Source organism: Asticcacaulis sp. (genome assembly GCF_035497195.1).
In the GTDB taxonomy this organism is placed as follows: Bacteria; Pseudomonadota; Alphaproteobacteria; order Caulobacterales; family Caulobacteraceae; genus Asticcacaulis.
Genome location: NZ_DATJDZ010000004.1, coordinates 172,013 through 226,705, shown reverse-complemented (window position 1 = coordinate 226,705; position 54,693 = coordinate 172,013). Strand labels below are relative to the sequence as shown.

Below are 54,693 nucleotides of genomic sequence, written 5' to 3'. Positions count from 1 at the left end.
GGCCAACAAATGGGAACTCGGCAAGCGCGTCTACCATGCCGACGACCATGTGATCGGCCAGTCGTATCTGTGGGCGGTGAAACATGGCGCGTCGGCCGACAAGCTGAAACCGATGCGGGCAACCTTTGATTCCATCCTGACCAAACCGTCCGACGTCACCCTGATCTATCCGGCGGAAGGTGACGCCAACTGCACCGACCGCTGGTGCTGGTGCGACGCCCTGTTCATGGCCCCGGCCACCTGGATTGGCCTCAGCCAGGCGACCGGCGATCCGCGCTATGCCGCGTTCGCCAAGAAAGAGTTCTGGGCCACCTACGATGTCCTCTATGACAAGGACGAGAAGCTGTTCTACCGCGATGCCCGTTTCTTCGAGCGCCGCGGACCGAACGGTGAAAAGGTGTTCTGGAGCCGCGGCGATGGCTGGGTGTTCGCCGGTCTGGCGCGCATCCTCGAAGTCCTGCCGGTCGATGATCCGGATCGTCCGCGCTTCGTCGCGCTCTACAAGGAAATGGCGGCCAAGATCAAATCGATCCAGCTTGCTACCGGCTATTGGGCGCCGTCCCTGCTGGCCGATCCGAAAACGGCCCTGCCGGAAACCAGCGGCACCGCCTTCTATACCTATGGCCTGGCCTGGGGCGTGCGCAACGGCACGCTCGATCGTGCCGAGTACGAACCGGCCATCCGCAAGGGCTGGAGTGCGCTCGTGGCGGCGGTCCATCCCGATGGCAAGCTTGGTTATGTTCAGCCGGTCAGCGACCGCCCGGATAATGTCGGCTATGACGATACCCAGTTCTACGGCGTCGGGGCCTTCCTCCTGGCCGGCACTGCCGTCGCCGACCTCAAGCTGAAATAGGAGGCCATGATGCGCCTTATATTTGCCGCCGCTATCGCCCTGATCGCCACGGGTGCGAACGCACAAAGCCTGACCGTGCATAATCCTGGCCCGGATCGTGATAACGCCGTGATCGACCTGCCGGTGCCTATGGATGCACGTGTGCAATCGGTGAAGATCGGCAGCACGGCCTATCCGGTGCAATATCTCAATGCCAAGTTCCGGCTGGTGGCGCCCTTGAAAGCCGGTGATACGATCGTGACCTTCTCGCCGGATGCCGCGCCGGTCGGACCACTACGCGTGCTGGTGACGCTGAATATCCAGGATGGCGGCCATCTCGAAGGCGATCCGAAAAACGGCGGCGCCATCACCGGCGGCGCCTTCCACCTGCGCGACCAGTTTACCTCGCCGCCGGATCACTTCATCCATGACGGCCTGATCGCCTTTGAGGGCATCGGCTGGGAATCCGACAAGGTGGCCTATCGCCTCTATCTCGATGAGCGCAATGTCACCGATATCTTCGGCAAGTATGGCACGGGGATGATCTTCCCGACTGTCGGCCACGGCTTTGACGACTACCAGTATCCGGTGGCCTGGGGCGGCGATATCTTCAAGGTTGGCGCGTCTCTGGGCGTCGGCGGCATCGGCCTGCTGCGCGATGGCAAGGCGACGCAGGTCGGTCCATCGACCATCACCGGCAAGGTGATCGCCAATGGTCCGGTGACGGCCATTGCCGGCGTCGATGCCGATGCGATAGGCGGGGGAAAAGGCAACATCCACGCCACCTACGCCATCACCGCCGGCAGCGCGATTACCGAGGTAAAGGTGAAAGCCGATCAGGTCACCGAGCCTTTGGTCACCGGCTTGACCGTCCATCCCGGCGACCAGACCTTCGCCCCGCAAACAAAAGGCGAATGGACCTATATCGCCGCCTGGGGACCGCAGGAGCATGGCCCCGATCCCGTCGGCTGGGCGGTCTTTTATCGTACGGGTGATGTAACGGGCGCGCCGGTCAATGACGGCCAGACCCTGTTCGTGTCGTTCAAGTCAGCGACCGACGCCGACTACCGCTTCGGCGCGCGCTGGACGCAGGAGGGCAAGGCCGCCGTGCCCGGCATCCGCGACCTCGATGGCTTCAAGGCCTGGCTGGAACGGACGGCGGAAGACCTGAATCATCCGCTCGTTGTCGACCATTAGGATTTGCTGACTAGGCCGGATTATATTTACCAAGGAAATCCAGGGCATGTTTCATCATCTCGATGCGTGCCGAGCCAATGGTCTCCCAATGGTCCTGGCCCTTCAGCGTTATGAATTCATGTGCCTTCCCGGCCTGAGTCAGCGCCTCGTCCATCCTTTGGCTCTGGGCATAACTGACGACCGAGTCGTCGGTGCCGTGAATGAGTAGAATCGGACAATAGGCTTTGCTGGCCTGTTTGGCCGGTGAGATACTGTCGAAATCCTTTTCGTCACCCAGCATCAACTGCATATAGCGTATTTCCGGATTCCATTTGTCACCCGCGCGTTGGGTATCCCAATCCATCATTGCCTTGACATCTGAGACGCCGGCTATGGAGATGGCGCACCGGTAAACGCCAGGGTCGAGTGTGGCGCCCGCCAGGGCTGCATAGCCGCCGTAGGATGCGCCCAGAATGGCGACGCGCGTCTGGTCGACCAGACCCTGCTGCACAAGATAACGTACCCCGTCCGAAAGGTCGGTCTGCATCTTGCGGCCCCATTCGTGGTTGCCCGCATCCATGAATGCGCGGCTGTAGCCGGTAGATCCGCGGAAATTGGGTTGCAGCACGGCATAACCCTGCGCGGCCAGGCACTGGGCCTGCCAGTCGAAATTGGCGTAGTCACGGGCCTGCGGGCCGCCATGAGGCAGGACGACGAGCGGTAACCGGGTCGGCGTCCTGTTAGGCGGCAGGGTCAGGAAGCCGTGGATGTCGAGGCCGTCCGCCGCCTTATATTGAACAGCGGTTTTTGGCGACAGCCACGTCGCGGGAATCCCAGGGTAGGTTTCCGCAATGAATTCGGTAGAGGCAGTACTCAGGTCAATTGTATAATAGCTGCCGGGATCGTCCTTGCCTTCGACGTACAGCAGCATGATCTTCATATCGTCGGAATAGTCGACTGCATAGCCATGATAACCGTCGCCAAGCGCCTGGGGAATGAGCCCATCCAGGGCCTTCAGCTTCGGATCGAAATATTTGTTTTCGACCCAGTCGCGATGCAACCGGAAGCCGGCGAGACAGCCCGTGACCGGATGGAATAGCGGCGAATGGGCGACGCTTTTGTCATCGTCATAAAGGTCATCGACCACAATGCCCGATGCGTCGATTTCCTTGTATGTGCCGGCGCCCTCATCCGGCTGCCACATTACAATCTTGTCGTTAGTCCGCCCAACACCTTCCAGCGAAGGCACGAAAATTTTTGCCGTCTGTTCAAAGACAAACTTGAAATTCGGTGCGTCTCCCGGCGGCGAGATATTATAGTAAAGGCTCCAGACCGAATTGAGGTAATTGTATCTGGCGTAGGCGAGGGCGTGGCCGTCAGGCCGCATGACCAGGTCATAAGCATCGACTTGCAACAGCTTCGTGGCCAGGCTCTTTTCGCCATGAAAACCGTAGAGGTTTCGGTCTCCCCCGATATTCGACGCCGCTATCAGGACTTCCCCGTTTACCTTTACCCTTTGATAGTAGTTTATCGCGACGGACTGCGCGTTGTCGACGCTGTCAAAAAACCTGTATAACGATCCGGTGTTCAGGTTGAAACAGGTCGCCAGGTGGACTTCGGCCTTGCCGGGGCCGTAATATACACGGTCGGTCGCCAGGGAGGTGATGATGATGACATGATCGTCGTCTCCGAAAAGGAGGTCGCGGACCTTGATCTGTCCCAACGAAACGGCCTTCTTGTCGTTCTTTCCGACGGTGAAATGGACAAGCAGTTTTTCGTCGCCTTTCTGCGTAACCAGGGCAATCCGCTTTCCGCTCGGCGACAGGCTTATCTGGTCGATCTGCGGCAGTCTGGCAAACATATCGAGCGTGGGCCGGGGTGCGGTTCCCTCTTCAGGCCCGGCCTGTACATCCGTGTTGACAGGGCCATTACCCGTGGCCTGCCCAAAGGCTGCGGTCCTGCCGGACAGCAACGGCATGGCGGCAAGGAGAGATAGGATTTTTCTTCTGTTCACGTGCGCCCCATGGCGTGATTGTGGATGTGCTTGTCGAACGCTGGTGACCTGCCTCACGGGTCCATTACGTGAAATTGCACGTGTCAGGAAAGCGCAGCCCAGCCGTAGCCACATCCCAGGCTACGGTACGTACCCCCCCCCCGATAACCCGCAGGTCACCCTCGTTTGCAGAAGACTAATATGGCGTAAAGGCATGCGCAAGAGCTCTTGCGCCCTTTGCCAGCCTTCGCCAGAGGGGTAAAGCGGCTAATCGAACAGCGTCGCCAGCCCGATCAGCTCCATATCGGTGACGACGGTGCGCCAGACCGGAATCCGGCCAAGGAAACCGTTGAAGGCCGGATTGTCGGTAAAGCGCGCGGCGAAGGTGTCAACGTCGAACGCATCGCCGATCACATCCATCAGCGCGCCAGCGAGATAGATGCCGCTGGTGGCGCTCATGATGAGGGCGATATCGGCCGCCATATCGGCCGCCATATCGGCCAGCCACAGGGTTATCAAATTTATGGCCTCGCGGGCAAACGGATCGCCGGAGCGGGCGCGGTCTACAATCTCCGCCGGTGACAGATCAGGCGCCGTCCGGTCGTCCAGCGCGTGCAGGATGGTCCACAGATCACGGAAGCCCTGTTGCGACATCGCCGTTTCGCGCACCACGGCGCCCCGCAGGTCGTGCAACCCGTTGATCACCTGCCATTCGCGGTCTGTTTTCGCCGCCAGGCTTGAGTGGCCGCCTTCGCCGGGCAGGGCCGTCCAGCCGCCGGCGCCATCGGAAATGAGAGCCGCATTGCCCAGGCCATAATTCGGACCGAGCACCAGCATCACCGTCTCTTCACCCGGTTCGCCTTCGCAGACATTGATCCGTTCGTTGCGACGCAGTTTCGGAATCGCCAGGGCGCGGGCGACAAAATTGTTGACGAGATTGACGCGCTGGATATCGAGCGTTTTCCGTAAATCCTCACGGGTGATTTCCACGCCGTCTTCGAGGCGGTGGAGCCGGCCGTTTTCCTCGAAGCGACGGGCCGATACGGCGGCGCCTTTCAGCTTCGGATTGCCATGAACGGCAAGGAAATCCGTCAGTGCCGTGTCGAATTCCGTCCGGCTGGAGCAGGTGAAGGTCGTGGCCTGCGCCGGTCTCCGGCCGACCTCCGCCAGCGCAAAAGTCACGCGCGCATTCTTGGAAAAGTCACAAACCAGCACCTGTTCAGTCACCGGAAACGCCCCTTACTATACTGTGTGCAGCGCTATTATGCCGCTTACATCCGGAGCTTACGCGCGTAGAGTTAAGGCAAGTTGAATCGCTTAATAATCAACATAATAGTCCTTTTTGAACGGTTCGTTGGCGAAGGCCTTTTTCGCTGTCCAGGCTTCGGCGGGCGCGGTCCAGTAGCGGTCGGTGGCCGGCAGACCGAGCGCAATGAAACTTTCAGAGGCGATATACATGCTGCCGCTGTTGGAATACCAGTCGCCAAGCGTCGGCTGGTGACCGGCGAAGCCGATGGTGAGATATCCGGCGTCATCAAAATTGGTCGGGTTATCGAAGATGCGGTGCTGGGCGGCGGCCAGGGCCGAACGCACGGCGCCTTCGGAGAGGCTTTCCGGCAGGGCCTTGCGCCACGCCAGCAGACCGAGCGGCTGGAAGGCGGCGGTGCGGTAGGTCATCGAGCGGCCAATCGGCGGATAAGTGCCTTCCGGCGAGATCATGCGCTCCAGATGTTCGCCATAGCGCTGCATCCGCTTCAGCCATTTGGCCTTTTCCTCGGCAGGCTTGAGATTGTTGAAGCTCGGATTGAGGCGCTCCAGCACCTCAAGAATTTCGACCATCATCGGGTAGATGACGTAGGAATTGTAGTAGTCGTAATGGAAGTGGACGCCATCGGCCACCCAGCCGTCGCCGACATACCACTCGTTCATCTTCTTGATCGCCAGATCGACGCGCATCGGGTCGAAATCCTCGCCGACGGATAGCAGGAAGGCCTCGTTCATGGCGGCGAAAAGCAGCCAGTTGGTATAGGGCGGCGAGACGCGGCGCAGGCCCTTGATTTCCTTAACTACCCGCTGTTTCGTCGTGCTGTCGAGGCCAGCCCACAGTTTCGGCGCGCGCAGGAAGGCATTGGTGTAGTAGGCAGAATCGACCAGGGCCTGGCCGGCATTGGCCCACAAAAGATGGTCCGGACTTTGCGGATCGACCGAATGCACATAGCTCTGGATCGCCTGTTCCGTGAAGGTCTTGCGCAGGCGGCCCTCGGCGGTGTCGTCCTCCGGCAGGTTGAGCCAGGGCGACAAGCCGGAGATCAGCCGGCCGAAACATTCGAGATAGGCGACGCCGACCGGGCGGCCATCCCAGGTAGGGGAAAGTTCCGGCTTGAAATTGGCCGTTAATTTGCCCTGCGACATATTGGAGAGCACGGGCGTGGCCATTTTCGCCAGCAGGCCGGTCATATAGGCGCGGTCATCTTGCGCGATGGGTTTTTTGCCGGTGGCGGCGCTGGCTTCGCTTCCGACCAGGGGCACAGCCGCGCCTATCGTCAGCGCCTTCATGAAATCCCGTCTTTGCATGATATCCTCCTTATGGCTATCCAAACCGTATCGTATGATGACCCGGCTGTCCATTTATGGATACGAAATCGGGCAAAAAAAGAGGCCTGCATCACGGGGGGATGCAGGCCAGTTTGGGAACATTCGGGGAGGGGAAATCCTAGAACCGGCCGCGGATGCCGAACTTGATCGTCCGTCCGTCATACTTGGCGTAGTCCATGCGGGTCTTCTTGCCATTGCCGTACTGGCCGGAAACGTCGTCGAAATAGTCATAGCCCAGCGTATTGCCGAGATTGAGGGCATCGATGCGCAGTTCGACGTAGGAGTTCAGCTTCCAGCTTATATTGCCGTCGAGATAGCCGGCGCCGGCGTGCCAGCGTTGCAGATCGGAGCCGTTGGGCGACGTCTCGATGATGGTCTTATCCTTGAAATTATAGGACAGGCGGATGCCGAGCGGCCCCTTTTCATAATAGCCGGTCAGGCTGTAGCCATATTTAGGGATAGTGTTGACGTTGAGGACATCACCGCCCGTCGTTTTGAAATCATAACCGCTTGAATCGACGTGGGTATAGCTGGCGAGCGCGCCCAGGCCGTCCCACGGCGCCGGCAGGAAGGTGAAGGTCTGCTGATAGGCCAGTTCGTAACCGGTCAGTTCAATTTCACCGGCATTGACGAAGGTATCCACCTGAATATCCAGATTGGGATCGACATGGCCGTTGGCGTCCTGCCAGATGATGGCGAGCGCGTTATCGGGCAGGCCGAGGCTGGAGAATGGCACATGGGTCGGTACGGCGATGGTGGTGTCGGTCAGGTTCTTCTTGAAGTAACCGGCGCTGATCAGGCCGCCACGACCGAAATACCATTCGAGGCCGGTGTCCCAGTTGGTCGAAAGTTCCGGCTTCAGGTCCGGATTCCCCGACGTGGCATAGGTGTTGTAGATGTTCGGGATGACCGTCTGGGCGGCGATGCGCGACAGCGAGGCGCGGGTGATCGTTTTGCCCCACGAGGCGCGCCAGATCAGGTCGTCGCGCAGGTTATAGGCGGCGCTGACCGACGGCAGGATATTGTCGTAGGTGTTCTTTTCCTGGTTCGGTTCATAGGTATTGTTGGCGCCGGTCTTCTTGTAGTTGTCGATCGTCATATCGGTGCTGGAATAACGAACCCCTGCATTGATGCGCAGTTCACGGTCGAAAACCTGTCCGGTAAAGTCCGATTGAACAAAGGCCGTGGTGATCGCTTCGTCGGCCTTGAAGCTGGTCGATTCGTCCACCGGCGAGGCCATGGCGCTGCCGATCGGATCGAGGATGCTGTTGACATAATCGCGCGAGAAGGCGGCCCATTCCTGCGGGTATTCATCACCGATCACCAGATTGTCGAGCGGCACATGATCGAGCATGGCGGCGCGCAGGCCTGTGGCGCCGATTGCCGCGAGCTTGGCCTGGGCCAGCGCCGTGCCGTTGCGCTTGGTCTTCTGCTTCTTGGTATCGACGTACTCAACGCCGGCCTTCAGGTGGCCGGTCCACGAACCCAGGCTGTAATCCCAGTCGGCGACCAGTCGGGCGGTGTGTTCGCGGTCAACTTCGCGGTTCCAGTCGAGCGCGGTCGAGAAGTCCTCGAAATTGGCCGGGTCGGTGAAATCGACCGGCGCGGACAGGCCCGGATAGACATGATCATCGCCCCAGTCGATCGTCGTGGTGACGCCGTAAACATTGGAGACGATGCGCTTGTTGTCGTAGAAGGCGGCACTTTCGCTGGAACTGATCTGGCCGGTCAGTTTCAGGCTGTCCGTGAGCTGATAGGAGCCATTCAGCGAGGCGTAACCGAACCTGGTTTCGTCATTGTAATAATAGCTTTCGCCGAGATAGGAGGTGTTGCCGAAGGTGCCTTCGAGCAGGTTGCCATCGGGATCGATCGAAACGTCGATCGGCACGAAACCATTGTGACCGCTGGTGCCGGGGCGCTTGGTGGTGTCGGTGGTGCGGGAATTGCGGATCGGTAGGCCGAAGGTGAATTCATCGCGCGAGTCGGTCAGGTGCGAATACAGCATGTCGAGGCTGACATTCAGCTTGTCATGCTTGTATTGCACCGAAGAGACCAGACCGTCACGGTCGCGGGTGTTTTCCGCGCCGTAATAACGATAGAAACGCGGCAGATAGGCGTTGTCGATAGCGGTACGGTTGGCCAGCATACCGGCGGCGCGGGGATCGTCCCAATCGAGCGCGAAGCCGAAGGGGCCGCTGCCAATGCTGTTGGCATGGTTGGCCAGGTACGAGCTGTTATAGCCGCCGGTGGCTTCAAAGCCCGACTTCATGTTGACGCTGGTCGAATGGGCGACGCCGATCAGGAAGCCCCAGTCGCCCCAGGTATTGGAATAGAGCGCGAACAGGTTGGGATCGACGTGTTCGGACGCCGTATTGTAAGAGGCCGACGCGCCGTAGCGCATGACCTGCTTGCCGCCGCTGTCGAACGGGCGTGGGGTTTGCAGATCGACCACGCCGCCGACGCCGCCTTCTTCCAGTTCGGCCAGCGGGGTCTTGTAGAAATCGACGCGGCCGAACAGTTCCGAGGCAAAAACATCGTAGTTGAAGGTGCGGGATGAGCCGCCGACATTGGTCGATGAGGTGACGTGCACCGGGGCGCCGTTCAGGGTGGTGACGGTATATTCCGGCCCCAGGCCGCGGATCGAGATGCTCTGGCCTTCATTGCTCTGGCTGTCTCGGGTCAGGTAGACGCCCGGTATGCGTTGCAGCGCTTCGGCGACGTTCGCTTCGGGGAACTTGCCGATATCTTCGGCGACGATCGAGTCGCGGACGACGATGGCCTCTTTCTTGAGGTTGATCGATTTTTGCAAGGACGAGCGGAAGCCGGTGACAATGACTTCGGTCGTGTCGTCAGCAGCGGGCGCGGCGGGCGCTGTGTCCTGCGCCGTGGCGACCAGCGGCAGGCCCAGGCCGATCAGCATGGTGGTGGCTAAAAGATAGGTCTTCATCAGTATCATCTCCCCAATTCAGTCTTTCGCGGTCCGCGCGCCACACATGGGGTCACGCCGCCGCGGGGCGCTGATAGGCCCCCGGTTCTGATTTGAATCTGTTGTTCGGGATGGACGCTTTTCGGCAGAGGCGAGGGCGTCCGGCGCATAGGCTACGGCCGTGACGATTGGTCTGAGTGTTTAAGCATTTCCTGTTTCCTATTTTGCTTTTGACGGCTTTTCGTTTTTATTTTGAAACCACCGGACGTGATTTTTCACGTTTTCCCGTGGCCTTGACGATATGCGTAACATTTATAGGCATGTCTGTACATATATCGGAACGAATTTGTGGGATATATTTGCCGGCGGCGCGGTTTATGTGCCACTTTCGCAACGTTTTAGGGCGCGGTTCCGCTATATGGAACGATTTCGTATCACAATGCGGGAAGCGGCCAGGAGCCCTTTCCGGCGCAGGGAAGGGCTGTATCTGACGTAACCGGATTCACTCAGGTTTCGGGCCGTTTATGGCTTGCGGTAGCCAAGTTCCTGGCTGATGGCGAGGCAGGTTTCCTGCACATAGGCCTTCACCGCCTGAATGCGCTGATCGTCCATATATTGCGCGGCCGAGGACACGCTGATGGCGGCGACGATCTTGTTGTTCATGTCGCGGATCGGCGCGGCGACGCAGCGGATATGATCCTCGTTTTCGTCGAGATCGAGGGCGTAATCCTCGGCGCGATAGTGCTTCATGATGTCGAGCCACTGCTTGACGTCATACCTGTAGCGCGGATATTCGAGGGCCTCGCGCTGGAAGATTTCGCGCAGGGTTTCTTCGCTCTCGTCAAGCAGCAGCGCCTTGCCGAGGCCGGTATGGCGCAGGGGCTGGCGTTCACCGATCACACAGCGCACCTCGATGCGGCGGGTGCCGGGGATCTTGTCGATATAATGGACCTGGTTGCGGTCGAGCACGCCGAGATTGACCGTATCGCCGGTATCGGCCGAAAGCTGCATCAGGTGGCCGTGGCTGACGCGGGTGAGGGTGATCTGCTGCGAGGCGGCATAACCGAGTTCGAGCAGCTTGGTGCCCAAACTATAACCATCCCGCTGCGAAAAGCTGAGATAATTGGCCTCGACCAGGGTGGTCGCCAGGCGGTGGACGGTCGTCTTGTTGATGCCGAGCGACTTGGCCATCTTGCCGAGCGTGTTGTCGCCCTTGGAGACACGTGTCAGCACGTCGAGGCCCTTCATCAGGGTCAGGGCGCCGGCTATGCCTTTTGATTGCGGCTCGGTTGCCACGGGTTCATCGACTTCAACGAGATTGTGCTTCATGCGACTCACGGCCCGATAAACGCTTAAGGCAATACGCCCGTTCCTATTATCGATATAGGTGATTTACCCGCCTGCTGACAAGAGGGGCGCGTTTCATTTGTTGATTCGTTGCAAATGCCGGAGGGAAGCTGCGGGGCACGGTGGTGGAGCTAAGGAGATTCGAACTCCTGACCTCCTCATTGCGAACGAGGCGCTCTACCAACTGAGCTATAGCCCCGTGCCGTCCGGTGGTGTCTTATTAAGGCAAGATTGCTGCCTGTCAAGCACTGCTTAACTTGTAACAGATAGGGAATGTCCTATATTTACAGACGTAATCAAGTCAGGGGTTTCTATATGCCAGTTGGTATCGCCGGTTTTCTTTATTTTGTCGTTGATGGCCTGTTCGGCATCATCATTCTGGCCTTGGTCCTGTCGGCGATCCTGAGTTGGCTGGTGGCGTTTAATATCATCAACACGCGCAACCGCGCCGTCTATATGATCCTGGATGTGCTGGACCGGATCACCACACCTATCCTGGCGCCGTTTCGCGCCATTATTCCGCCGATGGGCGGGCTTGATATCAGCTTTATCGTCGCCTTTCTGGTCATTCAGGGTATCCGGGGCTATCTGTTGAGGCCGGCCTTCATGACCTTGCAGCAGCTTATCGGCTAATCGTGCGGCTGTTTGTCCGCCTGACGCCGAAGTCATCGGTCGAGCGCATCGACGGCTGGGACATGGACGACAAGGGCCGCCGGTTTCTGAAAATCCGTGTCCGCGCCGCGCCGATCGAAGGCCGGGCGAATGTGGCGCTGATCGCTTTTCTCGCCAAGACGCTGAAACTGCCGAAGTCACGATTTACGCTGGTGACGGGCGATACAGCGCGACTCAAGCAGATCGAGATCGAGGGGCTGGAAGAGGCCGTTCTGGAAGGCTTGTAAAGGGCCAAGAAAAAGGCCCCCGGCGCTTGCGCACCGGAGGCCAGGTTACCTTTGCGAGGTATAGGGTTTACGCCGTGACCGAAGCCGCTGCGCGAATCTGGTCGTTGATCGCCTGACTGACCTGCGAACCGGAGGCGGTGCCGCCGAGATCGCGCGTCAGCACGCCCTTTTCGACCACGGCATCAATAGCCGCGTCGAGTGCGTCAGCTTCTGTCAGCAGATTGAGCGAGAAGCGCAGCAGCATGGCGACGGATTTCAGCGTGCCGATCGGGTTGGCGAGATCCTTGCCGGCGATATCTGGGGCGGAACCGTGGATCGGCTCATAGAGGCCCTGGCCGGTAGCGCCCAGAGACGCCGAACCGAGCAGGCCAATCGATCCCGGCAGAACCGAGGCGAGGTCGGAGAGAATGTCGCCGAACATATTCTCGGTCACGATCACATCAAACGCCGTCGGGCGGGTGACGAGGTGCATGGCCATGGAATCAACAAGCGCGTGCTCCAGCTCGACGTCGCTGTACTCTTCCTTATGCAGGCGGATAACGGTTTCGCGCCACAAACGGCTCGTTTCGATGACATTGGCCTTATCGACGCTCGTTACCTTGTTGCGGCGCTTGCGGGCGGCCTCGAAGGCGACGCGGGCGACGCGCTCGACTTCGGCGACCGTATAGACGCATTCGTCGGTGGCCGTGGTCTCGGTGCGGGTCTGTTTGCCGAAGTAAAGGCCACCCGTCAGTTCACGGACGATCAACATGTCGGCGCCTTCGACGACTTCACGCTTGAGCGGAGACCGGTGGACCTGCGAGGCCTTGACGTCCATCGGGCGCAGATTGGCGAACAGGCCCATCGCCTTGCGCACGGCCAGCAGGCCCTGCTCCGGGCGTTGTTTGCCCAGGTCCCACTTCGGACCGCCAACGGCGCCGAGAATCACGGCGTCGGCCGCGCGGCAAGCCTTGTCGGTGTCTTCGGGATAGGGATTATTGTCGGTATCGATGGCGATGCCGCCGATGCGCTTTTCGTCGAAATTGAAGGTGTGGCCGTAGACCTCGCCAATGACCTTCAGGGCCGATACGCCGGCCGCGGCGACTTCGGGACCGATGCCGTCACCCGGCAATACAACGATATTAAAAGTGGACATTAAAATTTCCTCATTCCGGGAGCGCTCCATGTGATGATGGAGAGCAATCCACTGGAGATTACTAAGACTAGGATGCTATCGCCAAACGTCTTTTGGGATTGAGTCATATAGAAATAGCCCTCTCCCTTTGCCTTGAATGGATAAATGTACTCTCCAGAGGCTTGGGTATGCCCTTTTGAAGTTACATCGAAGTAGTGAAAGGGAGAAAGCACCGCCCACGCGAGTAAGCCAAAAGCCGACAAACCTCTTAAGACAAATACAATCGTCTTGAAGGCTGACGGCTTACGTTTCATCTACGCGGCCTTTCCATGCGATTGTTCGTAAGCTTCGATTAGCGGCAGGCGCTTTTGCAGCCAGCCCATAGCGTCCACGCCTTCCAGCAGGCACTGGCGGGCGAATTCCTCGACCTGGAAGGTGAAGACGGTGCCGTCTTCCAGGGTGAGGGCGCAGGTTTCGAGATCGATGGTGACGCGCTGCTGCGGATTGGCGAGCAGCTTGTCGTAGGTCATCTGATCGACCACGACCGGCAGCAGGCCGTTCTTCAGGCTGTTCGACTTGAAGATGTCGGCGATCTCGGTCGAGATCACGGCCTTGAAACCGTAGTCCATCAGCGCCCACGGGGCGTGTTCGCGCGACGAGCCGCAGCCGAGATTGTTGCCGGCCACCAGCACGCGGTGTTCATTGGCGTCGATGGTGTTGAGGATGAAATCCTTGTTCGAGCCATCGGCATTGTAGCGCCAGTCATTGAAGGCCACCTTGCCAAGCCCGGCCTTGGTGGTCGTGGTCAGGAAGCGGGCCGGGATGATCTGGTCGGTGTCGATATTGGCTTCCGGCAGAACGACGATGCGCGATGAGAAGCTGTTGGGATTTTCTTGATTGGGTACGGACATTACGCGTTTTCCAGAGCCATGAATTGACGGGGATCGGCGACATGGCCGGCGATGGCGGAGGCGGCGGCCGTGGCTGGCGAGGCCAGCACGGTGCGCGAGCCGGGGCCCTGACGGCCTTCGAAATTGCGGTTCGAGGTCGAGACGGCCAGTTGACCCGGCAGGACGAAATCGCCGTTCATGGCGATGCACATCGAACAGCCCGGCAGACGCCATTCGGCGCCGGCCTCGGTGAAGATCTTGTCCAGGCCTTCCTTTTCAGCCTCAAGGCGGACCCACTCAGACCCCGGAACGACGAGGGCGCGCACGCCTTCGGCGACCTTGCGGCCCTTGAAGATTTCGGCGGCGGCGCGCAGGTCGGCCATGCGACCATTGGTGCAGGAGCCGATGAAGACGACATCGACCTTGGCGACATCGCGGCTGTCGCCGCCATGCAGGCCCATATATTTCAGCGCGCGTGCCTGGTCTTCGTTGGCGGCCACGGGCACGCCCTTGACGATCGGCGCGCCCTGGTCGGGCGAGGTGCCCCAGGTCGCCATCGGCTCGATGGCGGAACCATCGATGCGGATTTCCTTGTCGAAGATGGCGCCTTCGTCGGAGGCCAGTTTCAGCCATTCAGCGGCGGCGGCGTCATAGGCCGCGCCTTGCGGCACATACTGGCGGCCGCGCAGCCATTCGACCGTCTTGGCGTCCGGCGCGATCATGCCACAGCGCGCGCCGGCTTCGATCGACAGGTTACAGACCGTCATGCGGCCTTCCATGTCGAGCGCTTCGATGACCGGGCCGGCATATTCCAGCGCATAGCCGGTGCCGCCGGAGAAGCCGAGCGTGGCGATGACGGTCAGGGCGACATCCTTGCCGGTGACGCCCGGTTGCAGCTTGCCGTCAACCGTGATGCGCATGGTCTTGGGCTTGCGCTGGGCCAGGCACTGCGTGGCCAGGACGTGGCCGACTTCCGAGGTGCCGATGCCGAAGGCGATGCAGCCGAAAGCGCCGTGGGTTGAGGTGTGCGAATCGCCGCAAACCACCGTGTAACCCGGTTGGGTCAGGCCCATTTCCGGCCCGATGACGTGGACGACGCCGCGGTTTTCGGCGTCATAGCCGAACAGGCGCACGCCGTTCTTCGCGGCATTCTGTTCGAGCGTATGGACCTGAATTTCCGCCTGCGCCGTGATGTAGGGGCGGTTGCCATCAGCGTCGGGGCGCAGGGTCGGAATGGAGTGATCGAGCGTGGCGAAGGTGCGGTCCGGGCGGCGGACTTTCAGGCCGCGCGCCTCCAGTTCGGAAAACGCCTGCGGGCTTGTGACTTCGTGGACCAGGTGCAGGTCGATATAGAGCACGGCGGGGCTGGTGGCGCCCTCTGGCTCGACGACGTGCGCGTCCCATACTTTTTCAAACAGCGATTTAGCCATGGTCATAACTCTTGGTTCGTTTCATTTTCTCCTCCCCTGCAAAGCGGGGGAGGTGTCGCGGCTTGTCCGCGACGGAGGGGGCATTTGCTTCCGTGGCGGCCCCCTCCACCACTTCGTGGTCCCCCTCCCCCGCAAGCAGGGGAGGAGAAAAATTATTCAGCCGGGACGGTCGCCTGGATCGGGTCCAGCCAGCCGAAGCGGTCTTCCGTTGCGCCGTTGAACAGGCCGTGGAACAGGGTCATCAAACGTTTGGTGACCTTGCCCGGACCAGCGGCGCGGGTGGGGATATCGTCGACCGAGCGGATCGGGGTGATTTCCGCCGCCGTGCCGCACATGAAGACTTCATCGGCGAGATAGAGCATCTCGCGCGGCAGGGCCTGTTCGATGACCTCGATGCCGTCGGCCTTGGCCAGCTTGATGATCGAATCGCGGGTAATGCCCCCCAGAATCGAGGCGGCGACCGGCGGCGTGTGGATCTTGCCGTTCATGATCAGGAACAGGTTTTCACCGGCGCCTTCCGACAGGCGGCCATCTGTGCCGAGGCCGATGCCCTCGGCATAACCCCGGCCGCGAGCTTCCTTGCCGATCAGGTAGGATGACAGGTAGTTGCCGCCCATCTTGGCCGCATTGGGGATAGTGTTCGGCGCGGCGCGCTGCCACGACGAGACGCAGACATCGACGCCCTTTTGCAGGCCTTCTTCACCGAGATAGGCGCCCCACGGGAAGGCGGCGACGGCGAAATCGACCTTGATATTATCACCCTTCGGCGTGACGCCGAGGCCGTTTTCACCAAGGAAGGCGACCGGACGCCAGTAGGCGCTTTTCAGACCGTTGGCGGTCAGCGTGTCCTTACAGGCGGCGATCATCTGATCCAGGGTGTAGGGGATCCTGATGCCGTAGATACGGGCGGAATCTTCCAGTCGGACCAGGTGGTCGCGCAGGCGGAAACCGACGGAACCATTGGGTGTATCGTAGGCGCGGATGCCTTCGAAGACCGAGGTGCCGTAGTGCAGGGCGTGGGTCAGGACGTGAACCTTGGCGTCTTCCCAGGCAATCAGTTGGCCGTTCAGCCAGATTTTATCAGCGAGTTTTGTCATGTTTGCAGCAATCTTGAATATGTTCGAATTGGGAATGTCTGTACGCCTTTTCACAGGCGTCACAAAGACGGATTTTGCTTAGGCGCACGCAAAATCGCATACTTGGCCGGGGCCGCGACCACGGCCCCGATATCCCATTCCCTTTATTGCCGATGCCATTATCCGGGTGGTCATGCGCTGATCCTGCTCTTCGATGCCGCCGATGTGGCGGTACGCGGATCGCTGGTCAGGCGCTTGATGCCGTACAGGCGGTCAATCTGTAAGCCCAGTATCTCCGGGCTGCGCGAAGCGTCGCGGGCACGCACGCTTAGCGCCATGCCGCGTTTATCCTCGCCGAGATCGTAGAGGTCTATACCGTCGATATGGAAACCCCGCCGCTCGACGAGGCCCAGAATTCGCAGGAGGCTGCCTTCCAGGCGATCCAGCTCAATATGAATCAAGTGGTTCATCCCAACGCTCCTCCATCATTTCCGCATTCGACGCGCCTGGGGGCACCAGAGGCCAGACGTTTTCGCGCGGATCAATTAAAACATGCAACAGGGTAGGCCCCTCGGCGGCCAGCAACTTGTCCAGCGCCCCCTCGACCTCATGGCGATGGGTGATGCGGAACGCCGACAGGCCGAACGCCTTGGCGACCTCGACGAAATCGGGATTATCCGACAGGTCGATTTCACTGTAATTTTCCTGGTAGAACAGTTCCTGCCACTGGCGCACCAGCCCCAGCGAGGAATTGTCGAGCAGGACGATCTTCAGGGGGATATTGTAGCGATTCAGAGTCGCCATCTCCTGAATGTTCATCATGAAGGAGCCGTCACCGGAAATGGTGACAACGTGGGCATCCGGGCGCGCCAGCTTGGCGCCGACGCCGGCTGGCAGGCCATAGCCCATCGCGCCGGAGCCGCCGGAAGTCAGGTGGGCGCGGTTGTGGGCGAATTCGCAGTGCTGCGCCACCCACATCTGGTGCTGGCCGACGTCACAGGCGGCGATAAACTTGTCACCGGCCTTTTCCGACAGCGATTTCAGCAAGCCGGGCGCATAGACGCCCTTGCCCGGCGCATTGTACCTGAAGCGGTGTTCCCACTTGTCGGCCTTGCACTTCTCGACCCATTTCTGAATGCCCGAAACCTTGGGGTTCAGGCTGGCGATGGTCTTTTTCAGATCACCGACCACGGCGACATCGGCGCGGCGCAGCTTGTTGATTTCCGCCGGATCGATATCGCAGTGGATGATCTTGGCGTTAGGGGCGAAGGCGTTGAGCTTGCCGGTGGCGCGGTCGTCAAAACGGGCGCCCAGGGCGATCAGCAGATCGGCGTCCTGAACGGCGATATTGGCGGCGCGGGTGCCGTGCATCCCCAGCATACCCAAGGCCAGGTCATGATTGGTCGGCAAGGTGCCGAGGCCCTTGAGCGTGGAAACCGCCGGGATGCCGGTGCGGGCGACGAAATCGCGCAATTCCTGTGAGGCGCCGGCCATTTCGACCCCGCCGCCGACATAGAGCAGCGGACGCTTCGCCTGCTCGATCAGCTTTTCGGCGGCCTTGATAGCGTCGGCGTCAGGCGTCGGCGCGATCCATTCCGGGAAGGTGGCGGCCGAGGACATGGCGACATGAGCGGCGGCGACATCCTTAGGGATATCAATCAGAACCGGCCCGGGACGGCCTTCGGCGGCGATGGCGAAGGCTTCGGCGATGATGGTGGGAATATCGGCCGGATCGCGGACCAGCCACGAATGTTTGACGACGGGCAGGCACATGCCGAGGATATCGACTTCCTGAAAACCATCCGTGCCCAGAAGGTGCGTCGGCACCTGACCGGTGATGCAGACCATCGGCACGCTGTCCATATAGGCATTGGCGATGCCGGTGATCAGGTTGGTGGCGCCGGGGCCGGAGGTGGCCATGCAGACCCCGGTCTTGCCGGTGGCGCGCGCATAGGCGTCTGCGGCAAACGCCGCGCCCTGCTCATGGCGCACCAGAATATGCTTCAGGCCGGACCCGGCCAGGGCGTCGTAAATCGGCATGATGGCGCCGCCCGGATAGCCGAACACGGTCTCGACCCCCAACGCCTTCAGCGTGGAGATGACCAGTTGGGCGCCTGTCGGTTGGTTGCTCATCGTCTCTTAACTCAAAAAATCAGGGGGAAGGGTGGCGGCGGACCCGCCTAGATCCGCCGCCTCCGCTGGATTGAACCCGTCCAATCCAGGGTATTCAATCAACGCCCAGGCTTACGCCTCGACATTGGCCTTGTTTTGCAGCCAGCTCATGCGCGAACGCAGATCCTTGCCGACCACTTCGATCGGGTGCTCCAGGTCCTGCTTCATCAGCGCGTTGTAGCGCGGACGGCCGGCCATGTTTTCGAGAATCCAGTCGCGGGCGAATTCGCCGGACTGGATGTCGGCCAGCACTTCTTCCATGCGTTGGCGGGTTTCTTCGTTGATGATGCGCGGACCCGAAACCAGATCGCCGTACTTGCAGGTTTCCGAAACGAAGGAGTGCATCTTGGCGAAACCGCCTTCGTACAACAGGTCAACGATCAGCTTCAGTTCGTGCAGCACTTCAAAATAGGCGATTTCCGGACGGTAGCCGGCGTTGACCAGGGTCTCGAAGCCCATCAGGACCAGTTCGGTGGTGCCGCCGCAGAGAACGGCCTGTTCGCCGAACAGATCGGTTTCGGTTTCTTCCTTGAAGGTCGTCTCGATGACGCCGCCAACCGTGCCGCCGATGCCGCGGGCATAACCCAGAGCCTTGCGGGCCGCATTGCCGGTGACGTCCTTGTCAACGGCGAACAGCGAAGGCACGCCGCGGCCGCGCTGGTATTCACGACGGACCAGATCGCCCGGACCCTTGGGGGCGACGAGGATGACATCCATGTCGGCGCGCGGAATGACGCGGCCATAGAGGACCGAGAAGCCGTGGGCGAACAGCAGCGCCACGCCCTTGGGGGCGAACGGCTCGATGATGTCCTTGTAGATTTCGGCGTGCGACATGTCGGGGGTCAGGACGGCGATAATCGTGGCGTCGGCGATCGCATCCTTGATTTCGGCGGTTTGCAGGCCGTCATGGGTGGCCTTGTCATAGCCGGAACCGCCCTTGCGGACGCCGACGATGACGTCAGCGCCGGAATCGCGGAGGTTCTGGGCATGGGCGCGGCCCTGGCTGCCGTAACCGATGATGGCGATACGTTCACCCTTCAGGCTGTCGGGCGAAACGTCGTCATTCGTATAGATCTTCACAGTAGTCTCCAAAGTCTGGGTATTGAGGGATTAAAAGGAACCATCGCGGGTGACCGAGGTCACCATGCGGGCATATTTTTCGAGGGCGCCGGCGCCGAAGGTCTTTTGACCGGGCTTCTGCACCTTGGCAGCGCGGCGCATGTCGATATCGGCAAGGATATCGATACGGCGTTCCGCGATGTCGATGTGGATGATGTCGTCGTCATTGACATAGGCGATCGGACCGCGCGCCGAGGCGGAGGGCGCGACCTGGCCGATAACCGAGCCGGAACAGGCGCCGATGTGGCCGTCGGTGATGATCGTCACGCGCTCGATGCCGGCGCCTTCCAAGGCGGCGCCAATGTCGCCGATGTCGTCGGCGCGGTAGGCCATGTCGCCTTCATGGCGGATGATAACGATGTCGCAGTCACGGATGCGGCCGGCATGAACCGCCGCCAGGGCGTCGCCGGCCGATTCAAAAACGCGGGCGCGGCCGTCGAAGGCTTCGGTCGTGAAGCCGTCGAGGCGAATGACGCAGCCGGCGGGGGCCAGCGAGCCGTGGAGAATCGCAAAATCCTGCGAAGCGCGTACCACAGCCGCCGCGCCCGCAAACGGGGTGGCGTTTTGTGTGTCTATCTGGCTCTGCATGTTCACGATAAAATCTCTGGGTTCAGGTATTGAGATGTGCGAAAAAATCCCGCTCGGTCAGGGAGCGGGAGGATGTATCCTCTTTAGTGCGGGTGTTTAAACCTGCGCTACCACTCCGGAAGCATGGGGCGTACGACGCCCCCAATAAGCAGCGATACGAGATCGAGTACGATGACAGCCATGACAAAAGAGGTCGCCAGAGCGATAAGCTCTTGCGTCTTGTTTTGCTTGATGGCGATGGCCGAGGCCTTGGTCATAACTCAACTCCGCGCTGCCCTGAGTGGGTGCGTTGAAGGCATATAGTCAGAAGTTTTTGGAAATTGCAAAGGAAAAATTGGAAAAATTTTCCGGCAATTCAAGATATTACGGCGTTGCAGCAAAATAAATTATCGAAAATGCCGATATTTGAGGTAAATATTTTCCAATTTGGCGACGAAATCACGAAAAACGGCAGCGGCTGAGGGCAAAAGCCGCAACAATCTCTCCCGATCAGAAATGTAACCATGCCCTCGCGTCAATCGTATGACTTGCCAAGCAAAGAGGGCCGCCTATCATGCGGTTATAATCAGAGGAAACGCCATGAAGATATTCGCCGCTGCCGCCATCACGCTTTGCCTGGCCCTGCCTGCCTTCGCCGAAGATGCCCGCAAACCCGGAGATTATCCGCTGACGGCCGAGTCCCAGGTCAAGGCTGTGGCGCATGGTCAGGTGATTGGTCCGGTCGAGTTTCACTCGAAGATCTTTCCCGGCACGGTGCGGCGCTACTGGGTCTATGTGCCGGCAGGCTATCAGGCGTCAAATCCGCCCAACCTGCTTGTCTTTCAGGACGGCCAGCGCGCGCTTAATCCGGGTGGCCCGCTGCGCGTCAATACCGTTCTGGACAATCTGATCGCCGAGGGGGATATTCCGCAGGCGATCGGCGTCTTCATCACGCCCGGCAATCTGAGTGCGCACTACCCCGATAACCTTGGCATGGGCAATCCCGATCACCGTGCGGAAGAGTATGACGCCGTCAGCGACGATTACGGCCGGATGCTGATCGATGAACTGCTGCCGGAGGTGGCGAAAACCTACACCTTCAGTAACGATCCGAAAAAGCGCGTCATCGGCGGCACCTCCAGTGGCGCCATCGCGGCCTTTACCGTGGCGTGGAATCATCCGGACGCGTTCGGCAATGTCATCAGCATGATAGGTTCCTATACCTCGATCGGCATGCACCCGGCGACGGCGACCACACCCTTCATTCCCGGCGGCGACACCTATCCCGGCCTGATCCGCAAGTCGAAGATCCGCCCCTTGCGTATCTTCCTGCAGGATGGCTCGAACGATCTCGATAACGAGCATGGCAACTGGTTTCTCTCCAGCCAGCAGATGGTCAGGTCGTTCGAATGGGCCAACGCCAATGCCGACCAGTGGAAGCTTGGCCCGGCGCGTTATGACCTCAAATATGTCTGGGGCGACGGCAGCCATTCCGACCAGCATGGCGGCTCGATGCTGCCGGATATCCTGCGCTGGATATGGCGGGATGATGCAAGGTAAGAGTAATTAAGTAAGAAACCCCGCCACCACCCCTCAAGAGAGGCGCGGTCCCCCTCCCCATCAAAGATGTGGAGGTACAAGGGTTTTTATACCTCCCCATCTCTGATGGGGAGGGGGACCATCGAGCGAAGCGAAGATGGTGGTGGGGTATCTTGCTTCCTCACTCAACACAAAACCATTGCCTAACTATCCATGAGGATTATATAGGCCCCATCCCGCAAAGCCTTGTCCCGTCTATATTTGCTTACACAGGTAACGAGTTTTTGTTTTTTACCGCACTTTTTAGCCCAAAAAGTGCGTCACACTTTTTGGAAAGTGCTCTGGCATGCCCGCTTTACGTTCCCGCACCACCACCTTTGGCCGCAACATGGCGGGCGCACGGGCACTCTGGCGGGCCACCGGCATGAAGGATGGCGATTTTTCCAAGCCGATCATTGCCGTGGTCAATTCGTTCACCCAGTTCGTGCCGGGCCACGTCCACCTGAAGGACCTCGGCCAGCTTGTGGCGCGTGAGATCGAAAAGGCCGGCGGCGTCGCCAAGGAATTCAACACCATCGCGGTTGATGACGGCATCGCCATGGGCCACGGCGGCATGCTCTATTCGCTGCCGTCACGCGACATCATCGCCGACAGCGTCGAATATATGGTCAATGCCCACTGCGCCGACGCCATGGTCTGCATCTCCAACTGCGACAAGATCACACCGGGTATGCTGAATGCCGCCATGCGGCTCAATATCCCGGCTATCTTCGTTTCCGGCGGCCCGATGGAGGCCGGCAAGGTCGTCTGGCCCGATGAGAATGGCGTAGCCAAGACCCACGCGCTTGATCTGGTCGACGCCATGATGCAAGCCGGTGACGACCGCATTTCCGACGAACAAGTCCAAGCCGTCGAAGAAGCCGCCTGCCCGACCTGCGGCTCGTGCTCGGGCATGTTCACCGCCAATTCGATGAACTGCCTGACCGAAGCGCTGGGCCTTTCCTTGCCCGGCAATGGCACCACATTGGCCACCCACTCCGACCGCGAGCGCCTGTTCTGCGAAGCCGGCCGCACCATCGTCGATCTGTGCGAGCGCTGGTATGGCCAGGATGACGCCTCGGTGCTGCCGCGTTCGATCGCCACGAAAGAAGCCTTTGAAAACGCCATGACGCTCGATGTCGCCATGGGCGGCTCGACCAATACGGTGCTGCATATCCTCGCCGCCGCGCAGGAAGCCGGCGTCGATTTCACCATGGCCGATATCGACCGGATTTCGCGGCGCACCCCCTGCATCTGCAAGGTGGCGCCGGCCTCGGCCGATGTCCACGTCGAGGATGTTCACCGCGCCGGCGGCATTGTCGGCATCCTCGGCGAACTGCACCGCGGCGGCCTGATCCACGGCGAACAACCGACCGTTCACAGCCCGTCAATGGCGGCGGCTTTGGCGCACTGGGATATCAAGTCGTCCAACGATTCCTCGGTCGCCGAATTTTTCAAGGCGGCGCCGGGCGGTGTGCGCACCACGCAGGCCTTCTCGCAGTCGAAGCGCTGGGCCGAACTCGATACCGACCGCCAGACCGGCGTGATCCGTTCGGTCGAACACGCCTTCACGCGCGACGGCGGCCTGGCCGTCCTGACCGGCAATATCGCCGAAAAGGGCTGTATCGTGAAGACGGCCGGGGTTGATGAATCGATCTGGAAATTCACCGGCAAGGCGCGCGTGTTTGAATCGCAGGATACGGCGACGACAGCCATTTTGCATAACCAGATCCAGCCGGGCGACGTAGTGGTGATCCGCTACGAAGGCCCCAAGGGCGGTCCCGGTATGCAGGAAATGCTCTACCCGACCACCTATCTGAAATCGAAGGGCCTCGGCAAGGAATGCGCCCTGCTGACCGACGGCCGTTTCTCCGGCGGCACGTCGGGGCTGTCCATCGGCCATGTGTCTCCGGAAGCGGCGGCGGGCGGCCTGATCGCCCTGGTCGAGGATGGGGACACCATCGAGATCGATATCCCCAATCGCGGCATCAAGCTGGCGGTGTCTGAGGCGGTTCTTGAAGAACGCCGTGCGGCTGAAATCGCCCGTGGCAAGGACGCCTATACGCCGAAGAACCGCGAGCGCTATGTCTCGGCGGCGCTTCAGGCCTATGCGGCCCTGGTCACCTCGGCCGATACCGGCGCCGTGCGTGATCTGGGACAGTTGAAGAAATAGCTCTCTTAGAACTCCCCCTGATATTCAGGGGGAGGTGGCGCTCTTGCGCCGGAGGGGGTTATTACCGTCGAATGAGCAAGCTGAAGCAGATTTAACCCCACCCACCCTTCGAACACCCTCCCCTGAAATCAGGGGGAGGTTCTCAGAATGCGATTTCATGCTATCGTGACTCATGGTCAAGCAGCCGAAAATCGCCTTTCCCCGCAAGCTGCGCAAGGATATGTCCCTGCCGGAAATGCTGATCTAAGGACGTCTTCGCAAGAGGCAGGAAGGCGGCCCCATCTTTCGCCGGCAGTATCCCTTCGGGCCATATGTCTTCGATTTTTATTGCGCCAAAATCAATCTGGTCATTGAGATTGACGGCTACCATCATGGCGTCAACGGTCAAGGCGAGCGAGATGAAGCCCGCGACCGTTTCCTAACCGAGCGTGGCTTCGAGGTTCTGCGTATTCCGGCGAGCGATGTTCTGGCCGAACCGGACGAGATCGCCGACGGTATTTACCGGCTCATCCTGGCAAGACAGCAAACTTTGTGACTCGCCTTTTTCGGGGTATGGTTGTACGCATATAGACGCCTTCCCAACACCAGATGGCGCCTATCTGTAGCGTTGCGTTGTGCCGCTATCCTCCCTCAGTACCCCGAACTTACGCTTAATCGCGGCGCGTTTTGCGCTGTCGATCGCCCATGTTTTCACAAACGGAGATAACCATGCGTAAACTCATGCAGTGGGCCGCCGCGCCCGTGCTTGCCGTCGCTCTTTTCACCGCACCGGCCATGGCGGCGGAGAAGCCCCACGTCAGGAATGTCGTGCTCGTCCACGGCGCCTGGGCCGATGGCTCCGGCTGGCAAGGCGTCTACAAACTGCTCGTCGCCAAGGGTTACAAGGTCAGCGTCGTATCGAACGCCGATGAATCCCTGGCCGGTGACGTGGCCGCCACGAAGCGCGTGCTCGACCGTCAGGACGGGCCGGTCATCCTTGTCGGCCATTCCTATGGCGGCGCCATCATTACCGAAGCCGGCAATGATCCAAAGGTCGTCGGTCTCGTCTATATCGCCGCCTTCGCGCCAGACGCCGGCGAATCCATCTTCGGTCTGCTGCCGAAAGACGGTCCGAAACCGCCGATCGAGCCGACTGCCGATGGCCTGGCCTATTTCAACCGCGATGCCTATCTCACGGCTTTCGCGCCGGATGTGCCCAGGGCTGAGGCGGAGTTCATGGCCGATAGCCAGGTGCCGCTCGGCATAGACAAGGCCGGCAGCGCGCCAATCACAACCGCGGCCTGGAAGACGAAGCCGAGCTGGTATCTGGTTTCCAGCAATGATCAGATTATCCCGCCGGCCGCTCAGCGCCAGATGGCCGGTCGCGCCAAATCGACGGTTCAGGAAGTGGCCGGCAGCCATGTGGCTTTCATTTCGCACCCCGATGCGGCAGCCGCCCTTATCGAACAGGCGGCGGAAGCAACCGTGAAATAGGGCTGGCATGAGAATGGCGGCCTGACCGGGCGATAAAAGCGCGCGACAGGCCGTCAATTTGCTGTAGATTTGCCTGACAGATACCAGGAGGGCAGGATGGACAGACGATTTTTGCTAACGGGCGTATTGAGCCTTGGCGCGCTGGGTTTTTCGGACGATGCGTTCGCCAAACTGTCCAATACGGACGCCCAGGCCGGTCTGCGCGCGGCGCTGAAACAGGGCGCGGAGACGGCGGTGACGCATCTCTCCCAGACCAATGGCTACTGGGGCGATCCGCAGATCCGCATTCCCCTGCCGAAGCCTCTGGCCAGCGCGCAAAAGCTGCTGAAACCGCTGGGCCAGTCCGGCCTGTTCGATGACCTGCACCTGCGCATGAACCGCGCCGCCGAAAGCGCCGCGCCTGTGGCGCGCAGCCTGTTCGTCAATGCCATCCAGAGCCTGACGATCAATGACGCCGCCGGCATCATCAAGGGCGGCAACACGGCGGGTACGCTCTATCTGCAAAAGAAGACGACTCCGGCCCTGACGGCCGCCTTCACCCCGCCGATGGAAAACGCCATGCAGGCCAGCGGCGCCGTCGATTATTTCGACCGGGCGATTAAGCGCAGCAACCTGAAAAGCTATTTCCAGACCGACGCCAAGACCTATCTTGGCCAGTACGCCACGGGCCTCGCCCTGCAGGGCCTGTTCATCTTTGTGGGGCGCGAGGAAACCGCCATCCGCCGCGATCCGGCCAGGCGGACGGTGCAGATTCTGAAAACGGTTTTTGGCTGAGTTTAAGCTCGTTTTTCTTCCGACGCAGCCAGATAAACCGGCACATCCGCTTCCGCCATCGGTTTGGCGAAGTAATAGCCCTGCACCAGGCGGCAGCCGAGGTCGCGCAGGGTCGCCAGTTGCGCCTCCGTTTCCACGCCTTCGATAATGCAATCCAGGCCCATATCGGTGCACAGGGCGGTCAGCGATTTGACGATCTTGAGACTGACCGGATTTGAATCGATATCGGTAATGAAACTGCGGTCGACCTTGATCTTATCGAGCGGCAGGCGGTGAACATGGCTCAGGCTCGAATAGCCGGTGCCGAAATCATCGAGCGAAATACCGGCGCCCAGAGTCTTGAAGGTCTGCACGGCGGCCTGCGCCTTTTTGAAGTCGTGCGAGACCGAGGTTTCGGTGATCTCGAAATCGAGGCGTTTCGGATCGATGCGGCTACGGTTGACGATGGCGATGATCTGCACCACGGTCTCGGAATCCGACAGGTCGTGCGCTGACAGATTGAACGACATGCGGATATGCGGTGGCCACTGGGCCAGCGCCGCCAGCGCCTTTTTCAGCAGGGTCTTGGTGACGCCGCGCACCAGGCCGGCGCGTTCGGCGACCGGTATGAAACGGTCGGGCCCCACATTGCCGAGCGTCGGACTTTCCCAGCGTGCCAGGGCTTCGAAAGCCGTCGTCCGGCCGGTGGTGATATCGACGATCGGCTGGAAAACCATCGACAGTTCGGCGTCGAGATCGGCATTCTGCAAGGCCTGCTCGATGACGCTGTGGCTGCGGATCTGCTCCTCATGCTCACTGGAAAAAATAACCATCTGGCCGCGCTGATGGCGCTTGGCGTGATAGAGCGCATAGTCGGCGCGTTCAAACAGGGCTTCCGGATCGGTCGCCGATTGCGGGTAGCCTGCAACGCCGATGGAGGAGCCAAGAAGCGCCTGCGAGCTGCCGACGGGGTAGGGCAGACGGATGATGTCGCTGATCGCCGTGCCGAGCCAGCGCAGTTCATCGCGCGTCGGGTTGCCGGAAACGATAAAGCCGAACTCGTCGCCGCCGAGCCGCGCCAGAATGATATCGTCACCGCAGGCCTGCTTGAGGCGATGCGCGGCTTCCGTCAGCACGCGGTCGCCGGTCATGTGGCCATAGGTGTCGTTGACCGGCTTGAAGCCGTCGAGATCGATGATGCCGATAGCGAAGGCGCCGTTTTTCGTTTTCGCCCGTTCATGCTGCTTGGCCAGTTCGGCGAAGAACCAGCGGCGGTTGGCCAGGCCGGTCAGGCTGTCGAGATTGGCGATACGGAAGTTTTCATCGCCCAACCGGCGGGTTTCGGCCTGGGAGGCCACCAGCTTTTCAAAATCGCGCGAATAGGTCAGCAGAATGACAATCATGGCGCCGGAAACCAGCGCCAGATTGATCGAAATGGCGCGCAGCGAAGCGTGGCCCTCAAAGAAAAAGAACAGGATGAAGGGAATATTGGCGGTCAGGGTGACGCTCAAAGCCGCCGGCCGCAGGTGCATCAGGCAGAAGACGCAGCCAATAACCGTCAGGGCCATGTAGAAAGTGACCTGCCCCTTGGCGTAGGGATCGCCATAAGGATAGAGCATCAACCCCCAGATGGTGAAGGCGAAGGTCAGGATGGCGGCCAGTTGTGCGGTGTTCCGCGTATGCTTCACCACATGGGTGTCGTCAAAAACCATATGGCGGTTGTTCCACCACCACAGGCATCGGACAAGGCAAAACGCGCACAGGCTGGACGGCAGATAGATTGAGAGCCAGGCGGGGGCGAGGGGCGCGAAGGTCCAGGCGGCGGCCAGGGTATTGGTGCACAGGATGAAATAGAGCAGCGGAATCTGTTTGGAAAAGGCGGCGAACTGCGCCCGTACCAGGGGCATGTTTTCAACGGGGATGCGGAACAGCCCGACGATGGATTCCAGTTGGGACTTTTTAAACAACAACGCTTGCACCTGCCTCTTCGGCACGCCGCCGATGGCCCCCGCTGCCTTATGCAGCTTCGTTTACAGGCACGATAGCGCAGTAATATGTATAATCAGTTAGTACCGGGAGCGGATTGCACCGCGCGGAGCGGCGCCTGGGCATTGCAGATATCGACCGCGCCGGCCGGCTTGACGAAAAACGCGCCGGAGCGATTGGCGCGGGCCTGAACCCAGGCGGCGAAGGCCGGGCTGTCGCTGTCCAGCACCTGAAAGGCCGGGCGTGCATCTGCCGGCAGGTCCGAGGCCATCTGCGTCGAGACAATCTTTATGCGCTGGCTGTCATCCTTGTAGAAACCGAGGTCTTCGGTGCCGCGCGGCCGGTCGGTCAGGAATTCCATGCCGCCAATCACGCGCCCGACCACGGCGAGGTTGCGGTCAAGATGACGTGGCGCATGGCCAATCACGGTATAAAGTTGCGTGCCGGAGCCGGTATCGGGCGCCACATCGCGCGCCACGCCGATCATGCCGTAACAATGGATCAGCCAGGCGGAATGACCGTCGCTCGCCACCGGCCATGACTTTGCGTGGCCAACCTGTTCGGCATAGGCGTCACGAAAGGGCAGGGGCTTGAAACGGGCGGGCGGCGTGAATTCATATTCCGCCGGCGGGGTGGCGTTGATGCCCCTGGCTTCGGTCTTGTCCTCGTCCGGACGGCCCCATTGCACGACATAGGCGTCCTGAACGCGCAGAATCGCGGCGCCGTCGAAATAGCCGGAGCGCACGAGTTGACGGATATTGGCGACGTGAACCGGCGCGAAATCGGGCGCCAGTTGATAATCGATTTTGCGGCCGTCGGCCAGGGTCATCACCACCAGGTCTTCGGCAGGAACAGTCATCCAGGCGCTGGCCGGGGCGGCATCGAGCACTTCCTGCGGCGAGGCCAAAACGCCAGATTGCGTGGTGCTGCCCTGCTGGGTGATAGGGGCCGCGCCGATGAGGAAGAGGGCGGCGGTGCCGGTCAGGAGCAGGCGCTTGAACATGGAAGGTCTCCAATCTGTTTCCAGCGAGACTACCTGTGGGATGAGATCGCGCAAGCAAAATAAAATCTTAACCACGTCTGTTCACCGCGTTTTCGCAACCCCCGCTTTAGGATGCCGGCATCAAATGATGGAGTTCCCCTTGCTGTCCCAGATGTCCCGCGCTGCCAAAATGACCTGGCTTGTCCGTACCTGCCTGGTGATCCTGACTGTGACCATCGCCATACTGGTCTTCGGGCCGTTCGGTGGTCTGGAACAAAAGGTCGGCTTTAGTGACAAGGAAGCGCACGTTCTGGCCTTCTACGCCCTGACCGGTATGGGGCTGCTGGCCTTTCCAAAGATTCGTAAATGGGATGTGGCCCTGGTGTGCCTGGCGCTTGGCGGCGTCATCGAGGTGGTGCAGGCCATGGTGGGGCGTGACGGCAATGTGCCTGACTGGCTGGCCGATGGTTTGGGCGTGTCGCTGGTTATGGCGCCGCTGGTCATGCAGTCGATGCGCCGGGCGATGCAGGGCGACCGCCCGTCACGTCGCCAGAGCGATCGTGCGAAGGTCGCGGCGGCCAAGGCCAAACCGCTGATTTAAAATTCGCCTGATAGAGATATGAGCGGCGCCGGTAATTTTATTCCGGCGCCGTTTTTTGTCGGATCTATTCGACGTAATTGCTGTCGATGGAGGCGAAGACGATGCCGGGCTTTTCGACCTGAGCCAGGGTAACCGCGCCGGCCGCGTCGACAACCGCCTGGCCCTCAACGGCATAGGCCGTTTTTTCCGCCAGATAATTATAGGTAAAATAGGTCTTCACGACGCCATGGCTGACCTGGCAGCCCTCGATCTTGATCAGGCGCTTGCTCTGGGCGGGCGCCGTGTCGCGGATACGTTCGGAGAGGCTGTCGGCGATCTGGCGACCGGCCATTTCTTCCTGGGCCGTGGCGCACTTCTGTGACGACGGATTGGAGAAGCTGCCTTCGGCAAAGGCGGGGGCGGAGATTGCGGATACAGCCAGCAGCGCGGCGCCGGCGAGAAGGGAAACGGATTTCATCATGGGACACACTCACAAAGTTGGGGGTTGCGATTTATAAGGCGTCACGGCCGGAGGAGCGGCCTGTGACATACCGAGGCTGCACCATAATGACAGCGCTGTCATTAATTAATTTTGCATTGCAACATTTTGTGATTTATGTAGATATTCTAAGGAAACATGTCGTCCGCGAATTGCGCCCAGAAAGGTATCGGTTTGAGTTTGGCCGATACAGGAACTGTAACCGGCAGATGGCTTTCCCGACCGATATACTCGTGAAGATTAGTGCCGTAATAAATGATGTCTGATTGATAAACAGAGAAGACTGGATTGTCTGCTTCTTCGGGATAAGCGGGCAGATATCTGTGTCCGCATAAAGGAATTAGCTTAGGCGCGTCATCAACAATTTCTTTCAGTCTTCCCGCACGTCCCGCCTCTGTTAGGGGTCTGCTTCCCCAATCAGGAAGCCACAGATTGGCATTTTCTACGTCAAATAACAGACCTTCATAGGGCCACCGCAGCATGGTTCTGATGGCTTCATTGTCCGTCCGCCAATTATAGTCCAGAAGCGGGTGTCGCTCGCTTAGAAAGGTGATGAGATCAGGCGAGAAGACGATGTCGTACATATCCTGCGCAAGATCCAGTTCCTTCGGCGTATAAGCATCGAACCATTCGACCTTCATTTCTGCCTCGCCTTTAATTTAAGCCCGTTCACTTTTCAGGGGGCGCGACAACAGGGCCTCGATAGCGCGGGAGACATCCATATCGCCGGACAGGACGGCATTGACGGCCTCGCAGATCGGCAGTTCGACCTTGTGCTTGCGGCCGAGATCGACCACGGCGGGCGCTGATTGCACGCCTTCGGCCACCGATACCTTGCCTTCGAGGAACTGCGCCAGGGTCTGGCCCTGCCCCAGCGCCAGCCCCACGCTCATATTGCGCGATTGCGGCGAGGAACAGGTCAGCACCAGATCGCCCAGCCCGCAGAGGCCGGACATGGTCTCGAAACGGGCGCCAAGCGCCATCGCCATGCGTGACATTTCGGCGAAGCCGCGGGTGATCAGGGCGGCATGGGCATTCCGGCCCAGGCCCTTGCCTTCGGCGATGCCGCAAGCGATGGCGATGACGTTCTTGATAGCGCCACCGGCCTCGGCGCCGATCAGGTCGGTTGACTGATAGGGGCGGAAGGTCGGACCGGCCAGGGTGGCGGCGATGCGCGCGCCCAGGGCTTCGTCCTTGCAGGCGATGGTGACGGCGGAAGGCAGACCCATCGCCACTTCTTTTGCGAAGTTGGGACCGGCCAGGACGCCGGCGGCGGCTTCGGGCAGGACGGCTTCCAGCACCTCGGTCATCAGGGCGTCGCTGCCGCGCTCGACCCCCTTGGCGCACAGGACGATCGGCAGGCCTTCGCGGACATATGGCTTGAAGGCGGTCAGGGTGGCGCGCATGAACTGCGCCGGCGGCACGGCCAGGATCAGGTCGCACGCCGCCAGGTCGGCGAAATCGCTGGTGGCGGTGATATCGGCGGAAAGCCTTACGCCGCCGAGATAGAGGCTGTTTTCGTGGCTGTTATTGATCGACGCGACGACCTCGGCCTCGCGGGCATGGAGGATGACCTTATTGCCGCCGAGCGTGGAGACCTGCGCCAGGGCGGTGCCCCAGGCGCCGGCGCCGATCACGCCGACCTTGCTAAAAGTTTGAACGGTCACGCTTTCGCTCCCTTGCGGCCAGCATATTTATGGATCGGCGCGTTGGCGGCGCTCGCTTCATCGAGCGGCCAGCGCGGCCGCGCGATGGTGCCCATGCTAGAAGTGGTATCAGGAAGCGCACCCTTGCCCAGCTTTTCATAATGTTCAAGCCCCGCCAGCGCGATCATGGCGGCATTATCGGTGCAGTATTTCAGCGGCGGCGCTTTCAGCACGAAGCCGTTCTTTTCCGCCGTGGTGGTCAGGGCCGTCCGCAGAGCCTGATTGGCCGCCACCCCGCCGGCCACCACAAAGGCCGGAGTGGCCACGTCATTTTGGTCTATGAATAGCTTCATGGCGCGGTCGGAGCGCTCGACCAGTTGGCGGGCAATCGCCGCCTGCACCCCCGCACAAAGATCGGCTCGGTCCTGCTCCGTCTTCACCTCGGCATGGGCGATCAGGGCCGCAGCGGTCTTGAGGCCGGAGAACGAAAAGTCGCAGTCCTTGCGGCCCAACAGGGCGCGCGGCAGGGTAAAGCGGCTGGCGTCGCCGGTTTTGGCGCAGACTTCCAGCGCCGGGCCACCGGGATAGCCGAGCCCCAGCACCTTGGCGATCTTGTCGAAGGCCTCGCCGGCGGCATCATCGATCGTGGTGCCGAGGCGTTCGTAGTCGCCGACGCCCTTGACGCTCAGAAGCTGGCAATGGCCGCCGGAAATCAGCAGCAGCAGGAAGGGAAACGCCACATCTTCAGTCAGGCGGGCAGAAAGCGCATGGCCTTCGAGATGGTTGATGCCGATCAGCGGTAAATCGCGCGCCAGGGCAAACCCCTTGGCGAAGGAAAGCCCCACCATCACGCCGCCGATCAGGCCGGGTCCGGAGGTGGCAGCGACGAGATCAAGCGCTGGCTGCCCGGCCTCATCCAGCGCCTGCCGGGCGAGGGCATCGATGGTTTCGACATGCGAGCGTGCGGCGATTTCCGGTACCACGCCGCCGAACGCCTTGTGTTGCATGACCTGTGAATGGATCGCTGACGACAGGATATGCGTGCCCGCGTCGTCACGGCGCACCACCGCCACGGCGGTTTCGTCGCAACTCGATTCGATACCCAGAACGGTCAGGCTTGGTGACATAACAACCTTTGCGAGATACCCCACCACCCCGCCCTTCGGGCGCGGTTCCGCAGCGCTAGATGCGGTGGTGGGGTTTCTTACTTTTCAAAAGAACAACAGAACGATTGTTCCTAACACCCCGTCATATGGTCGCGCGTCAAGTCTTTTGCATTGATCCTGTGCGACAAAGTGATAGTGAGGGCATATGAGCAAGCTGAAAATTGGCACCCGCGGATCGAAACTGGCCCTGACCCAATGCGGCTGGGTGCAAAGGCAGATCGTGGCCGCGATGGGCGAAGACCCGGCAAACGCTGATGCCATCGCGCCCCTGACCGTCATCACCACTCAGGGCGACCGCATCCAGGACCGCCGCCTGATCGAGGCCGGCGGCAAGCAGCTTTTTACCAAGGAAATCGAGGACGCGCTTTTACGTGGCGATATCGATGTCGCCGTCCATTCGCTGAAAGATATGCCGGCCGCTGAAATTCCCGGCCTGTCGGTCTGCGTCATTCCGCTGCGCGAAGACCCGCGTGACGCCTTTATCAGCCTGAAATATGCGCGCGTCGAGGATATGCCCGCCGGCGCCAAACTCGGCACGGCCAGTCTGCGGCGTCAGGCGCAGATGCTGAGCATCCGGCCCGATCTCGAAATCGTCATGATTCGCGGCAATGTCGATACGCGCCTGGCCAAGCTGGCCGCCGGTGACTGCGACGCCATGCTGCTGGCGGCGGCGGGCCTGAACCGCATGGGTTTGAGCGGGCATATCCGCTCCTATATCGATGCCAATATCCATGCCTCGGCCCCCGGTCAGGGCGCGCTGGCCGTGCAGTGCCGCACAACGGATTTGGGCGCTGACTGGATGCGCAAGCTGCACCATGAGCCGACCTTCCTCGCCGTCCAGGCCGAACGCGGGGCGCTTGAAGCGCTGGAGGCTTCCTGCCGTACGGCGGTGGGCGCCTATGCGAAGATTGATGGCGATGTGATGTCGCTGTTTGTCGAGGCCCTGAGCGCGGATGGCAAGACGCGCTGGCAGAGGCGGGAAACCCTGATCCATCCGAATGCCCTGAGCGCGCGCAATCTCGGCCTGCGGCTGGGTATCGAGATCAAGGTCGAAGCCGGGCCTGACCTCATCCAGATAGGCGGCTAGGATGACTGAGTTGGCGCCGCTCGTCTGGGTCACACGCACCCCCGAAGGGGCCAGGCGGACAGCGCGCGCGATTGAGGCCAGGGGTTACCAGACGATTGTCGCGCCGGTGCTGAAGATACAGGCGTTGAAACCGATCATCGATCCGCACAGTTTCGACGCCGTTATCCTGACCAGTCGCAACGGCCTGAACGCCTTCTGCGCCCTGTGCAGCCGCCGCGCCCTGACCGCCTGGTGCGTCGGCGATTCGACCGCCGCCGCCGCCCGTGAGAAGAAATTCCAGCAGGTGATCAGCGCCGGCAGTGACGGCAAGGCGTTGATCGCGCTGATCCGCCAGACCGCTGACCGGCACAGCCGCCTGTTCTATGCCGCGCCGGCCGAACCGGCGGCGGCGCTCGGTAACGCCTTGCGCGCCGATGGTTTCCAGGTCAGCGAGGCGGCGGTTTACGAGACGCAGTTCGTGGTGCCGCGTTTCAATCCGGCCGATCTGCCGCGCATCAGCCATATCCTGATCCAGTCGCCTAAGGCCGGCCGCGCCGTCGCCGAAACCTTGATCGACTATCACGATAAACTTTGCTTCCCCAATCTGCGCTTTATCTGTATTTCTGAAGCGGCATGGCAGGGCGTAGAGACAGGTTTGCGCAATAGCGCAGCGCCGGAGATCAGGCAGGCCATCGCGGCGGGTCTGGACCGGCGCATTGCCGCTACCCCGGATGAAGCTGCCATGCTGAGGCTATTAGATACGGACGGATGATATGAGCGACCCACTGAATACCAGCGATATCAATACAGACGCTCAAGATTGGGCCGATCCGAAAACCACAAATATCGCCCGCCTGATGGCTTTCTTCATCCTGCCGTCGATATTCGTTCTGATCGCCATTTTCGCCATCTTCTGGGGGCTGACGCACCAGAAAAAACCGGTTGCGACGGTCTCGCCCGTTGCCGCCGTCAGTGCGCCCGCTGTCACCGACAAGGACGCCCAGATCGCGCAATTGCAAGGCCAGTTACTCGCCCTGCAAAGCCAGGTTCATCCGGCCGAAGGCGCTGCCGTCGTGCCGGCGCAGCCCTATTATGCCCCCGATCCGACCGCCCTGGCGCAACTGTCCGCCCGCCTTGATCGCGTCGAGGCCGCCCAGCGCGACCTGGTGAAGGCCACATCCGCCGCCTATGCCGCGCGCAGCCTGCAACTGGCGGCGAAAAACCAGCAGCCGTTCCTGTCGGAACTGGCCGTGGTCGAGCCGGCGCTGAATGATCCGGCCGTGGCCGCCACCCTGCGTCCCTATGCCGAAAAGGGCGTGCCGAGCGAAATTGCCCTGGCCGTCACTTTCCCCTCCATCGCCGCGCGCGCCAATATCGCCGCCAAGGCCGATGACGGCAAGGACGGTATCCTCGACAAGATCCGCCACGCCATTGGCGGCTTTATCTCGGTGCGCCGCATCGGCAATCCCGGCGGGCAGGGAGCGGAAGCCATCCTCGAACGCGCCGAAATCCGCCTCAATGGCGGCGATCTCAAGGGCGCCGTCGCCTATCTCGATACGCTGTCGCCCTCGGCGCAAAAGGCCTTGTCGCCCTGGCTCGAACAAGCGCGCGCCCGCGTGCTTGTCGATGACACCACCCGCCGCATTTCGGAAACCGCGCTCAACCACCTGAGCCAGATGACCAACGCCAGCACAGCGCCGCTCAATAACGGGGGCGTGCTGTGATCCGGACCGTTCTTATCCTGCTGGGGATCACCGCCCTGGTCGCCCTCGCCATCGCGGGCATCAGCGACGCCGGACAGGCCTCTCTGGTCTGGCTTGGCTACCGCGTCGATACCTCGGCGTCGGCGGCGGTGATCATTGTCGGCATCATGGCTTTCTGCGCCGTCACCTTCTGGAACATCGCCCTGTGGCTGTCACGCTCGCCGCAGCGCGCCGAACGCGCCCGCGCCAGCGCCCGCCGCAAACAGGGTGACGAAACCCTGACCAAGGGCTTTCTGGCCGTGGCCAGCGGTGATGGCGCCGATGCCCGCCGCCTGGCTGCCAAGGCGCTCGATGTCTGCGATAATATCGCGCTGGTCCGTATCCTGACGGCTATGGCCGCCGAACAATCCGGTGACGATGTGGCGACCAAAACCGCCTATTCGGCCATGCTCAATGTGCCCGAACTGAAACTCGCCGGTTTGAAGGGCCTGATGCAACTGGCCAAAAGTCAGGGTGAAAAGGCCGAGGCCGTCAAACTGGCCGGCGAGGCCTACAATCAGCCCAAGCCCGCCATGTGGGCCTTCGAGACCCTGTTCGAGGCGCGCCTCGAAGCGGGGGAATGGGCCGAGGCGCTCGATCTGATCGATGGCGCGCTAAATCGCAAGCTGATCTCGCCGATTGTCTCGGAGCGCGCCAAGGCATCCTTGATGGCCGCCTCCGCCGCGCGTCTGGAAACCTCGGACGACGCTCAAGAGCGCGACCAGGCGCTCGATTACGCCCAGCGCGCCGCCAAGCTGCAACCCGCCTTCACGCCGGCGGCCATCATCGCCGCGCGCCTGCTCGGCAAGGCGGGAAAGATGGGCCGCGCCGAGGATGTGCTCGAGGCCGCCTGGGGCGCCCAGCCGCATCCGGCTATCTGGCTGACCTACCGCGATATCGTTTCCAATGAGACGCCAAAGGAACGCGCGCGCCGGCTGCAAGGCCTGATTGACCGCAACAAGACGCACCGCGAAAGCCGGATGCTGCAACTGGAACGCGCCCTTTTGATCGGCTCGAAACCCGACATCACCGCCGCCATGACGGCCCTGGCCGATGATGCGGCCGAGGACAGACTGACCAAACGGGTCAGCGGCCTGATGTCGCGCGGGGCGCAGGCGTTGGGTGATCTCGATACTGCCCGCACCTGGGTGGCGCAGGCCGCCCTGGCCAAGGGCGAGCCGGAATGGTCGGATATCGATGCCGAGGCCAATGCTTTTGCTTATAGCGCCTCGGACTGGAGCGACCTGATCCTGACCTTCGCGCGCAACGCCACCCTGGCCCATCCGCGCTATGAACGCGGCGAAAAGGGCCTGCCGGAAGTGCCGGAACTGTCGTCGCGCTATGTGCCGTCGATGCCGTTCATCAAGGCGACCCGCAAGAGCGCGACCGGCCGGGTCAATCCGATTCCGCAGCCGGACGATCCCGGCGATTACGATACGGCGATCAGCGGTCAGGACCTTGATGTCATTGAAGCTGTGCCGGTCAAGCCTTCTCGCGCCCGTCGTGCGGCGCCGCGCGCGAAGAAATAGCGATTAGACCCTTGGCAAGGCGCGCGGAGATGTGTAATGAACGCGCCTGCTCGCGCGCCAACGGCCGTGAGATTGTTTCCGGGCCGCTTTAGCTCAGCCGGTAGAGCACCGCATTCGTAATGCGGGGGTCAGGTGTTCGAGTCACCTAAGCGGCACCATTTTTTCATAGCAAAATCAATATATTGCGCGATGCGCAGCGACTTTACGATTTGTCGAAAACCTATCCGATACCATATAGATACCACTCGCGCGGCAGGGGGCACGGAGTTGCCCTTTCAAATAATACGCCTATAAATGGAGAAAATTTGTAGGGGGAAATTATGCGGATCGCGGTTGTGATCGTTTCGGCGATGATATTATTACCACTGCCGGCTGTTGCGGGCACATGGCAAATTGCTGAAACACCTAGCGGTAGGGCTGAGGCAATATTCCTGGACTACACGCCAGCGGAGGCAAGCGGATTGCTTGCGGACGGCTGCATCAACGCTGGCTGGATTGTGGTGTCGAGCACGCCGAATGAAGTGAAGTGTGAAGTTAAACTCAACTTTGGTCAGCAGTTAGTGAAAGAGCTATTCCAAGGCAATCGGTATTCTACGCCGGTAAAACAATATCTCCGAACGACAATCTCCCAATCGCAAGACGGCGCTAGGGCGCAGGCATACCTTTGGGATGAAACCCAATTCGCGTTTGGTCAGATACGCACCACGCCGCAGGACGGCGATGGTTACGTCAACCGTATGCAGAGCTATTTGGTAGATTCCGGCGGGGCATTACCCAAAGGTACAAAATTCACCAATTTTGCTTACCTGGGAATCACCGGCGATACGCCTGTTGTGCAAGTGCCTTACAATGGAAAACTTGCAAAAGGCCTTAGGGTAACCAATCTCCAAAACGACGGTTCTGGCGCGAAGGCTGGGCTACAGGCGGGTGATGTTATATTGCGCGTTGCAGATAAGCGAACAGATAGCGATCAAGAACTGATGGAGGGCCTGAATAAGGCTGCCCGTCAGGGATCATTAAGCATTGAGGTCTTCCGGGGGCAGATGGTTATGAACCTCTCTGGCCCTGTTATATATAGGCCTGCTGTATCGGAATATGATCCAGACGCTTACGCAAAACGAGAAGTGCAGAAAGTTGCGGTCGTAGATGCCACACCGGCACCATCAGCAGCCGACGAACTATTGAAATACGGAACTCTTCTTGAGAAGGGCCTTATCTCAAAGGACGAATACGACGTTCAAAAGAAGCGCCTGTTAGGCCAATGACGCTCCCGGCCGATCCGGCCATCAAGCTGGGGTTTGAAGCCGAGACGATGGACGAAGCTACGAAGAAGGTCGCTCCGGTGTGGGGCGGCCTTTTCTATACCTGGAACTGACACCACCCTCAAAAAAACGGTGGAGGTGGCCCCTCTCCGAAGGCCCACTTCGTTCCCTCCTGGTTCAATGCAAACGGCGTGACGATCCAGATGTTGTCCTCGTCGTCTGCGTTGTTATCGCCCTCATCGCCGTTAAGTTCCGTATCGCTGTCGTGCCCTTCGTCGTCACATTCGACCTCGCGGTCGTCAGTGTCGCCGGTAAAGTCGATGATGTGATTCCGGCCGTCCATCGTGGCGAGAGAGGTTTCGTTCTCGTCGCCAGTCATCTCCATATCTGGGTCGCCGTCGATTTCATCCATCCAGGCGATAAGGCGCTCCACAGCCTCGGCCATGCGGTCGCGGAGCTGGCTAAGCTGCACACGGGGGTGAGTTATAATTTGCGCGCTCATGCCTTCGCCCCCTTCTTCTTGTCGTCAAAGTGGCAGGTGGCGTAGTGAAGGGCGAGGTCGATAAGCTCAGGCTGGCCGGCGATATAACCCCTATGAGCGCGCGCGATGATGGGGTTATCCGTATGCGGGAACGTCAGGACCGAGCGAATAGCGGATTCGTGGGTGTCCTCCGTCAGGTCGTACTCGGCTTCCTGCTCCGCTGTGGAGCGGGTGCCGAATTGCTGTTCCAGAGCGCAGTTGTCCTGGGCGGCCTTCCACGCGTCTTCGTCGTCGTCTGAAATGGTCGCAGCGAATGCCGCCGCATCGCTATAAGCCTTGATGGCCCTGTCTGTAGGCAAGATGAAGCTTTCAAGCAGCCTGATCACCTGATGAGGCTCCGCGAGCACCGTCTCGCGCAGAGGGACATGCTCGAGAAGCGTCTGGATTTTCGTAGTGATTTCATTGGCGGTGGCGCACTGACAAGCAACGAATGCCCGGCCGGCCGCCATTTCTTCGTCCCACGCGGCGACATATTCGGGCGTGTCGCCGTCGCCGGTAGGGTCAATAACCGCCAGCGCAGCCGTTACGGCCGCTTGATAATTGGCGATCGCCTCCGTCAGATTGTGGGGCGTTGCAGCCGGCGCCTTGAACGCGGCACGCATTGTGCTAGTGCTGTTTACAGCCATGACCGTATCTCCTGGATCGGTTGAGGTTAGGGCCAGTTGAGGGATTGCCGTCCCTCTCTGGCCTGTATCAGCATGGCACATGTGCGCATTTAGCGCAATGATAATGTGCACATAGTGTGTACTATTGCGCTACATGCGGCCTAATGCTATGCCTGTGGGATGGACATTACCGCCGCTCAATGTCGCGCTGCCCGCGCGCTCTTGAATTTGAAACAGGACGCGCTTGCGGAATTAAGCAGGGTTAGCCGTCGGACCATCGCGTATTTTGAGAATGGGGAGCGCATGGCAGTGCCAGCGACTGTGGAAGCTCTGCGCCGCGCCCTTGAAGCACAAGGTGTGATCTTCATTGCTGAAAATGGTGACGGGCCAGGAGTTCGAATTAGGAAGGGCGCTTAGTGCGATACTACCTCTTCACGCGCAATAAGATTGCAACTGAACATGACACAAGCCCATTGTGGGATATGTACGAGGCGTGTCCTGACGGCACCGAACTCTTCCAGTTTTCTGATCGCGTTTACCATTTATCCGACTGGAATGTTGAGGAAGGCATCACATATGAAGATGCCTGGAAGGATGTGGACCTTTTCCGTATATTCACCCACCTCGAACCAGCGGAACTTGTGGCCTCGATCCGTATAGAATTGGAAGCGTTTGATTATTGGGCGCTCATTTCGGCGCAAGGCGTCGTGTGGGAGAGTTTCCCCGGAGGGCCGGCAACGCAAGCTTTTAATCGTGCGTGGCATATCAAAGGGGCAGGCTTCGGCATGCTGTTCGTTAAGTACGATGAAGAGAATAATGACTGGGAAGGCCACGCTGCGAAGCTGCAGGCAGCACTTGGCGCCAAAGTCCAGCCATTCTTTTATGCCCGCAATGGCAGGGCATTCATCATCGGAGATGGACGTTCATTTGAAGAATTAAAAATACCGCTCAACCGGCATCAGCGCCGCACGTTTGGCTACGCGGGTGTCGATGGTATGGGCAATGCATTTTTGAACGGAAAGTGGTGTAATAATATATGGTATATGGCAAACGCCTTTGGATATGTAGATGAGGATGATGACCCGACTGAAGCGTTGGACTAACCTTCTTGTTCGCTCCAAACGATGTCGATCTCACCGCCCAGGTAGTGAACAGCTTTTATGATATTTGTAATACTGGTGGAACGTTCGCACTGCGCAAAAGTATTTGGCGCTCCGATTCTCCGGGCAAGACAAACTATAGGCAGTTTAGCTTCCTTCATTTTTTTTCGGATAGACCCGACTGCTGGGTGGCGAAACGCCGATGCTTCGCGAGGGTGCCGGCGGAGAATTTTGAACGATTTTATCTGAAAATAGATAGCTTCCCAATTCCGCTCTGGAAACATTTTACGAATTTCATCATTGGAAATCCCATCTTCTCGCGCCTGCCTTAATCGCGATATATCGGTAACCAGCCATGGCTTTATGGGAGTGGTAAGCTTCAATGTTTGACCGCGAAATCTGATCGCGCATTTTGTACGCCGAGGAAGCGCGGATAGAAGTGAGGGAAAATCCGGATAAAGTTGCCGGACCAATGCGTCTTCTTCGGGCAACCATCGTTGTGCAGGCATCTTAGTTCACCCATACAGCAACAATTGAACCGCCAAGTATTTTGAGCGCGCCGCTAATGGCCCACGTATCAAGCTTCTTTGGAGCCACAAAATATTTTTTGCGCCCTACCCAAAAATCCAGTTCGGCCATTGTGTAACCTAGATCAAAAGCGCGCTGCCGGATTAGATCGACAATTCTCATTCCGGTCGGCTTGGGTGGCTTCCTGGGCCTTCTGATTTTCAGGTGTGACGCCTTGCCGTAAATCTGGCGCTTCGACCGATCGCCAAGGATGACGACGATATCGCTGATCGGCTCGCCAGCCTTATACGGCGGCACCATTCGCTTCTTTTCATCGGGCTGCCAGAATTGAACGTGCTTCTTGAAGCCAATGGCGCGGGCCTTGGCTTTAATAGCGCCAGCCGTTCGGTGTGGAAGCCGTCCTTCAATAGCGGGCCAGTCCGGCCAGAACTCTTCGATGATGTCAGTCTCAGACGGCATCCAGATAAGCCGCCCACTGAGGGTCCGGCCGGTCTTCCGCATGTATCTGATCATTGACTGTTTCGCGTTGAAGCCGCGCTTAATGGACTCGGATACGTACATGGCACGCTCCTATGCGTTGCCGCCCAGCGAGGGGAGCACAGCACGAGTCGCAGGCGGCTGCCAAGTGCGGTCGAAGAAAAGGCTTGACCCGACCGCGCTCGACGTGCCCTGAAAGAGGTAACAATATAGGGGGCTTAATGCGCGCGTATATAGGGATGCTGGCTGTAGCGGTTACAATGGTAGGGTGCAGCCCTTCGACGCCACCGGCCGATAACGGTAAGCCTTTCATCGTGCCAAGCGCTGCGGAGGCTCCGGACCTCACCATGCAGGAAGCCCTCCGCAGGGGCAAGATCAAGGCCTTGCAGGCACCGTTCACGGTCTATGCCGTTGATGCCCAGCATCCACTATTTACCGTGTCCTGGGACAAGGCAGCACTTGGCAAATTGAAATGGAAACCGGATGCCGGCGATAAGGTGCTGGACGGCATGGCGCTTACCATCGACAGCACAGAGGGGCTTTCACCCTTCTATGATTACTGCTTTACCTATGGCGGTGACCACGCTCAAAATGCCACGCATTTTTGCACCGTCACGCTGATCGCGGCGATGAAGGCCAGAGGTGAACAGGCAAAAAATAAGGCCCCGTGAGGAGCCTTATTTCTAATTATGCGACTGGGCAGCTTTTGGAAACTTGCAGGTCACGCAATTGCTTTTTGCGTTCTGCCGCGCTCTTAAGCGCCTCGTTCTTTTCCATTGCGTTGCCGATGCCGTAATCACCGAGGAAACCAGCGACGGACTTCCAGTTGATTTCAGACCCCTGCGCGACTTGCAGTTCAAAGCCTTCGACCTTGGCAATTTCGATGCCGAGTTGCTTACAGTCATATTGATCGGCCTCGGCCGAAACGATCGGCGTCATGCGACCATAGCGCTTTGTGGCGCAACCGGACAAAGCAATAGACAAACCCAGCGCCGCCACAGCAGCGACGCGGGTAAATTTTGAGATTTTCAAGATAGCCCCCTGATATTGGTAGTAGAAGGCCGCAACCTTGCACAACTTTTAGGACAGCGCAACAGTTTGACCTTAATCAGGGTTGCAATGGCCGGCTACGTCGGTAAGTTCTGGCACAGCGCAAATGCAAATGGGGATGCAATATGAATGACGCAGGCCTGGACAAACTAAGCGACGATGTGTTCAAGCGGATCGCGCCGTTGATCGAGGGAAAGCCGAACGTGGCCGTCCTCGTAGCGCTGACCGATGTGATGATCAGGGTGGCCAATAACGGCCAGACGGGAAAGACCCGGCAAGATGCACTACGGCTTATTTCGACAGTGACGGCGATTGCCGCTGGCCGTCCGGGATGACTGATCCTGATCAAGCCTTCCGTATCCGCTTCCGTGCCGAGACCATGGACGCTGCGGCGTCACACGCTGAACCAGCCAGAGCGGCGGAACTGTGGGCCAAGGCCGATGAACTAAGGCGCCAGGCATTCAGGATGGAGGAGACGGGGCGGTAGGGAAGAGTCTAAAGCATCTGGCTGAGTTTGGTTTCCGACAATATGCCTTGCAAGTCGCCCCCTGATGAGAGATGTTTCCTAATAGGAGCAGCGTTATGAGTGAGGAAATAATCACATTCGTTATAGACGGCGCGAGCGCGAGAAACAACGCGATACCCGCTGCCGCATTCCTTGCCAAATTATCCTCTTTCGTTGCCGTCATCTATGCTTTCGAGAGGTCTTTTAGCCACAAAGATAAGCGCCAAATTGACCTGGAAATCGTGGACTTGACTAGGAATAGTCCCGCTCAAATTAAAATGCGGGTGAAATCGAAGATTAATGGCTATTCCGCCGTAGCGGCTTTAGGCTGGACATTTGACCAGATTGACCGTTTATCTCGCGGCGAGGCTATTGATCCCGCTATCACAAGTGCCGCGCTTGACAATGTAATAGATTTTGCAAAAGCTCGCGAAGCTCGTATGCCTGAATTGGGCGAAATGAGTATTCGATACGAAGATCGCAGTATTGTCGTTGATGCGACAATGGCAGAGCGGGCGATATCGGCACGAAATAGTATTGCTTCCGACACAATAACAAACTGGCACTCTGGCGTTTCTAAAGGCAGCATCTTAGGTGAACTGAGAAGCGTAGCTGATATTGATGGCGAGCGAGAATTTTACATAACCCCACCGACGGGCGCAAAGAAAATTCGGTGCATCTTCCCCGAAGACCTAAGAGTACAGATGCGAGAAAATCTATTCAAGGTAGTTCGGGCACACGGCTTTCTACACTATGGTAGCGAATCCCCCTTTCCAGTTCTGCTTGAGGCGTCTCAAATAGAGGGCATAACTATACCTGATGGGCATTTCGCAGACTTGCGCGGGATTTTTCGAGATGTTGAACAATCTCGTTTCGCAGGAAGCGGCCTATGAGCGAAGGGTTAGATTTATATTACTGGGACGCTTGTATATTTTACGAATGGCTTAAAGACGAGCCTGTAGACAGGTTAATGAAGCAACAAGTCCAGCATATTTTGAGAGAGAATAAAGAAAAGCGTAATAAAATATGCACTTCGGTAATAATGCATTTAGAGGTATTGCCCAAAAAAGTAGGGCGAGATGAAGAAATTAAGTATATGGGAAATTTCTCATCACTACATTTCTTTGACATTGAACTAGATAGAAATATTCTTTCCCTAGCAAGAGAAATAAAAGACTATTACTACGAAGAAAAAACCGAAACTGAAACTTATAAAATTATGTCTACCGGTGACAGCATACAGCTAGCAACAGCAATAATTCATGACGCAACTGAGTTTCATACACGGGACAACAAGAAAAAGGGCGGCAATGTGCCGTTGCTAACTCTATGCCAAACCTCACCAAATGGTAAAATTTGCGGAAAGTATAGCTTAAAAATTGTTAGCCCAATTGCATATCAGGGAGATTTACTTGATAGCTAGGGCGATAAGAGTCATACGGTTTGTCTCAACATGACATCACATCTCCTCTTCAAGTTGGTCACTACGATAGACGCCCTTGGGTTAAGTCCCCATGTGAGGCTGGCCACTAACTAAAGCCTCCACTCCGGCGGGGCCGTTTTCGTATACACAGCCGCTCCTCACCGGGCGGCCTCATGAACGCATCGATTTTTTATTGGCAGCCCGTCCAATCTCCCCGTGCTGTTTCATTCAATGCAATGGCAGGGGTTACGCGGAGAGGCGGTAATCCCATTAGGGTTGGCTTTAGGGCCGGCCCTTTTGCGTTTCTCAGAATTGAATATTTACGCGCCGATTGGTCCTCTTCGAGTGCAATGCACCGGAGACCACATGAACGACCTTATTCATAAGACGATTAGCGGCGTCGATAAGAAGACGATCGACCACTTCAACGCGGTATCCAACCTGGTAAATCTCATTGAGGACGCATATCCGGGCGAGATGACGGGGGACGATAGGAAGATGCTGGAGGTCTACATCGGGCGTATTGTCACTGCCGTGGCCACCAATCAAATCGACCCATTCTCCGGCGTCAATGATATTGATCAGGCACTCAGGCTGGCAGAGGCGGGCGTGCCGGATTTTCTCGATTTGATTGAATAGCGGGCACAAAAAAAAGCCGCCCCCATTTCTGAGAGCGGCGTGTCAAATTCTGGTGTGTTTCTGAAATAAGGGTGAGCGTTATTTCAACTTAGCCCGCCCCACTGCCCCCGCCCTCCAAGCCTTGATGCCCTTGACCTGTGATGCGCACCCGTCTCGCTGTTCCCGTGTCAGGCTCAACTCGTCTGACAATGCGCCATTGTTCACCGGATCGCGCTCGGAGGTATCGCAGTCCTTCACGAGCTTTTCATCCGGCAAATCGGACACATAGCGATATTCAATGGCCGGCTTCGGACGCTCCCCGCACGCTGTCAGGGCGACGGAGAGCATCACGAACAGCAGGGGGAACCGGAGTTTCGGCCCAGGATTTGACTTGCGGATCATTTACGGCGGCTTTCTGTATGATGGTTCGCGTCGTAACGCCTCGGTCACGGATCGCGGCAAGGTCGGTTTGCAGGTCCGCCATGATGGATGCGTTGGCAGATGCGGCGGCTGCCTGGCGTTCGATTGCCTTAGCGTTCTGCTCGTTCACGGTACGCAGGGAATCGGCCTCCGAGCGGGCGGCATCCCTTGCATCATCCGAGTGCATCATCTCGCCACGGAAGTAGACGACGCCGATCAGCAGCAGGGCGATGACGGCGTATGGTGCGAGTTTGAGGTAGGTCATGCTAGGGGGTATTTCGTGAAATAAAGGATGACAGCACCCAGAACAAACAGAACCGGAGGCGCCCACTCCCTTACAGCTTTGGCGAATTTCTGCGCGCCAGAAGCTTCCGACTTGTCCTTCTCCAGCGCCTGAACTCGCCTATCAAGAGCGTCATGAGAGTTGTTAGATGCTTTGTGGATTTCCAGCACTGTCATTTTCGCCGCCTGCTCTGCCATTTCATGACGTATGGCCGTGATTTGCGCTTCGAGCTTGACGGCTTCGAACGTTATCACCTTGTCTCGCACCTCCCGCATGTCGACACGGAGGCTTTCGATTATAGTCCCAAGTGTCTCAACGTGGGCAGTCAGTGTACGCACAGCCAATATCTCACTCTGACGCAACGCTTGGTCTGGTTCGGGTTTGAGGAAGTCGGATTCGCCTGACATTGGTTATGCCTCGAACATTGCGCGTTCGGCGGCGCGGCGCGCGGTAAGGCCATTCAGAACTCGACCACGCTGTTTGTTCCAGCGTCCGAATTGCTCAGCGGCGCCGGCGTAATTGCCAGCATTCAGCATCCGAACCAAGGTCGAGGAATCGAAATTCGGCTCAGCGCGCCCGTTGTGTTGGCTAACGTGGCCTTCGGGCGCATTGGCGCGCGATTTGCCATGGCCTATCCTGAGGTCCAGCTTGAGATCGTCGCCGAGGATCGCAAGGTCGATCCAGTAGAAGATGGTTATGACCTTGTCATACGCATCGATCCGTCTCCCGATGAACGCCTCATAGGCAGATCCTTCCTTCACGATCGTCGCGTGGTCGTGGCGCCCGTGAATATGCCCAAGCCCAAAGACAGTCCAAGCGATGTCAAGGCCGTGGTTCTGTCTGCGGTCCCCGCCGGCGCGACATGGCCGATAATCACAGCAGAAGGAGACGTGGTTCTCGCCCCCTGTCCGGTGCTGCGCTTGTCATCCTTGCTGATGGTCAGGGAAGCTGTCTTGGCGGGGGCTGGCGCCGCGCTGTTGCCGTCGCTTCTGGTGGCCGACGATATAGATGCCGGTCGCTTAGCTTATTGGGGAACCCAAGCGGGACCACCCGTTGAAATCTGGGCCCTGCAAAGTTCACGTCGTCTTATCGGCGCGAAGGTGCGTGCGTTTCTCGACGTTCTTGAGGCGACTTTCCCTAAGAAGGCTTTTACGGCTCCGTCAGTCTAACAGGCAAATTTACACTAGTTCTACTTTGCGTTACGCGGGATGCAGACCCAGCGACATTTTGCGACATCTGCTTCCGCCACTTCCGCTTCGGGGCGCAAACGAGCCGAAATACCCTCAAGCTTCAACAACCTCTTCGAGATATGATTGAAGAAAATTTCCAATCCTGGAATAGAACCAGGGATAGGATCTCACGCACAATATGCCATCATCCTATTCATATGCCACTTCTCAGATTGTAGCTATTATATCTGTGAATTCATACCATTAACCGTCAACGATGGAGCAATTCACCTCAATGGGGTATCGTGTAGGTCGTTGGATAACTTCATATTAGAACGTATTAAGTTTTTATTGACTATCTGAGGCTAGCTGGTGAGGATGTGGGTATCTTTGCGTGGCACGGCCGGCGCAGTGATCCTTGGGGGGAATTTATGAGGAATGCACCGAATCGCCTGGCAATGGGCTGCGCCATTTTCAGCATACCGGCCCTTATGCTAGCTGCGCCGGCATTCGCACAGAAATTGACGTATACGCCGACCACTCCGACCTTCGGTGGTAATCCGTTCAATTCGTCGCATCTTCTCGGTGTAGCGAACGGGCAGAACGACTATAAAGATCCCGAAAGTAAGGCCACCACCAGCCAGAGCGACCTGTTCGCCAGCCAGTTGGAGTCGCGTTTGCTCTCAGCTTTCTCAGCGCAATTGACCGATGCGATTTTTGGCGAAAATGCCCAGCAATCCGGCACCTTCACCTTAGGCGACCAGACAGTGACGTTCGATCGCGATCTGGAAAACGTCAATATACAGATCACCAACAGCGCTACGGGTGAACTGACCAACATCACCGTTCCTCTCTATCTTCAAGTGAACTGATGCGTCTGTTCGTTTCTCTGCCCATATTGATGGCCGTCTTCTTGTTAAGCGGTTGCGTCACCGCGCCACACGGCTCAATCAAGCCGTCCTCTTTTGCATTGCCGACCTATGCGCAGCGCACGGCCAGCCAGCAGGCCTTGTTCGATCTGCCGCCTCCGACACGTCCGGTTGCCGTTGCCGTATACGGCTTCACCGACCAGACGGGAAAGTTTGAGCCGTCCGATACGGGGCAGACCTTGTCCCGCGCGGTCACACAGGGCAGTACCTCCATCCTTCTCAAAGCTTTGCAGGACGCGGGTCAGCGCCAATGGTTCACCATTGTCGAGCGTGAACAGGTCTCCCATCTGTTGAACGAGCGTCAGATTATTCGCGAAATGCGCGAACGGTACCTCGGTGAGAAGGGCGTCAATCCGGATGCCTTGCCGTCCCTGCTTTTCGCGGGCGTGATTCTCGAAGGCGGCGTCGTCGGGTATGACAGCAATGTGCGCACCGGCGGATCCGGCGCCGGTTTCCTTGGCATCAGCGTCCATGACCAATACCGGCAGGATATGGTTACGGTCTATCTACGCGCCGTTTCTGTCCGTACCGGCGAAGTGCTGAGTTCGGTGACCGCCAGCAAGACAATCTCCTCTTTTGCCCTGGGCGGCGGTATTTACCGTTATGTCGCCTATAAGCAATATCTGGAAACCGAGACCGGCACCACCACCAATGAACCGGCCAATATGGCGATGCAGCAAGCCATTGAAAAGGCAGTCTATGCCTTGGTTATGGAAGGCGCCGAACAGAAAATCTGGGAGTTCCAGGACAAGACCGCCGCATGGCCCTATCAGTGGGCTTATGGGAGGGAGCGCGATGGCGTCTTCACCGCCGAGCAGGTGGAAGCGGCCAACAAACGCGCTCGTCAGCAAAAAGCGACACTGGATGCGGAAGAAAAAGCCGGAGGGACGGCGCGTCCGCGTGCGGATGCACCACCGCCGATGCCGGTGCAATCGGCTCAACCCGAGGCCCGGCTTCAGGGCCGGCCACCGACGGGCCGGCCAAGCTAACAGGTTTCATTATCGTGGTGTCGTCCTGCGCCGCCGGCTCCCGATGATGTAAGTAGCGTAAGCGTAAGTATGAAGTAGGGGGCTTTGGCAAAACGCCGGCTGCGCCCGCATACCAAGTTCAATCAACCTATGTTCGCCCCCGGGCGGTCGTCCCGTTACGCCTCGCGTCCGGGAACGGGAATCCTTTGTCTTAAAACAGGAGTTTAATTCATGAAACGCAATATTTTGGCCACGGTGTCCGCCGCGGCGCTCCTTTTGGCCGCGGGCAATGCCCTGGCTGGAAATACATCGACGGTTAATCAGGACGCGAACAGCACCAACGTTTCCGCGGCCGTCAATCAGAATGGCACAAACAACGCTTCGGAAATCGACCAGGCCGGTGCCGACAATAGCGCTGACGTGGTGCAAAAGAAGACCGGCAACAAGTCCCAAATCACCCAGGGTCAACTCGGTGGCAGTACGGCCACTGTTCAGCAAACCGGCAACCGTAACGATTCGCAAGTCGACCAGACCGGCCTGCAAAACTCGGCCGGCTCGGTTGATGGTACTACGGTTATTCGCGGCGTTATCCAGAGTGGCGATGATAATATTTCGACGATCGCGCAAGCGGGTAGCTTTCAGTCTGCAGAAGTGCATCAGAGCAGCGACAGCAATCGCTCCGATATCAATCAAGGCGGCGTTCTGGGCATCGATCATGACGCTACCGTTATTCAGTCTGGCACCGGCTTCAACAAGTCGGACATCGGCCAGACCGGCATCAGCAATTCGGCCGATGTCATTCAGCGCGGCAGCAACGCTATTTCTTCCGTGATCCAAAGCAGCGCCGACCAGACGGCCACCGTCGATCAAGGTGGTGATGCGAACGACTCCACCATCACGCAGGGCGGCACCGTAGGAGCTCATACGGCCAGTGTCACCCAGCGCGGCAGCACCAACACGTCAAACGTCGGGCAAACCGGATACAGCGAAGATGCTTCTGTCGTTCAGACAGGCAACAATGGCAAGTCTGCCATAACACAAGGTGGCGCCGAACAAACCGCCAGTCTTAATCAAGGCGGTGACCGCAACGAATCCATCATTACCCAGGGGAGTGTGACCGCGGAAAGCATCTGGGCGGCTGTCCAGGGACATAATCACGACGCCGCCGTCATTCAGCGTGGCAGCGACAACACATCCGACATCGGCCAGACCGGGTACAATGAGGCGGCCAATGTTACGCAGAAAGGCAGCGACGGCAAGTCCACTGTGACGCAAGGGGGGACCGATCAAACAGCGACGCTCGATCAGGCGGGTGACGCGAACGTATCCACGATTGACCAGCACGGCGGTCAGGTGAATACGTTCTTTGGTATTCCCTACAGCGAAACGGCGGGCTCTCATGAAGCGACCGTCACCCAGCGCGGCACCAACAACAATTCGGATATTGATCAGAACGGCATCAACGAAACGGCCACCGTCGTACAAAAGGGTGCGAATGGCGTTTCGACCGTCGCTCAGAATTCCGGCAAGAACCACGATGCCACTGTGACGCAAACCGGTATCAGCGACACGTCGCATGTTACGCAGACGGGTAACAATGCGCTGGCAACGGTCTCCCAGTCGGGTAATGATGACACGTCAAACGTGACCCAGGGCGGGACCGACCTGACAGCCCTCGTGTCACAATCAGGCAATGGCAACGACTCAACGATCGGCCAAACCGGCAAGGCCGGATACGCCGATGTGCGCCAGTCCGGCGATACCAGCAAATCAACCGTCACCCAATCCGCCAATGGCACCGGCGGCAACCATGCTTACGCGAAGGTGGCTCAAAGCGGCAGCGATCAAACCTCGGAGGTTGTGCAAACCGCCAATGCGTCTGCCACGGTGACCCAAAAGGCTGACAATGCCCTGGGCGGTTATACACTTGACGCCTACAAGAACAACTATTCGAAGGTCGAGCAGAATGCTGCCGCGACCGCCACGATATTGCAGAACGGTACGCTGAACCGTTCAACGGTGACGCAAAATGCGGCCGCGACCGCCAACGTCAACCAGAAGGGTGTCTTCAATCACTCGACCGTTGACCAGCAGGCCGGTGCCGCCAGCGCCATCGCCGATGTGACTCAAAACGGCACCTATGGTGACAATCGCTCCAACGTCACTCAGTCCGCAGTGGCGACGGCCATAGTTACCCAAGCGGGTAACATGGCGGCCGGCGCGGCGAACTATCCGAGCAATGAGTCGGATATCGCCCAATCTGCCGCCGGCGCCTATGCGGAAGTTCACCAGACCGGCGACAACAATACGTCTGAAGTCACACAAAAAGGCACCGGCGGTGACGCAGTGGTCAGCCAGTATAATACGGGCAATCACTCCGAAGTGACGCAGATGGCGACGAATGCGTCGGCGGATGTCATCCAGTCGGGCAGTGACAACACGTCCGAACTGACGCAAGGGCGGGCGAACCTCTTCACTCTTTTTGGGGAAAAGGCACGCATCGTACAATCGGGCGACCGTAATACATCGACGGCCAGTCAGACCAACTCGAATGACAATCTGAGTGTCAAGCAATCGGGCGATGACAATACCTCGACGGTTACGCAGTCGAACTCCGCTAACGGGTCCGGCAACGCTAGCGATCCTGCCGATGTTGGCGTGAAACAAGCGGGCAATTGGGGCGTTGCGAGCGTGACCCAGGCGGGGCAGGGTGGTATCGCCTATATCGACCAGATCTCCGGTGGCGATCACAATACCGCCACCATCGCCCAAAGCGTCAGTAATAAGCCGGCCAATGGGACCTATAATTTCCCGCTTTCGGTCGCCAATATCACGCAGGGTGGCGATCACAATACCGCCAGCATTACTCAGCATAGCGGTGCCACCGATGCTAACAGCGCTAGACATGAGACGGCGACCACTGATCAGCGCGGCAGCAGCAACGCCAGCACCATCGACCAAACCAATACGACGGTAGCGGCCGTGGATGCCTATAATGAAGCCCACGCCAGCCAGAACGGCACGTTTAACGCATCGACGCTCACTCAGGACGGCATCCAGCTTTATGCCAGCGTCGATCAGTCGGGCGATCATAACGTCTCGACACTGACCCAGTCGGGCACGGATAACCATGCTGAGGTTACTCAGGCCGTCGGTGGCAACACTTCGACCCTGACCCAGGCAGGCAGCAACAACGAGGCTTATGTTGCTCAGACGTCCTACGGCAACACGTCCACTATCAGCCAACTCGGCACCGGTGGTTACGCTAACGTCACTCAGTAAACCTGAGCGAAACCGGCTGGCGTTCTTGGCGGCGCCAGCCGGACTAAATCAGACTCAGCTCTTGGATGGGCGTTCGTCCGTCATTCTCTGCAACAACGGAGAATTTACCGCTGATAAAGCTTATGATACTTTCCCCAAGGGAGATTTATGATGCGACACCGCCTGACCTCCGCTCTTTTGCTGCTGACCTGCCTGACAGTGCCGGCCTATGCTGGCGACAGTGCTTATGTTACGCAGATCGGTGATGTCGTTCGCGCTTCCGGCGGCGGCAGCCGCGCCGGTCTTTCGCAGATGGGCGACCAAAATAGTAGCAGCATCGAACAAGGCACCCCGGGCCAGACGGGGTTTGCCAGCCAGATTGGCGACAATAATCAGGCCGGGATATTTCAGGATGGCGGTGAGAGCGGCAACATAGCCATCCTGCTTCAGTCGGGCGACAGGAACGCAGCCACAATTGATCAGCGGGCGTATGTGACCGGTAATACTGCGATCGTCAGCCAAACGGGCAGCGGCAATGAAATCAGCCTGACGCAGGACGGTGACCAGAACAGCGCCCTGCTGACGCAAATTGGCAACAACAATGCCATCAGCGCGAGCCAGACCGGTGACAATAACAATCTGGTGTACACACAGATTGGCAACAATCTCGCATCCGGAACGGTCAATATGACCGGTAATACAAACATTACCTATACGCAGATCGGCCTTAAATGAACGCCCTGATTGCCGTATTGCTGTTGGCAACCGGCCACGGCACAGACGCGGCGGTTGATCAAATCGGTACGCCGGCGCATCGCGCACTAACGACCGCACCCCAGGTCGGGACACCCGTGCGAACGGTGCCGCCGGCCACCGTGGCGCCCAAAACCAGCGCCGCCAGCCAGCTATCGAATAATCGGCCGTCGGCGGCTGCGCCCCCCTCAGGCTCAACACGCAAACAGGGACGCGATACCTACACCGAGGCCCTGCAAGGCACGGATAATTGTGATCCGCAAAACGGCCAGACTGACGAGGCGTGCAAGCGGGTAATTGAAACCCGGTCGGACGAATTTTCACCGCCGCAGAGCGAGCCGCTGTCCGCCGAACAGAGTTTGATGGTCAGTCAGCAAAAAACGGATAGCGGCCGGGATGTCACCTCCGCGACGCGGCGACTGGCGAACGGCGATATTGACGCTAGCAACGCGGGCCTGGCCGTTTCAGTGCTTGGCACGACCACCTCACCGACCGATGACTCGACCGCGCAAATGGAAAGCAATCCAACAACCGACGCTATTGTCTCGGCCGTCGTCAACATTGTGCAGGGAGCGACCAAATGATGTTCGACACGGCTGCCGTTACGGCCCACCTCGAAATTGTTCAGGCTGCCAAGGGCTTGGCAGTCAATGCCTTTGTCGGGGCGGGCACCCAGCCTGACTTGCGCTGGCGTTTGAATCTGACGTCGAGAAACCCTGGCGGCACCAGCACTGTGACCCAGGGTGGGCTGGTGGAAATAGGTTCTTCCGAGCCGGTTGGGACCGTGACGGTGACAGCGAACAGTCAGGGCAGGGTAACCCTGGTCGTTCTGGACGGCGACCAGGAGGTAGCACGCGATGAGGTTAACTTCGGTGCGGACACCAAAACGACGCGATGAACCCATGAGTAACGGCTTAATAGGGTTAAAGCGGACCAGCGGAGACACGCTGCGAATGAGCAACAGCGACCTGCGTCGCGTTGGCCGCGCCATGTTCGATAATTTGGAGATCATCTGGAACTATGATTCAACATCCGTGTTGAACCGGCTCAAAATTCCACTGCTTTGGACGATCGCCGAAAAAGATCGCGAAGCGCCAATAAATGAGACGGTGCCTTCGTTGAGGGGATTCCAAAAACAAGGAAAGCCGTTCGACGTTTATATATTCCCGGACACCGACCACTGTTGGTATGAGTTCGTTCTCGGAGAATCTTCATTGTATAAGTTGTAAAAATCATAATCTCAGATTGCACGCTCCTCCCGCATAGTGCAATAATTGCGTTGCTACGCGTTTTACGCGAATGGGTGGGAGGGGGAAATGTCCGTTCAAGACAAAGCAATGATCATCATCGCCGTGTCTAAATATGGCGGCGCCTATGCAAACCTTCCTGGTACATTAGAATGCGCTCAGCGTCTGGAAGAGTGGGCAATAGTTCATGACGAGTTCCGAAACTATGTTGTCCTATCAATCACAGATAAGGCCAAACCTGTCAC

Annotated in this window: 63 protein-coding genes and 2 tRNA genes (2 of these 65 only partly in view); 33 read left to right on the top strand and 32 right to left on the bottom strand. The window is 58.9% G+C overall.

The genetic code is table 11. The annotated features are described in order from the left end of the window. Both VL130_RS01860 and VL130_RS01855 read left to right on the top strand, forming a co-directional pair. Window positions 1-853: the 3' portion of a glycoside hydrolase family 88/105 protein gene (locus VL130_RS01860; RefSeq protein ID WP_325360516.1), read on the top strand. 332 nt of this gene lie to the left of the window's left edge; 853 of the gene's 1,185 nt are visible here — the last part of the coding sequence; its start codon lies off the left edge, out of view; its stop codon occupies window positions 851-853. Window positions 854-859: 6 nt separating this feature from the next. After that, entirely contained in the window at window positions 860-2,029 is a 1,170-nt protein-coding gene (locus VL130_RS01855; RefSeq protein ID WP_325360514.1) for a DUF4861 family protein, read from the top strand. 10 nt (window positions 2,030-2,039) lie between these two features. Here VL130_RS01855 and VL130_RS01850 read toward each other — a convergent pair whose 3' ends face one another. From VL130_RS01850 to VL130_RS01825, 6 genes are all read right to left on the bottom strand, one after another. Next, window positions 2,040-4,022, bottom strand: a complete 1,983-nt coding sequence (locus VL130_RS01850) for a S9 family peptidase (protein ID WP_325360511.1) — start codon at window positions 4,020-4,022, stop codon at window positions 2,040-2,042. Between the two features lie 246 nt (window positions 4,023-4,268). Beyond that, complete coding sequence (locus VL130_RS01845) at window positions 4,269-5,228, bottom strand: glucokinase (RefSeq protein ID WP_325360507.1); 960 nt, start codon at window positions 5,226-5,228, stop codon at window positions 4,269-4,271. A gap of 90 nt (window positions 5,229-5,318) precedes the next feature. Then, window positions 5,319-6,575 carry a DUF2264 domain-containing protein gene (locus VL130_RS01840; protein WP_325360505.1) on the bottom strand — a complete coding sequence of 419 codons (1,257 nt, stop codon included), beginning with the start codon at window positions 6,573-6,575 and terminating at the stop codon, window positions 5,319-5,321. Between the two features lie 139 nt (window positions 6,576-6,714). Then, a complete protein-coding gene (locus tag VL130_RS01835; RefSeq protein WP_325360503.1) occupies window positions 6,715-9,543 on the bottom strand; it encodes a TonB-dependent receptor in 2,829 nt (942 codons plus the stop codon). A 501-nt stretch (window positions 9,544-10,044) separates the two neighbouring features. Further along, on the bottom strand, window positions 10,045-10,851 hold the full coding sequence (locus tag VL130_RS01830; RefSeq protein WP_325360500.1) for an IclR family transcriptional regulator: 807 nt from the start codon (window positions 10,849-10,851) through the stop codon (window positions 10,045-10,047). Window positions 10,852-10,992: 141 nt separating this feature from the next. After that, a tRNA-Ala gene (locus VL130_RS01825) sits at window positions 10,993-11,068 on the bottom strand. Between the two features lie 116 nt (window positions 11,069-11,184). On the opposite strand from VL130_RS01825, the gene VL130_RS01820 reads away from it, so the two are divergent. Together VL130_RS01820 and VL130_RS01815 are read left to right on the top strand one after the other, a co-directional pair. Further along, entirely contained in the window at window positions 11,185-11,502 is a 318-nt protein-coding gene (locus VL130_RS01820; protein ID WP_325360498.1) for a YggT family protein, read from the top strand. A 2-nt stretch (window positions 11,503-11,504) separates the two neighbouring features. Next, window positions 11,505-11,768, top strand: a complete 264-nt coding sequence (locus VL130_RS01815; protein WP_325360496.1) for a DUF167 family protein — start codon at window positions 11,505-11,507, stop codon at window positions 11,766-11,768. Between the two features lie 67 nt (window positions 11,769-11,835). Here the strand turns inward: VL130_RS01815 and leuB are convergent, their stop codons facing one another. The 10 genes from leuB to VL130_RS01765 all read right to left on the bottom strand — a co-directional run bounded on the left by leuB (window position 11,836) and on the right by VL130_RS01765 (window position 20,414). Then, on the bottom strand, window positions 11,836-12,903 hold the full coding sequence (leuB, locus tag VL130_RS01810; protein ID WP_325360494.1) for a 3-isopropylmalate dehydrogenase: 1,068 nt from the start codon (window positions 12,901-12,903) through the stop codon (window positions 11,836-11,838). Beyond that, window positions 12,903-13,196 (bottom strand): hypothetical protein, encoded by a 294-nt coding sequence (locus VL130_RS01805; RefSeq protein ID WP_325360492.1) that lies wholly within the window; start codon window positions 13,194-13,196, stop codon window positions 12,903-12,905. Before VL130_RS01805 ends, leuB begins: the two co-directional genes overlap by 1 nt. Beyond that, the gene (gene leuD, locus VL130_RS01800) at window positions 13,197-13,793 is read right to left on the bottom strand and encodes a 3-isopropylmalate dehydratase small subunit (protein WP_325360490.1); all 597 of its coding nucleotides are present in this window, start codon (window positions 13,791-13,793) and stop codon (window positions 13,197-13,199) included. Beyond that, the gene (gene leuC, locus VL130_RS01795) at window positions 13,793-15,208 is read right to left on the bottom strand and encodes a 3-isopropylmalate dehydratase large subunit (RefSeq protein WP_325360488.1); all 1,416 of its coding nucleotides are present in this window, start codon (window positions 15,206-15,208) and stop codon (window positions 13,793-13,795) included. The genes leuD and leuC overlap by 1 nt, the downstream gene beginning before the upstream one ends. 146 nt (window positions 15,209-15,354) lie before the next feature. Further along, complete coding sequence (locus tag VL130_RS01790) at window positions 15,355-16,299, bottom strand: branched-chain amino acid transaminase (protein WP_325360486.1); 945 nt, start codon at window positions 16,297-16,299, stop codon at window positions 15,355-15,357. 170 nt (window positions 16,300-16,469) lie between these two features. After that, on the bottom strand, window positions 16,470-16,748 hold the full coding sequence (locus VL130_RS01785) for an ACT domain-containing protein (protein WP_325360484.1): 279 nt from the start codon (window positions 16,746-16,748) through the stop codon (window positions 16,470-16,472). Then, a complete protein-coding gene (gene ilvG, locus VL130_RS01780; RefSeq protein WP_325360482.1) occupies window positions 16,726-18,411 on the bottom strand; it encodes an acetolactate synthase 2 catalytic subunit in 1,686 nt (561 codons plus the stop codon). The genes VL130_RS01785 and ilvG overlap by 23 nt, the downstream gene beginning before the upstream one ends. 111 nt (window positions 18,412-18,522) lie before the next feature. After that, entirely contained in the window at window positions 18,523-19,530 is a 1,008-nt protein-coding gene (gene ilvC, locus VL130_RS01775; RefSeq protein ID WP_325360480.1) for a ketol-acid reductoisomerase, read from the bottom strand. Between the two features lie 30 nt (window positions 19,531-19,560). Beyond that, complete coding sequence (locus VL130_RS01770; RefSeq protein ID WP_325360615.1) at window positions 19,561-20,157, bottom strand: dihydroxy-acid dehydratase; 597 nt, start codon at window positions 20,155-20,157, stop codon at window positions 19,561-19,563. Window positions 20,158-20,264: 107 nt separating this feature from the next. Further along, window positions 20,265-20,414 carry a hypothetical protein gene (locus tag VL130_RS01765; RefSeq protein WP_325360478.1) on the bottom strand — a complete coding sequence of 50 codons (150 nt, stop codon included), beginning with the start codon at window positions 20,412-20,414 and terminating at the stop codon, window positions 20,265-20,267. A gap of 322 nt (window positions 20,415-20,736) precedes the next feature. On the opposite strand from VL130_RS01765, the gene VL130_RS01760 reads away from it, so the two are divergent. Beyond that, window positions 20,737-21,696 (top strand): alpha/beta hydrolase, encoded by a 960-nt coding sequence (locus VL130_RS01760; protein WP_325360476.1) that lies wholly within the window; start codon window positions 20,737-20,739, stop codon window positions 21,694-21,696. 325 nt (window positions 21,697-22,021) lie between these two features. Then, entirely contained in the window at window positions 22,022-23,887 is a 1,866-nt protein-coding gene (gene ilvD / locus VL130_RS01755; RefSeq protein WP_325360474.1) for a dihydroxy-acid dehydratase, read from the top strand. A 160-nt stretch (window positions 23,888-24,047) separates the two neighbouring features. Here ilvD and VL130_RS01750 read toward each other — a convergent pair whose 3' ends face one another. Continuing rightward, window positions 24,048-24,275 (bottom strand): hypothetical protein, encoded by a 228-nt coding sequence (locus VL130_RS01750; protein ID WP_325360472.1) that lies wholly within the window; start codon window positions 24,273-24,275, stop codon window positions 24,048-24,050. Here VL130_RS01750 and VL130_RS01745 point away from each other — a divergent pair. The 3 genes from VL130_RS01745 (at window position 24,168) to VL130_RS01735 (ending at window position 26,134) form a co-directional block, all read left to right on the top strand. Then, complete coding sequence (locus VL130_RS01745) at window positions 24,168-24,422, top strand: endonuclease domain-containing protein (protein WP_325360613.1); 255 nt, start codon at window positions 24,168-24,170, stop codon at window positions 24,420-24,422. The genes VL130_RS01750 and VL130_RS01745 overlap by 108 nt on opposite strands. A 173-nt stretch (window positions 24,423-24,595) precedes the next feature. After that, the gene (locus VL130_RS01740; protein ID WP_325360468.1) at window positions 24,596-25,360 is read left to right on the top strand and encodes an alpha/beta hydrolase; all 765 of its coding nucleotides are present in this window, start codon (window positions 24,596-24,598) and stop codon (window positions 25,358-25,360) included. A gap of 96 nt (window positions 25,361-25,456) precedes the next feature. Beyond that, on the top strand, window positions 25,457-26,134 hold the full coding sequence (locus VL130_RS01735) for a DUF4197 domain-containing protein (protein WP_325360466.1): 678 nt from the start codon (window positions 25,457-25,459) through the stop codon (window positions 26,132-26,134). A gap of 2 nt (window positions 26,135-26,136) precedes the next feature. Here the strand turns inward: VL130_RS01735 and VL130_RS01730 are convergent, their stop codons facing one another. Then, window positions 26,137-28,080, bottom strand: coding sequence for a putative bifunctional diguanylate cyclase/phosphodiesterase (locus VL130_RS01730; protein ID WP_325360464.1), 1,944 nt, complete (start codon window positions 28,078-28,080; stop codon window positions 26,137-26,139). 95 nt (window positions 28,081-28,175) lie between these two features. Beyond that, window positions 28,176-29,102, bottom strand: a complete 927-nt coding sequence (locus VL130_RS01725; protein WP_325360462.1) for a peptidylprolyl isomerase — start codon at window positions 29,100-29,102, stop codon at window positions 28,176-28,178. 124 nt (window positions 29,103-29,226) lie between these two features. Here VL130_RS01725 and VL130_RS01720 point away from each other — a divergent pair, with 124 nt between their 5' ends. After that, a complete protein-coding gene (locus VL130_RS01720) occupies window positions 29,227-29,682 on the top strand; it encodes a VanZ family protein (RefSeq protein ID WP_325360460.1) in 456 nt (151 codons plus the stop codon). Between the two features lie 64 nt (window positions 29,683-29,746). On the opposite strand, the gene VL130_RS01715 is transcribed toward VL130_RS01720, so the two are convergent. From VL130_RS01715 to tsaD, 4 genes are all read right to left on the bottom strand, one after another. Next, window positions 29,747-30,142 carry a hypothetical protein gene (locus VL130_RS01715; protein WP_325360458.1) on the bottom strand — a complete coding sequence of 132 codons (396 nt, stop codon included), beginning with the start codon at window positions 30,140-30,142 and terminating at the stop codon, window positions 29,747-29,749. Window positions 30,143-30,288: 146 nt separating this feature from the next. Continuing rightward, on the bottom strand, window positions 30,289-30,801 hold the full coding sequence (locus VL130_RS01710) for an SMI1/KNR4 family protein (RefSeq protein ID WP_325360456.1): 513 nt from the start codon (window positions 30,799-30,801) through the stop codon (window positions 30,289-30,291). An 18-nt stretch (window positions 30,802-30,819) separates the two neighbouring features. Beyond that, the gene (locus tag VL130_RS01705) at window positions 30,820-31,827 is read right to left on the bottom strand and encodes an NAD(P)H-dependent glycerol-3-phosphate dehydrogenase (RefSeq protein WP_325360454.1); all 1,008 of its coding nucleotides are present in this window, start codon (window positions 31,825-31,827) and stop codon (window positions 30,820-30,822) included. Next, on the bottom strand, window positions 31,824-32,933 hold the full coding sequence (gene tsaD / locus VL130_RS01700; RefSeq protein ID WP_325360452.1) for a tRNA (adenosine(37)-N6)-threonylcarbamoyltransferase complex transferase subunit TsaD: 1,110 nt from the start codon (window positions 32,931-32,933) through the stop codon (window positions 31,824-31,826). Before tsaD ends, VL130_RS01705 begins: the two co-directional genes overlap by 4 nt. Before the next feature lie 184 nt (window positions 32,934-33,117). Between tsaD and hemC the strand changes: the two genes are divergently transcribed. From hemC to VL130_RS01670, 6 genes are all read left to right on the top strand, one after another. Then, complete coding sequence (hemC, locus tag VL130_RS01695) at window positions 33,118-34,059, top strand: hydroxymethylbilane synthase (protein ID WP_325360450.1); 942 nt, start codon at window positions 33,118-33,120, stop codon at window positions 34,057-34,059. Window position 34,060: 1 nt separating this feature from the next. Next, the gene (locus VL130_RS01690; protein WP_325360448.1) at window positions 34,061-34,810 is read left to right on the top strand and encodes a uroporphyrinogen-III synthase; all 750 of its coding nucleotides are present in this window, start codon (window positions 34,061-34,063) and stop codon (window positions 34,808-34,810) included. 1 nt (window position 34,811) lies between these two features. Continuing rightward, window positions 34,812-35,762, top strand: a complete 951-nt coding sequence (locus tag VL130_RS01685; RefSeq protein WP_325360446.1) for a COG4223 family protein — start codon at window positions 34,812-34,814, stop codon at window positions 35,760-35,762. Beyond that, window positions 35,759-37,309: a heme biosynthesis protein HemY gene (locus tag VL130_RS01680; RefSeq protein WP_325360444.1), complete on the top strand. Its 1,551-nt coding sequence runs from the start codon at window positions 35,759-35,761 to the stop codon at window positions 37,307-37,309. Before VL130_RS01685 ends, VL130_RS01680 begins: the two co-directional genes overlap by 4 nt. Window positions 37,310-37,391: 82 nt before the next feature. Further along, window positions 37,392-37,467 (top strand) — tRNA-Thr (locus VL130_RS01675). Between the two features lie 162 nt (window positions 37,468-37,629). Then, window positions 37,630-38,574, top strand: a complete 945-nt coding sequence (locus VL130_RS01670; protein ID WP_325360442.1) for a PDZ domain-containing protein — start codon at window positions 37,630-37,632, stop codon at window positions 38,572-38,574. Between the two features lie 118 nt (window positions 38,575-38,692). On the opposite strand, the gene VL130_RS01665 is transcribed toward VL130_RS01670, so the two are convergent. Both VL130_RS01665 and VL130_RS01660 read right to left on the bottom strand, forming a co-directional pair. Next, window positions 38,693-39,073, bottom strand: a complete 381-nt coding sequence (locus VL130_RS01665; RefSeq protein WP_325360440.1) for a hypothetical protein — start codon at window positions 39,071-39,073, stop codon at window positions 38,693-38,695. Next, window positions 39,070-39,738, bottom strand: coding sequence for a hypothetical protein (locus VL130_RS01660; protein WP_325360438.1), 669 nt, complete (start codon window positions 39,736-39,738; stop codon window positions 39,070-39,072). The genes VL130_RS01665 and VL130_RS01660 overlap by 4 nt, the downstream gene beginning before the upstream one ends. Window positions 39,739-39,897: 159 nt before the next feature. On the opposite strand from VL130_RS01660, the gene VL130_RS01655 reads away from it, so the two are divergent. Together VL130_RS01655 and VL130_RS01650 are read left to right on the top strand one after the other, a co-directional pair. Next, on the top strand, window positions 39,898-40,134 hold the full coding sequence (locus VL130_RS01655) for a helix-turn-helix transcriptional regulator (RefSeq protein WP_325360436.1): 237 nt from the start codon (window positions 39,898-39,900) through the stop codon (window positions 40,132-40,134). After that, on the top strand, window positions 40,134-40,820 hold the full coding sequence (locus VL130_RS01650; RefSeq protein WP_325360434.1) for a hypothetical protein: 687 nt from the start codon (window positions 40,134-40,136) through the stop codon (window positions 40,818-40,820). The genes VL130_RS01655 and VL130_RS01650 overlap by 1 nt, the downstream gene beginning before the upstream one ends. Here the strand turns inward: VL130_RS01650 and VL130_RS01645 are convergent. Together VL130_RS01645 and VL130_RS01640 are read right to left on the bottom strand one after the other, a co-directional pair. Further along, entirely contained in the window at window positions 40,817-41,326 is a 510-nt protein-coding gene (locus tag VL130_RS01645; RefSeq protein WP_325360432.1) for a hypothetical protein, read from the bottom strand. The genes VL130_RS01650 and VL130_RS01645 overlap by 4 nt on opposite strands. Window position 41,327: 1 nt before the next feature. Beyond that, on the bottom strand, window positions 41,328-41,906 hold the full coding sequence (locus VL130_RS01640; protein ID WP_325360430.1) for a hypothetical protein: 579 nt from the start codon (window positions 41,904-41,906) through the stop codon (window positions 41,328-41,330). Between the two features lie 137 nt (window positions 41,907-42,043). On the opposite strand from VL130_RS01640, the gene VL130_RS01635 reads away from it, so the two are divergent. After that, entirely contained in the window at window positions 42,044-42,493 is a 450-nt protein-coding gene (locus VL130_RS01635; RefSeq protein WP_325360428.1) for a hypothetical protein, read from the top strand. Window positions 42,494-42,509: 16 nt separating this feature from the next. Here the strand turns inward: VL130_RS01635 and VL130_RS01630 are convergent, their stop codons facing one another. Then, window positions 42,510-42,854, bottom strand: a complete 345-nt coding sequence (locus tag VL130_RS01630; RefSeq protein WP_325360426.1) for a hypothetical protein — start codon at window positions 42,852-42,854, stop codon at window positions 42,510-42,512. 143 nt (window positions 42,855-42,997) lie between these two features. On the opposite strand from VL130_RS01630, the gene VL130_RS01625 reads away from it, so the two are divergent. From VL130_RS01625 to VL130_RS01605, 5 genes are all read left to right on the top strand, one after another. Then, window positions 42,998-43,207, top strand: a complete 210-nt coding sequence (locus VL130_RS01625) for a hypothetical protein (protein WP_325360425.1) — start codon at window positions 42,998-43,000, stop codon at window positions 43,205-43,207. Continuing rightward, window positions 43,204-43,359, top strand: coding sequence for a hypothetical protein (locus VL130_RS01620; protein ID WP_325360423.1), 156 nt, complete (start codon window positions 43,204-43,206; stop codon window positions 43,357-43,359). Before VL130_RS01625 ends, VL130_RS01620 begins: the two co-directional genes overlap by 4 nt. Before the next feature lie 95 nt (window positions 43,360-43,454). After that, window positions 43,455-44,270 carry a hypothetical protein gene (locus VL130_RS01615; protein ID WP_325360421.1) on the top strand — a complete coding sequence of 272 codons (816 nt, stop codon included), beginning with the start codon at window positions 43,455-43,457 and terminating at the stop codon, window positions 44,268-44,270. Beyond that, window positions 44,267-44,800: a type II toxin-antitoxin system VapC family toxin gene (locus VL130_RS01610; protein ID WP_325360419.1), complete on the top strand. Its 534-nt coding sequence runs from the start codon at window positions 44,267-44,269 to the stop codon at window positions 44,798-44,800. The genes VL130_RS01615 and VL130_RS01610 overlap by 4 nt, the downstream gene beginning before the upstream one ends. Window positions 44,801-45,166: 366 nt before the next feature. Continuing rightward, a complete protein-coding gene (locus VL130_RS01605; protein ID WP_325360417.1) occupies window positions 45,167-45,439 on the top strand; it encodes a hypothetical protein in 273 nt (90 codons plus the stop codon). Window positions 45,440-45,517: 78 nt separating this feature from the next. On the opposite strand, the gene lysC is transcribed toward VL130_RS01605, so the two are convergent. Genes lysC through VL130_RS19470 form a run of 4 tightly spaced genes read right to left on the bottom strand, consistent with a single transcriptional unit; the run spans window position 45,518 to window position 46,657 of the window. Further along, complete coding sequence (gene lysC, locus VL130_RS19600) at window positions 45,518-45,766, bottom strand: Rz1-like lysis system protein LysC (RefSeq protein ID WP_422652912.1); 249 nt, start codon at window positions 45,764-45,766, stop codon at window positions 45,518-45,520. Beyond that, entirely contained in the window at window positions 45,714-46,103 is a 390-nt protein-coding gene (locus VL130_RS01600) for a hypothetical protein (protein ID WP_325360415.1), read from the bottom strand. Before VL130_RS01600 ends, lysC begins: the two co-directional genes overlap by 53 nt. After that, window positions 46,100-46,528 carry a hypothetical protein gene (locus VL130_RS01595; protein ID WP_325360413.1) on the bottom strand — a complete coding sequence of 143 codons (429 nt, stop codon included), beginning with the start codon at window positions 46,526-46,528 and terminating at the stop codon, window positions 46,100-46,102. The genes VL130_RS01600 and VL130_RS01595 overlap by 4 nt, the downstream gene beginning before the upstream one ends. A 3-nt stretch (window positions 46,529-46,531) precedes the next feature. Then, window positions 46,532-46,657 carry a glycoside hydrolase family protein gene (locus VL130_RS19470; protein WP_414636190.1) on the bottom strand — a complete coding sequence of 42 codons (126 nt, stop codon included), beginning with the start codon at window positions 46,655-46,657 and terminating at the stop codon, window positions 46,532-46,534. 45 nt (window positions 46,658-46,702) lie between these two features. On the opposite strand from VL130_RS19470, the gene VL130_RS01585 reads away from it, so the two are divergent. From VL130_RS01585 to VL130_RS01545, 9 genes are all read left to right on the top strand, one after another. Further along, the gene (locus tag VL130_RS01585; RefSeq protein WP_414636189.1) at window positions 46,703-47,290 is read left to right on the top strand and encodes a LysR substrate-binding domain-containing protein; all 588 of its coding nucleotides are present in this window, start codon (window positions 46,703-46,705) and stop codon (window positions 47,288-47,290) included. 431 nt (window positions 47,291-47,721) lie between these two features. Then, window positions 47,722-48,162 carry a curli assembly protein CsgF gene (locus VL130_RS01580; RefSeq protein WP_325360411.1) on the top strand — a complete coding sequence of 147 codons (441 nt, stop codon included), beginning with the start codon at window positions 47,722-47,724 and terminating at the stop codon, window positions 48,160-48,162. Beyond that, window positions 48,162-49,208 carry a CsgG/HfaB family protein gene (locus tag VL130_RS01575; RefSeq protein ID WP_325360409.1) on the top strand — a complete coding sequence of 349 codons (1,047 nt, stop codon included), beginning with the start codon at window positions 48,162-48,164 and terminating at the stop codon, window positions 49,206-49,208. Before VL130_RS01580 ends, VL130_RS01575 begins: the two co-directional genes overlap by 1 nt. A 210-nt stretch (window positions 49,209-49,418) precedes the next feature. Then, window positions 49,419-52,469: a hypothetical protein gene (locus tag VL130_RS01570; protein WP_325360407.1), complete on the top strand. Its 3,051-nt coding sequence runs from the start codon at window positions 49,419-49,421 to the stop codon at window positions 52,467-52,469. A 147-nt stretch (window positions 52,470-52,616) separates the two neighbouring features. Beyond that, entirely contained in the window at window positions 52,617-53,183 is a 567-nt protein-coding gene (locus VL130_RS01565; RefSeq protein WP_325360405.1) for a hypothetical protein, read from the top strand. After that, the gene (locus VL130_RS01560; RefSeq protein ID WP_325360403.1) at window positions 53,180-53,785 is read left to right on the top strand and encodes a hypothetical protein; all 606 of its coding nucleotides are present in this window, start codon (window positions 53,180-53,182) and stop codon (window positions 53,783-53,785) included. The genes VL130_RS01565 and VL130_RS01560 overlap by 4 nt, the downstream gene beginning before the upstream one ends. After that, window positions 53,782-54,099 carry a curli-like amyloid fiber formation chaperone CsgH gene (gene csgH / locus VL130_RS01555; RefSeq protein ID WP_325360401.1) on the top strand — a complete coding sequence of 106 codons (318 nt, stop codon included), beginning with the start codon at window positions 53,782-53,784 and terminating at the stop codon, window positions 54,097-54,099. Before VL130_RS01560 ends, csgH begins: the two co-directional genes overlap by 4 nt. A 55-nt stretch (window positions 54,100-54,154) precedes the next feature. Further along, complete coding sequence (locus VL130_RS01550; RefSeq protein ID WP_325360399.1) at window positions 54,155-54,430, top strand: hypothetical protein; 276 nt, start codon at window positions 54,155-54,157, stop codon at window positions 54,428-54,430. Between the two features lie 87 nt (window positions 54,431-54,517). Continuing rightward, window positions 54,518-54,693: the start of a caspase family protein gene (locus VL130_RS01545; protein WP_325360397.1), read on the top strand. It continues 1,792 nt past the right edge of the window; the window shows 176 of its 1,968 coding nt (coding positions 1-176); the start codon lies at window positions 54,518-54,520; its stop codon lies beyond the right edge, outside the window.

What these genes read in the sequence shown, in the direction of transcription:
- ilvG (WP_325360482.1), bottom strand. Translation starts at nt 18,411, where the DNA reads ATGAGCAACCAACCGACAGGCGCCCAACTGGTCATCTCCACGCTGAAG.
- VL130_RS01785 (WP_325360484.1), bottom strand. Translation starts at nt 16,748, where the DNA reads ATGAACCACTTGATTCATATTGAGCTGGATCGCCTGGAAGGCAGCCTC.
- VL130_RS01685 (WP_325360446.1), top strand. Translation starts at nt 34,812, where the DNA reads ATGAGCGACCCACTGAATACCAGCGATATCAATACAGACGCTCAAGAT.
- VL130_RS01760 (WP_325360476.1), top strand. Translation starts at nt 20,737, where the DNA reads ATGAAGATATTCGCCGCTGCCGCCATCACGCTTTGCCTGGCCCTGCCT.
- VL130_RS01620 (WP_325360423.1), top strand. Translation starts at nt 43,204, where the DNA reads ATGACTGATCCTGATCAAGCCTTCCGTATCCGCTTCCGTGCCGAGACC.
- VL130_RS01715 (WP_325360458.1), bottom strand. Translation starts at nt 30,142, where the DNA reads ATGATGAAATCCGTTTCCCTTCTCGCCGGCGCCGCGCTGCTGGCTGTA.
- VL130_RS01655 (WP_325360436.1), top strand. Translation starts at nt 39,898, where the DNA reads ATGGACATTACCGCCGCTCAATGTCGCGCTGCCCGCGCGCTCTTGAAT.
- leuC (WP_325360488.1), bottom strand. Translation starts at nt 15,208, where the DNA reads ATGACCATGGCTAAATCGCTGTTTGAAAAAGTATGGGACGCGCACGTC.
- hemC (WP_325360450.1), top strand. Translation starts at nt 33,118, where the DNA reads ATGAGCAAGCTGAAAATTGGCACCCGCGGATCGAAACTGGCCCTGACC.
- VL130_RS01830 (WP_325360500.1), bottom strand. Translation starts at nt 10,851, where the DNA reads ATGAAGCACAATCTCGTTGAAGTCGATGAACCCGTGGCAACCGAGCCG.
- VL130_RS01670 (WP_325360442.1), top strand. Translation starts at nt 37,630, where the DNA reads ATGCGGATCGCGGTTGTGATCGTTTCGGCGATGATATTATTACCACTG.
- VL130_RS01595 (WP_325360413.1), bottom strand. Translation starts at nt 46,528, where the DNA reads ATGTCAGGCGAATCCGACTTCCTCAAACCCGAACCAGACCAAGCGTTG.
- VL130_RS01855 (WP_325360514.1), top strand. Translation starts at nt 860, where the DNA reads ATGATGCGCCTTATATTTGCCGCCGCTATCGCCCTGATCGCCACGGGT.
- VL130_RS01840 (WP_325360505.1), bottom strand. Translation starts at nt 6,575, where the DNA reads ATGCAAAGACGGGATTTCATGAAGGCGCTGACGATAGGCGCGGCTGTG.
- VL130_RS01660 (WP_325360438.1), bottom strand. Translation starts at nt 39,738, where the DNA reads ATGGCTGTAAACAGCACTAGCACAATGCGTGCCGCGTTCAAGGCGCCG.
- VL130_RS01560 (WP_325360403.1), top strand. Translation starts at nt 53,180, where the DNA reads ATGAACGCCCTGATTGCCGTATTGCTGTTGGCAACCGGCCACGGCACA.
- VL130_RS01610 (WP_325360419.1), top strand. Translation starts at nt 44,267, where the DNA reads ATGAGCGAAGGGTTAGATTTATATTACTGGGACGCTTGTATATTTTAC.
- ilvD (WP_325360474.1), top strand. Translation starts at nt 22,022, where the DNA reads ATGCCCGCTTTACGTTCCCGCACCACCACCTTTGGCCGCAACATGGCG.
- VL130_RS01720 (WP_325360460.1), top strand. Translation starts at nt 29,227, where the DNA reads ATGATGGAGTTCCCCTTGCTGTCCCAGATGTCCCGCGCTGCCAAAATG.
- VL130_RS01640 (WP_325360430.1), bottom strand. Translation starts at nt 41,906, where the DNA reads ATGTACGTATCCGAGTCCATTAAGCGCGGCTTCAACGCGAAACAGTCA.
- VL130_RS01605 (WP_325360417.1), top strand. Translation starts at nt 45,167, where the DNA reads ATGAACGACCTTATTCATAAGACGATTAGCGGCGTCGATAAGAAGACG.
- VL130_RS01580 (WP_325360411.1), top strand. Translation starts at nt 47,722, where the DNA reads ATGAGGAATGCACCGAATCGCCTGGCAATGGGCTGCGCCATTTTCAGC.
- VL130_RS01735 (WP_325360466.1), top strand. Translation starts at nt 25,457, where the DNA reads ATGGACAGACGATTTTTGCTAACGGGCGTATTGAGCCTTGGCGCGCTG.
- VL130_RS01690 (WP_325360448.1), top strand. Translation starts at nt 34,061, where the DNA reads ATGACTGAGTTGGCGCCGCTCGTCTGGGTCACACGCACCCCCGAAGGG.
- VL130_RS01790 (WP_325360486.1), bottom strand. Translation starts at nt 16,299, where the DNA reads ATGACAAAACTCGCTGATAAAATCTGGCTGAACGGCCAACTGATTGCC.
- VL130_RS01710 (WP_325360456.1), bottom strand. Translation starts at nt 30,801, where the DNA reads ATGAAGGTCGAATGGTTCGATGCTTATACGCCGAAGGAACTGGATCTT.
- VL130_RS01665 (WP_325360440.1), bottom strand. Translation starts at nt 39,073, where the DNA reads ATGAGCGCGCAAATTATAACTCACCCCCGTGTGCAGCTTAGCCAGCTC.
- VL130_RS01635 (WP_325360428.1), top strand. Translation starts at nt 42,044, where the DNA reads ATGCGCGCGTATATAGGGATGCTGGCTGTAGCGGTTACAATGGTAGGG.
- VL130_RS01765 (WP_325360478.1), bottom strand. Translation starts at nt 20,414, where the DNA reads ATGACCAAGGCCTCGGCCATCGCCATCAAGCAAAACAAGACGCAAGAG.
- VL130_RS01600 (WP_325360415.1), bottom strand. Translation starts at nt 46,103, where the DNA reads ATGACCTACCTCAAACTCGCACCATACGCCGTCATCGCCCTGCTGCTG.
- tsaD (WP_325360452.1), bottom strand. Translation starts at nt 32,933, where the DNA reads ATGTCACCAAGCCTGACCGTTCTGGGTATCGAATCGAGTTGCGACGAA.
- csgH (WP_325360401.1), top strand. Translation starts at nt 53,782, where the DNA reads ATGATGTTCGACACGGCTGCCGTTACGGCCCACCTCGAAATTGTTCAG.
- VL130_RS01805 (WP_325360492.1), bottom strand. Translation starts at nt 13,196, where the DNA reads ATGAAACGTAAGCCGTCAGCCTTCAAGACGATTGTATTTGTCTTAAGA.
- VL130_RS01575 (WP_325360409.1), top strand. Translation starts at nt 48,162, where the DNA reads ATGCGTCTGTTCGTTTCTCTGCCCATATTGATGGCCGTCTTCTTGTTA.
- VL130_RS01725 (WP_325360462.1), bottom strand. Translation starts at nt 29,102, where the DNA reads ATGTTCAAGCGCCTGCTCCTGACCGGCACCGCCGCCCTCTTCCTCATC.
- leuD (WP_325360490.1), bottom strand. Translation starts at nt 13,793, where the DNA reads ATGTCCGTACCCAATCAAGAAAATCCCAACAGCTTCTCATCGCGCATC.
- leuB (WP_325360494.1), bottom strand. Translation starts at nt 12,903, where the DNA reads ATGTCCACTTTTAATATCGTTGTATTGCCGGGTGACGGCATCGGTCCC.
- VL130_RS01565 (WP_325360405.1), top strand. Translation starts at nt 52,617, where the DNA reads ATGATGCGACACCGCCTGACCTCCGCTCTTTTGCTGCTGACCTGCCTG.
- VL130_RS01625 (WP_325360425.1), top strand. Translation starts at nt 42,998, where the DNA reads ATGAATGACGCAGGCCTGGACAAACTAAGCGACGATGTGTTCAAGCGG.
- VL130_RS01820 (WP_325360498.1), top strand. Translation starts at nt 11,185, where the DNA reads ATGCCAGTTGGTATCGCCGGTTTTCTTTATTTTGTCGTTGATGGCCTG.
- VL130_RS01645 (WP_325360432.1), bottom strand. Translation starts at nt 41,326, where the DNA reads ATGCCTGCACAACGATGGTTGCCCGAAGAAGACGCATTGGTCCGGCAA.
- VL130_RS19470 (WP_414636190.1), bottom strand. Translation starts at nt 46,657, where the DNA reads ATGCTGAATGCTGGCAATTACGCCGGCGCCGCTGAGCAATTCGGACGC.
- VL130_RS01615 (WP_325360421.1), top strand. Translation starts at nt 43,455, where the DNA reads ATGAGTGAGGAAATAATCACATTCGTTATAGACGGCGCGAGCGCGAGA.
- VL130_RS01550 (WP_325360399.1), top strand. Translation starts at nt 54,155, where the DNA reads ATGAGCAACAGCGACCTGCGTCGCGTTGGCCGCGCCATGTTCGATAAT.
- VL130_RS01740 (WP_325360468.1), top strand. Translation starts at nt 24,596, where the DNA reads ATGCGTAAACTCATGCAGTGGGCCGCCGCGCCCGTGCTTGCCGTCGCT.
- VL130_RS01835 (WP_325360503.1), bottom strand. Translation starts at nt 9,543, where the DNA reads ATGAAGACCTATCTTTTAGCCACCACCATGCTGATCGGCCTGGGCCTG.
- VL130_RS01770 (WP_325360615.1), bottom strand. Translation starts at nt 20,157, where the DNA reads ATGCAGAGCCAGATAGACACACAAAACGCCACCCCGTTTGCGGGCGCG.
- lysC (WP_422652912.1), bottom strand. Translation starts at nt 45,766, where the DNA reads ATGCTCTCCGTCGCCCTGACAGCGTGCGGGGAGCGTCCGAAGCCGGCC.
- VL130_RS01570 (WP_325360407.1), top strand. Translation starts at nt 49,419, where the DNA reads ATGAAACGCAATATTTTGGCCACGGTGTCCGCCGCGGCGCTCCTTTTG.